At 30.3% G+C, this 57,671-nt stretch carries 58 protein-coding genes and 2 tRNA genes (2 of these 60 cut by a window edge); 41 read left to right on the top strand and 19 right to left on the bottom strand.

Annotation, left to right across the window (positions count from 1 at the left end):
- From B5464_RS05800 to B5464_RS05780, 5 genes are all read left to right on the top strand, one after another.
- Positions 1–1,621: the 3' portion of a bifunctional aldolase/short-chain dehydrogenase gene (locus tag B5464_RS05800; protein WP_079737583.1), read on the top strand. 485 nt of this gene lie to the left of the window's left edge; 1,621 of the gene's 2,106 nt are visible here — the last part of the coding sequence; its start codon lies beyond the left edge, outside the window; it ends in the stop codon at positions 1,619–1,621.
- A gap of 86 nt (positions 1,622–1,707) precedes the next feature.
- Positions 1,708–2,988 carry a sugar isomerase gene (locus B5464_RS05795; RefSeq protein ID WP_079737582.1) on the top strand — a complete coding sequence of 427 codons (1,281 nt, stop codon included), beginning with the start codon at positions 1,708–1,710 and terminating at the stop codon, positions 2,986–2,988.
- 9 nt (positions 2,989–2,997) lie between these two features.
- The gene (locus B5464_RS05790) at positions 2,998–4,377 is read left to right on the top strand and encodes an FGGY-family carbohydrate kinase (RefSeq protein WP_079737581.1); all 1,380 of its coding nucleotides are present in this window, start codon (positions 2,998–3,000) and stop codon (positions 4,375–4,377) included.
- Positions 4,378–4,508: 131 nt separating this feature from the next.
- Complete coding sequence (locus B5464_RS05785) at positions 4,509–5,654, top strand: alpha-hydroxy acid oxidase (protein WP_077810450.1); 1,146 nt, start codon at positions 4,509–4,511, stop codon at positions 5,652–5,654.
- 20 nt (positions 5,655–5,674) lie between these two features.
- Complete coding sequence (locus tag B5464_RS05780; protein WP_079737580.1) at positions 5,675–7,087, top strand: cytosine permease; 1,413 nt, start codon at positions 5,675–5,677, stop codon at positions 7,085–7,087.
- Positions 7,088–7,278: 191 nt separating this feature from the next.
- On the opposite strand, the gene B5464_RS05775 is transcribed toward B5464_RS05780, so the two are convergent.
- Positions 7,279–7,360 (bottom strand) — tRNA-Leu (locus B5464_RS05775).
- A 124-nt stretch (positions 7,361–7,484) separates the two neighbouring features.
- On the opposite strand from B5464_RS05775, the gene B5464_RS05770 reads away from it, so the two are divergent.
- From B5464_RS05770 to pth, 3 genes are all read left to right on the top strand, one after another.
- Positions 7,485–8,426, top strand: coding sequence for a ribose-phosphate pyrophosphokinase (locus B5464_RS05770; protein ID WP_079737579.1), 942 nt, complete (start codon positions 7,485–7,487; stop codon positions 8,424–8,426).
- 19 nt (positions 8,427–8,445) lie between these two features.
- Positions 8,446–9,039: a 50S ribosomal protein L25/general stress protein Ctc gene (locus B5464_RS05765; RefSeq protein WP_079737578.1), complete on the top strand. Its 594-nt coding sequence runs from the start codon at positions 8,446–8,448 to the stop codon at positions 9,037–9,039.
- A 148-nt stretch (positions 9,040–9,187) separates the two neighbouring features.
- Positions 9,188–9,754 carry an aminoacyl-tRNA hydrolase gene (gene pth / locus B5464_RS05760; protein ID WP_079738980.1) on the top strand — a complete coding sequence of 189 codons (567 nt, stop codon included), beginning with the start codon at positions 9,188–9,190 and terminating at the stop codon, positions 9,752–9,754.
- Position 9,755: 1 nt separating this feature from the next.
- Here pth and B5464_RS05755 read toward each other — a convergent pair whose 3' ends face one another.
- The 8 genes from B5464_RS05755 to lysM all read right to left on the bottom strand — a co-directional run bounded on the left by B5464_RS05755 (position 9,756) and on the right by lysM (position 16,436).
- A complete protein-coding gene (locus B5464_RS05755; RefSeq protein ID WP_077811398.1) occupies positions 9,756–10,205 on the bottom strand; it encodes a 6-carboxytetrahydropterin synthase in 450 nt (149 codons plus the stop codon).
- Between the two features lie 167 nt (positions 10,206–10,372).
- Positions 10,373–11,872, bottom strand: coding sequence for a GH3 auxin-responsive promoter family protein (locus tag B5464_RS05750; protein ID WP_079737577.1), 1,500 nt, complete (start codon positions 11,870–11,872; stop codon positions 10,373–10,375).
- Positions 11,872–12,738, bottom strand: coding sequence for a M23 family metallopeptidase (locus B5464_RS05745; protein ID WP_077810444.1), 867 nt, complete (start codon positions 12,736–12,738; stop codon positions 11,872–11,874). Before B5464_RS05745 ends, B5464_RS05750 begins: the two co-directional genes overlap by 1 nt.
- A gap of 48 nt (positions 12,739–12,786) precedes the next feature.
- Positions 12,787–13,368, bottom strand: a complete 582-nt coding sequence (gene nadD / locus B5464_RS05740) for a nicotinate (nicotinamide) nucleotide adenylyltransferase (RefSeq protein ID WP_077810443.1) — start codon at positions 13,366–13,368, stop codon at positions 12,787–12,789.
- A gap of 13 nt (positions 13,369–13,381) precedes the next feature.
- Positions 13,382–13,966 carry a guanylate kinase gene (gene gmk, locus B5464_RS05735; RefSeq protein ID WP_079737576.1) on the bottom strand — a complete coding sequence of 195 codons (585 nt, stop codon included), beginning with the start codon at positions 13,964–13,966 and terminating at the stop codon, positions 13,382–13,384.
- 84 nt (positions 13,967–14,050) lie between these two features.
- A complete protein-coding gene (locus tag B5464_RS05730) occupies positions 14,051–14,917 on the bottom strand; it encodes a YicC/YloC family endoribonuclease (RefSeq protein ID WP_231963655.1) in 867 nt (288 codons plus the stop codon).
- 35 nt (positions 14,918–14,952) lie between these two features.
- Positions 14,953–15,846 (bottom strand): DMT family transporter, encoded by an 894-nt coding sequence (locus B5464_RS05725; protein ID WP_077810440.1) that lies wholly within the window; start codon positions 15,844–15,846, stop codon positions 14,953–14,955.
- Positions 15,847–15,965: 119 nt separating this feature from the next.
- Entirely contained in the window at positions 15,966–16,436 is a 471-nt protein-coding gene (lysM, locus tag B5464_RS05720) for a peptidoglycan-binding protein LysM (protein WP_077810439.1), read from the bottom strand.
- A gap of 97 nt (positions 16,437–16,533) precedes the next feature.
- Here lysM and upp point away from each other — a divergent pair, with 97 nt between their 5' ends.
- Complete coding sequence (upp, locus tag B5464_RS05715) at positions 16,534–17,187, top strand: uracil phosphoribosyltransferase (RefSeq protein ID WP_079737575.1); 654 nt, start codon at positions 16,534–16,536, stop codon at positions 17,185–17,187.
- On the opposite strand, the gene B5464_RS14510 is transcribed toward upp, so the two are convergent.
- On the bottom strand, positions 17,182–18,111 hold the full coding sequence (locus B5464_RS14510) for a DUF6427 family protein (RefSeq protein ID WP_079737574.1): 930 nt from the start codon (positions 18,109–18,111) through the stop codon (positions 17,182–17,184). The genes upp and B5464_RS14510 overlap by 6 nt on opposite strands.
- A 41-nt stretch (positions 18,112–18,152) precedes the next feature.
- Between B5464_RS14510 and B5464_RS05705 the strand changes: the two genes are divergently transcribed.
- Together B5464_RS05705 and trmB are read left to right on the top strand one after the other, a co-directional pair.
- Positions 18,153–18,374 (top strand): hypothetical protein, encoded by a 222-nt coding sequence (locus tag B5464_RS05705; protein ID WP_077810436.1) that lies wholly within the window; start codon positions 18,153–18,155, stop codon positions 18,372–18,374.
- Between the two features lie 9 nt (positions 18,375–18,383).
- Positions 18,384–19,055, top strand: coding sequence for a tRNA (guanosine(46)-N7)-methyltransferase TrmB (trmB, locus tag B5464_RS05700; protein ID WP_079737573.1), 672 nt, complete (start codon positions 18,384–18,386; stop codon positions 19,053–19,055).
- A gap of 55 nt (positions 19,056–19,110) precedes the next feature.
- Here the strand turns inward: trmB and B5464_RS05695 are convergent, their stop codons facing one another.
- Entirely contained in the window at positions 19,111–19,512 is a 402-nt protein-coding gene (locus B5464_RS05695; RefSeq protein WP_079737572.1) for a hypothetical protein, read from the bottom strand.
- A 121-nt stretch (positions 19,513–19,633) separates the two neighbouring features.
- On the opposite strand from B5464_RS05695, the gene B5464_RS05690 reads away from it, so the two are divergent.
- The gene (locus tag B5464_RS05690) at positions 19,634–19,963 is read left to right on the top strand and encodes an MGMT family protein (RefSeq protein WP_077810433.1); all 330 of its coding nucleotides are present in this window, start codon (positions 19,634–19,636) and stop codon (positions 19,961–19,963) included.
- A 93-nt stretch (positions 19,964–20,056) separates the two neighbouring features.
- Here the strand turns inward: B5464_RS05690 and B5464_RS05685 are convergent, their stop codons facing one another.
- The 3 genes from B5464_RS05685 to B5464_RS05675 form a co-directional block, all read right to left on the bottom strand.
- Positions 20,057–20,515, bottom strand: coding sequence for a hypothetical protein (locus B5464_RS05685; protein WP_079737571.1), 459 nt, complete (start codon positions 20,513–20,515; stop codon positions 20,057–20,059).
- A 218-nt stretch (positions 20,516–20,733) separates the two neighbouring features.
- Entirely contained in the window at positions 20,734–21,192 is a 459-nt protein-coding gene (locus tag B5464_RS05680; protein WP_079737570.1) for a hypothetical protein, read from the bottom strand.
- 82 nt (positions 21,193–21,274) lie between these two features.
- Positions 21,275–21,730 (bottom strand): hypothetical protein, encoded by a 456-nt coding sequence (locus B5464_RS05675; RefSeq protein WP_154066939.1) that lies wholly within the window; start codon positions 21,728–21,730, stop codon positions 21,275–21,277.
- A 192-nt stretch (positions 21,731–21,922) separates the two neighbouring features.
- Between B5464_RS05675 and B5464_RS05670 the strand changes: the two genes are divergently transcribed.
- The 14 genes from B5464_RS05670 (at position 21,923) to B5464_RS05605 (ending at position 38,346) form a co-directional block, all read left to right on the top strand.
- The gene (locus B5464_RS05670) at positions 21,923–23,056 is read left to right on the top strand and encodes an Mrp/NBP35 family ATP-binding protein (protein WP_079737568.1); all 1,134 of its coding nucleotides are present in this window, start codon (positions 21,923–21,925) and stop codon (positions 23,054–23,056) included.
- Positions 23,057–23,067: 11 nt separating this feature from the next.
- Positions 23,068–23,304 (top strand): NifU family protein, encoded by a 237-nt coding sequence (locus tag B5464_RS05665; protein WP_077810428.1) that lies wholly within the window; start codon positions 23,068–23,070, stop codon positions 23,302–23,304.
- Positions 23,305–23,502: 198 nt separating this feature from the next.
- A complete protein-coding gene (locus B5464_RS05660) occupies positions 23,503–24,558 on the top strand; it encodes an NAD(P)/FAD-dependent oxidoreductase (protein ID WP_079737567.1) in 1,056 nt (351 codons plus the stop codon).
- 245 nt (positions 24,559–24,803) lie between these two features.
- On the top strand, positions 24,804–25,973 hold the full coding sequence (locus tag B5464_RS05655) for a homogentisate 1,2-dioxygenase (protein ID WP_079737566.1): 1,170 nt from the start codon (positions 24,804–24,806) through the stop codon (positions 25,971–25,973).
- Positions 25,974–26,094: 121 nt separating this feature from the next.
- Positions 26,095–27,255 (top strand): 4-hydroxyphenylpyruvate dioxygenase, encoded by a 1,161-nt coding sequence (gene hppD / locus B5464_RS05650; protein ID WP_079737565.1) that lies wholly within the window; start codon positions 26,095–26,097, stop codon positions 27,253–27,255.
- Between the two features lie 140 nt (positions 27,256–27,395).
- Positions 27,396–28,313: a tryptophan 2,3-dioxygenase family protein gene (locus B5464_RS05645; RefSeq protein ID WP_079737564.1), complete on the top strand. Its 918-nt coding sequence runs from the start codon at positions 27,396–27,398 to the stop codon at positions 28,311–28,313.
- A 134-nt stretch (positions 28,314–28,447) separates the two neighbouring features.
- Positions 28,448–29,218 (top strand): DUF3108 domain-containing protein, encoded by a 771-nt coding sequence (locus B5464_RS05640; protein WP_079737563.1) that lies wholly within the window; start codon positions 28,448–28,450, stop codon positions 29,216–29,218.
- Between the two features lie 122 nt (positions 29,219–29,340).
- On the top strand, positions 29,341–30,615 hold the full coding sequence (locus B5464_RS05635) for a peptidoglycan DD-metalloendopeptidase family protein (RefSeq protein ID WP_079737562.1): 1,275 nt from the start codon (positions 29,341–29,343) through the stop codon (positions 30,613–30,615).
- 4 nt (positions 30,616–30,619) lie between these two features.
- Positions 30,620–32,188, top strand: coding sequence for a glucose-6-phosphate isomerase (pgi, locus tag B5464_RS05630; protein WP_079737561.1), 1,569 nt, complete (start codon positions 30,620–30,622; stop codon positions 32,186–32,188).
- A gap of 217 nt (positions 32,189–32,405) precedes the next feature.
- A complete protein-coding gene (locus tag B5464_RS05625; RefSeq protein ID WP_079737560.1) occupies positions 32,406–34,940 on the top strand; it encodes a TonB-dependent receptor in 2,535 nt (844 codons plus the stop codon).
- A gap of 10 nt (positions 34,941–34,950) precedes the next feature.
- The gene (locus B5464_RS05620) at positions 34,951–36,054 is read left to right on the top strand and encodes a hypothetical protein (protein WP_154066938.1); all 1,104 of its coding nucleotides are present in this window, start codon (positions 34,951–34,953) and stop codon (positions 36,052–36,054) included.
- 106 nt (positions 36,055–36,160) lie between these two features.
- The gene (locus B5464_RS05615; RefSeq protein ID WP_079738978.1) at positions 36,161–36,583 is read left to right on the top strand and encodes a hypothetical protein; all 423 of its coding nucleotides are present in this window, start codon (positions 36,161–36,163) and stop codon (positions 36,581–36,583) included.
- A 47-nt stretch (positions 36,584–36,630) separates the two neighbouring features.
- Positions 36,631–37,359, top strand: coding sequence for a 1-acyl-sn-glycerol-3-phosphate acyltransferase (locus tag B5464_RS05610; RefSeq protein WP_079737558.1), 729 nt, complete (start codon positions 36,631–36,633; stop codon positions 37,357–37,359).
- A gap of 6 nt (positions 37,360–37,365) precedes the next feature.
- The gene (locus tag B5464_RS05605) at positions 37,366–38,346 is read left to right on the top strand and encodes an acyl-ACP desaturase (protein WP_077810417.1); all 981 of its coding nucleotides are present in this window, start codon (positions 37,366–37,368) and stop codon (positions 38,344–38,346) included.
- Between the two features lie 149 nt (positions 38,347–38,495).
- Here B5464_RS05605 and B5464_RS05600 read toward each other — a convergent pair whose 3' ends face one another.
- Complete coding sequence (locus tag B5464_RS05600; RefSeq protein WP_079737557.1) at positions 38,496–39,275, bottom strand: amidohydrolase; 780 nt, start codon at positions 39,273–39,275, stop codon at positions 38,496–38,498.
- An 80-nt stretch (positions 39,276–39,355) separates the two neighbouring features.
- Between B5464_RS05600 and B5464_RS05595 the strand changes: the two genes are divergently transcribed.
- Positions 39,356–42,109, top strand: coding sequence for a PD-(D/E)XK nuclease family protein (locus tag B5464_RS05595; RefSeq protein WP_079737556.1), 2,754 nt, complete (start codon positions 39,356–39,358; stop codon positions 42,107–42,109).
- 1 nt (position 42,110) lies between these two features.
- Here B5464_RS05595 and B5464_RS05590 read toward each other — a convergent pair whose 3' ends face one another.
- The gene (locus tag B5464_RS05590) at positions 42,111–42,902 is read right to left on the bottom strand and encodes a universal stress protein (protein ID WP_079737555.1); all 792 of its coding nucleotides are present in this window, start codon (positions 42,900–42,902) and stop codon (positions 42,111–42,113) included.
- Between the two features lie 97 nt (positions 42,903–42,999).
- Between B5464_RS05590 and B5464_RS05585 the strand changes: the two genes are divergently transcribed.
- From B5464_RS05585 to B5464_RS05575, 3 genes are all read left to right on the top strand, one after another.
- Positions 43,000–44,343 (top strand): MATE family efflux transporter, encoded by a 1,344-nt coding sequence (locus B5464_RS05585; protein ID WP_079737554.1) that lies wholly within the window; start codon positions 43,000–43,002, stop codon positions 44,341–44,343.
- A gap of 66 nt (positions 44,344–44,409) precedes the next feature.
- A complete protein-coding gene (locus tag B5464_RS05580) occupies positions 44,410–45,177 on the top strand; it encodes an enoyl-CoA hydratase/isomerase family protein (protein ID WP_079737553.1) in 768 nt (255 codons plus the stop codon).
- Positions 45,178–45,186: 9 nt separating this feature from the next.
- A complete protein-coding gene (locus tag B5464_RS05575) occupies positions 45,187–45,744 on the top strand; it encodes an MOSC domain-containing protein (RefSeq protein ID WP_079737552.1) in 558 nt (185 codons plus the stop codon).
- A gap of 3 nt (positions 45,745–45,747) precedes the next feature.
- On the opposite strand, the gene B5464_RS05570 is transcribed toward B5464_RS05575, so the two are convergent.
- Positions 45,748–46,890, bottom strand: a complete 1,143-nt coding sequence (locus B5464_RS05570; protein ID WP_079737551.1) for a DNA polymerase III subunit delta' — start codon at positions 46,888–46,890, stop codon at positions 45,748–45,750.
- 78 nt (positions 46,891–46,968) lie between these two features.
- Here B5464_RS05570 and B5464_RS05565 point away from each other — a divergent pair, with 78 nt between their 5' ends.
- From B5464_RS05565 to B5464_RS05555, 3 genes are all read left to right on the top strand, one after another.
- A complete protein-coding gene (locus B5464_RS05565; protein WP_079737550.1) occupies positions 46,969–47,760 on the top strand; it encodes a hypothetical protein in 792 nt (263 codons plus the stop codon).
- A 102-nt stretch (positions 47,761–47,862) separates the two neighbouring features.
- Positions 47,863–49,050, top strand: a complete 1,188-nt coding sequence (gene pgk, locus B5464_RS05560; RefSeq protein WP_079737549.1) for a phosphoglycerate kinase — start codon at positions 47,863–47,865, stop codon at positions 49,048–49,050.
- A gap of 135 nt (positions 49,051–49,185) precedes the next feature.
- Positions 49,186–50,226, top strand: coding sequence for an aldo/keto reductase (locus B5464_RS05555; protein WP_079737548.1), 1,041 nt, complete (start codon positions 49,186–49,188; stop codon positions 50,224–50,226).
- A 76-nt stretch (positions 50,227–50,302) separates the two neighbouring features.
- Here B5464_RS05555 and B5464_RS05550 read toward each other — a convergent pair whose 3' ends face one another.
- Together B5464_RS05550 and B5464_RS05545 are read right to left on the bottom strand one after the other, a co-directional pair.
- Positions 50,303–50,614 (bottom strand): DUF6370 family protein, encoded by a 312-nt coding sequence (locus tag B5464_RS05550; protein ID WP_079737547.1) that lies wholly within the window; start codon positions 50,612–50,614, stop codon positions 50,303–50,305.
- 3 nt (positions 50,615–50,617) lie between these two features.
- A complete protein-coding gene (locus B5464_RS05545) occupies positions 50,618–52,303 on the bottom strand; it encodes a glutamine--tRNA ligase/YqeY domain fusion protein (protein ID WP_079737546.1) in 1,686 nt (561 codons plus the stop codon).
- Positions 52,304–52,414: 111 nt separating this feature from the next.
- On the opposite strand from B5464_RS05545, the gene B5464_RS05540 reads away from it, so the two are divergent.
- The 8 genes from B5464_RS05540 to B5464_RS05510 form a co-directional block, all read left to right on the top strand.
- The gene (locus tag B5464_RS05540; RefSeq protein WP_079737545.1) at positions 52,415–52,630 is read left to right on the top strand and encodes a zinc ribbon domain-containing protein; all 216 of its coding nucleotides are present in this window, start codon (positions 52,415–52,417) and stop codon (positions 52,628–52,630) included.
- Positions 52,631–52,680: 50 nt separating this feature from the next.
- A complete protein-coding gene (locus B5464_RS05535; RefSeq protein WP_079737544.1) occupies positions 52,681–53,112 on the top strand; it encodes a DUF2452 domain-containing protein in 432 nt (143 codons plus the stop codon).
- Position 53,113: 1 nt separating this feature from the next.
- Positions 53,114–53,470, top strand: coding sequence for a dihydroneopterin aldolase (gene folB / locus B5464_RS05530; protein ID WP_079737543.1), 357 nt, complete (start codon positions 53,114–53,116; stop codon positions 53,468–53,470).
- A gap of 85 nt (positions 53,471–53,555) precedes the next feature.
- Positions 53,556–53,626: transfer RNA gene (locus B5464_RS05525), tRNA-Cys, on the top strand.
- Between the two features lie 170 nt (positions 53,627–53,796).
- Positions 53,797–53,970, top strand: a complete 174-nt coding sequence (locus B5464_RS14315; protein WP_154066937.1) for a hypothetical protein — start codon at positions 53,797–53,799, stop codon at positions 53,968–53,970.
- Between the two features lie 132 nt (positions 53,971–54,102).
- Entirely contained in the window at positions 54,103–54,948 is an 846-nt protein-coding gene (locus tag B5464_RS05520) for an MBL fold metallo-hydrolase (protein ID WP_079737542.1), read from the top strand.
- A gap of 10 nt (positions 54,949–54,958) precedes the next feature.
- Complete coding sequence (locus B5464_RS05515) at positions 54,959–56,656, top strand: S8 family peptidase (RefSeq protein ID WP_079737541.1); 1,698 nt, start codon at positions 54,959–54,961, stop codon at positions 56,654–56,656.
- 67 nt (positions 56,657–56,723) lie between these two features.
- Positions 56,724–57,671, top strand: partial view of a M1 family metallopeptidase gene (locus B5464_RS05510; RefSeq protein ID WP_079737540.1) — the 5' portion only. 894 nt of this gene lie beyond the right edge of the window; only the first 948 of its 1,842 coding nucleotides appear in the window; the start codon lies at positions 56,724–56,726; its stop codon lies off the right edge, out of view.

The raw sequence follows: 57,671 nt of genomic DNA, 5'->3' as shown, positions 1-57,671 counted from the left end.
TACAAAAGAAATTTGGGGAGACACAATGGGTTGGGTGCCTTGGCAAAAGCCAGGTTTCGATTTAGGACTACAGTTAGAAAAATGTTTAGCAGATAATCCAGGAATTAGAGGTATTGTTTTAGGTAGTCATGGTTTATTTACTTGGGGAGATACATCTTATGAGTGTTACATAAACAGTTTAGAAGTTATTGAAATGGCTTCTGAATATATAGAGCAAAAATTAAAAGAACAAGGTGAGGTTTTTGGTGGTCAAAAAGTAGAAAGTTTACCTAAAGAAGAGCGTTTAGAAAAAGCAGCTCAAATTATGCCTTTGTTAAGAGGTTTATGTTCTTCTGAAAATAGAATGATTGGTCACTTTTCTGACACTGATGTTGTAATGCAATACATTAATAGTCATGATTTAGAAAGATTGGCTCCAATGGGTACTTCATGTCCAGATCATTTCTTAAGAACAAAAATTCAACCTTTAGTTTTAAGTTTAGATAAAAATGAAGATTTATCTGATTCTGAAGCTATTTTAGCAAAATTAGAGCCTGCGTTTGCAGCGTATCGTCAAGAATATGCAGATTATTACAATACTTGTAAAAAAGATAATAGTCCAGCAATTAGAGATGCGAATCCTGTTATAATTATATATCCAGGAGTTGGTATGTTTAGTTTTGCAAAGAACAAACAAACAACAAGGGTTGCCAGTGAATTTTACATCAACGCAATTAATGTAATGCGCGGTGCAGAAGCTATTACCGAGTATACATCTTTACCAAGACAAGAAGCTTTTGATATTGAGTACTGGTTATTAGAAGAGGCAAAATTACAACGAATGCCAAAAGAAAAGCCATTGTCTAGAAAAGTAGCAGTTGTTACAGGTGCAGGTGGTGGTATTGGTAAAGCTATTGCAGATAAATTAGCAGCCGAAGGTGCAAATGTAGTATTAACAGATATTAATGAAGAAGCTTTAGTAGAAGCGAATGCAACGTATGCAAGAGATGTTTCTTCTTATGCTGTTTGTGATGTTACTAATACAGATTCTATTGCAAGTGCTTATAAAAAAGCAATTATAGAGTTTGGTGGTGTAGATGTGATTGTTCACAGTGCTGGTTTAGCTATTTCTAAACCATTAACAGATACTACAGATAAAGATTGGAATATATTACAAAGTATTTTAGTTAAAGGTCAATTCGATTTAGCAAAGCAGTTTGCATTAATTGTTCGTAAACAAGGTTTAGGAGGGGATTATATTGCGATTGCAAGTAAAAACGGATTAGTAGCAGGACCTAATAATGTGGCCTACGGAACAGCAAAAGCTGCGCAACAACACATGGTACGTTTATTAGCTGCCGAATTAGCTAAAGATAAAGTTAGAGTAAATACTGTAAACCCAGATGGAGTAATTGTTGGAAGTAAAATTTGGGAAGGTGCTTGGGCCGAAGGTAGAGCAAAAGCAAACGGTATTACTGTAGAAGAATTACCAGCTTTCTATGCAAAAAGAAACTTGCTAAATGAAATTATTACACCAAATGATATTGCTAACGGAGTATTCTCTTTAGTAGGAATATTAGATAAGTCTACCGGAAATATTATAAATGTAGACGGTGGAATGGCAAATGCTTTTGTGAGATAATATTTTAATTTGAATTAAGAATAAGACTTCTGTAAATCTTAAGCAAGTTTATAGAAGTCTTACTTAATTAAGAACATAATATAAAAATGAAGATCAATCAACCACAAATATCTGATTACAATCAGAAATCGTTAAAAGATCATAATGAAAATTTCGATTTTTTATCAAATAAATTAACAAAAAAAGGTAAAGATGTTAATAGCATTGTAGCTAAACTATCAGAGTTTCAAGTGGCAATACCAAGTTGGGCATTAGGCGCAGGAGGAACTCGTTTTGGACGTTTTTCTTTTTATGGTGAACCATCAAATTTAGAACAAAAAATAGAAGATATTGGTATCTTACATAGTTTAACACAAACTGCAGGAGCTGTTTCTTTACATATTCCTTGGGATATTCCTTCTGATTATGCTGCAATTAAAGAAAAAGCAGATGCTTTAAATATAAAATTTGATGCTGTAAACTCTAATACATTTCAAGATCAAAGTGGTGCTAAAGAGAGCTACAAATATGGTTCATTAAGCAACGTAAACAAAGCTGTTAGAGACCAAGCTATTCAACATAATTTAGATGTAATTAAAATAGGAGACAAATTAGGATCTAAAGCTTTAACAGTTTGGTTGGCAGATGGTTCTTCTTTTCCAGGGCAAAATAATTTTCAGACAGCTTTTCAAAATACACAAGATAGTTTAATAGATATTTACAAAGGTTTGCCAGATGATTGGAAAATGTTAGTAGAGTATAAGCCATATGAGCCAAACTTCTACAGTACAGTTATTCAAGATTGGGGTGCTTCTTTAATGTTAGCTAACGGGTGTGGAGATAAAGCTTATACATTAGTAGATTTAGGACATCATTTACCAAATTCTAACATAGAACAAATAGTATCTATATTGCAATTAAAAGGTAAATTGGGTGGTTTTCATTTTAATGATAGCAAGTACGGAGATGACGATTTAACAGTAGGTAGTATTAAACCTTACGCTTTATTTTTAATTTTTAACGAACTAGTGTATGGTATGCAAAACAATCCTCAAAATCCTGATTTAGCGTGGATGATTGATGCAAGTCATAATATAAAAGATCCTTTAGAAGATCTAATTCAATCATTAGAAGCAATTCAAGAAGCATATGCAAAAGCAATGCTAATAGATCAAGATGTTTTAAGAGCAGCGCAGTTAGATAATGATGTTGTAAAATGTCAAGAAATATTGCAAGAAGCATACAGAACAGATGTTCGTCCTTTATTAGAAAAGGCAAGATTAAATTCAGGAGGTGTAATAAATCCTATAGATGCTTATAGAACTTTACAAGTTAGAGATCAATTAATAAGAGAAAGAGGAAAAAACACGATAGCTACGGGTCTATAAAAAATTCTTATGAAACAAAAAGTAACTGCAGTTTTCGATATTGGAAAAACAAATAAGAAATTTTTCTTATTTGATAAAGATTTTAAAGAAATCCATAAAGAGTACACTTCTTTTGATGAAATTAAAGATGAAGATGGTCATCCAACAGAAGATATTCATGCATTACAAAACTGGTTAAAAGAAGTTTTTTACAAAATATTAAAGTCAGAAAAGTTTAATGTGAAAGCAATAAACTTTTCTACTTATGGTGCAAGTTTTGTTCACTTAGACGAAGAAGGAGAAATTCTTACACCTTTGTACAATTATACAAAAGAAATTGATAGTGAAATTGTAAATCAATTTTATGATAAATATGGTAACGATCAAGAGTTAATTAGAACAAGCGGTGCATCTAGGTCTGCGGGTTTACTAAACTCTGGGTTGCAATTGTATTGGTTAAAGTACAAAAAACCAGAAATTTTTAAAAAAATTAAGTATTCTTTACATTTACCACAATACCTAAGTTATATTTTTTCTGGAGTGCCTCTTAACGAGTATACAAGTATTGGTTGCCATACAAATCTTTGGAATTATGAAACCAAAGATTATCAAGATTGGGTATATCAAGAAGAAATTCACAAAATCTTACCACCAATAGTTTCTACAGAAACAAGTTTAAATATGAACTATAATGGTAAAAGAATTAAGATAGGAGTTGGAATTCATGATAGTTCTTCTGCTCTTTTACCTTACGTTAGAAGTATAAAAAAACCATTTGTTTTAGTTTCTACAGGAACATGGAGCATCGCTTTAAATCCATTTGTAGATAAACCTTTAACAAAAGAAGATGTAGAAGCAGATTGTATTAATTACATGAGAATTAATGGTAAACCTGTTAAGTCTTCAAGGTTGTTTTTAGGAAATGAATATAAAATTCAAGTAAATAAGTTGTCAGAAAAATTTAATGTTGATAAAGATTATCATAAAACAGTTGAGTTTAATTATGACGTTTATTTTGAAGTTTTACAAGATTTTAAGCATTCTTTTAAATGGGAATCTTTTCAAGATAAAGATATGCCCGAAAAAACAAAATATTTGTATAATAATTTTGAACATGCGTATCATCATTTAATGATAGAGCTTGTAAAATTGCAAGTAGATAGTATTAAAACAATTGCCGATACACAAAAAATAGACAGATTATATGTAGATGGTGGTTTTACAGACAACGATATTTATATCAAATTATTGTCACATTATTTAAGAGGCATGAAGTTAAGAACCACAAAAGCATCATTAGGTTCTGCTTTAGGAGCTGCAATAGCAATTTCTGATACAAAATTAAATTCTAAATTTTTGAGAAAAAACTATGCTTTAAAGAAACACGTTCCTTTTATAGTTAACGATTAAAAAAAGGTATTCTTTAAAATTTAAAAAACTCAAAAAAAAGTTAATTACATAATTTTAAATTTTAATAAAATCTTGTAGATAGATTTTACTTAAAATTCTAAAATTGAATATTTATTTTACAATACAAAACCATGGCTATAAAAATAGATACGCGCTATCCATCAATCGACGATTTAAGAAATAAAGCTAGAAAAAAAATACCAAAATTTGCATTTGAGTATTTAGATGGTGGCTGTAATGAAGATGTAAACCTTATAAGAAATACTTCAGAAATTAGAGAAGTACAATTAAAGCCAAATTATTTACGTAATCATGGTGGGTCATCAACAAAAACTAAACTTTTTGGTATAGAATACGATGCTCCTTTTGGTATTGCACCTGTTGGGTTACAAGGTTTAATGTGGCCAAATTCTCCAGAGATTTTAGCGAAATCAGCTTTTGAACACAACATTCCGTTTATCTTAAGTACTGTTACTACAACTAGTATTGAAAGAGCTGCAGAGTTAACAGAAGGTAAGGCTTGGTTTCAACTATATCATCCAACAGAAGATAGTTTAAGAGATGATATTTTAAAAAGGGCAGAAGCAGCAGAATGTCCTGTTTTAGTAATTCTATGTGATGTGCCAAGTTTTGGTTTTAGACCAAGAGATATTAGAAATGGTCTAGCAATGCCACCTAAAATGAACTTAACTAATATCTTACAAGCATTTGGAAGACCTCATTGGAGTTTACAAACTTTAAAGCATGGAATTCCTAATTTTGCTAATTTATTGCCATACATGCCAAAAAATTTAGACTTAAAACAGTTAGGTAAGTTTATGGATCAAACCTTTTCTGGTCGATTAAACGAAGAAAAAATAAAACCAATTCGCGATATGTGGAAAGGTAAAATAGTTTTAAAAGGTGTTGCTTCACATTATGATGCAGAACAAGCAATACGACTAGGTTTAGATGGTATTATTGTATCTAACCACGGTGGTAGACAATTAGACGCCGGTGAGTCTACAATTAAACCCTTAAAATCTATTGCAGAAAAATACGGAGATCAAATAGAAGTAATGATGGATAGTGGAATTAGATCTGGTGTAGATGTTGCGAGATCTTTAGCTTCTGGCGCAAAATTTACTTTTATGGGACGATCTTTTATGTACGGAGTTTCTGCTCTTGGTAATAAAGGAGGTAACCATACTATTTCTCTTTTAAAAACAGAGTTGCAACAAGTAATGGAGCAAATATGCTGCGAACGAGTAGAAGATTTCCCTAATCATCTAATATAATCATTCAAGAAATAAAATAAATGAGCCAAGTAAGTATAGAATCAAATCAAGTAGAAGAAGCAGTAAGTGGAGAGTTCGAAAGAGAACCGATACCAAATTCTAAGTTAAAAGGATGGAAAAGTTTTATAGGTATGTATGCAGGAGAACATGCTGCAGGAACCGAATTTATGATAGGTCCACTTTTTTTAACAGCAGGAGTAAGTGCTTTTGATTTGATTGTTGGTTTACTTTTAGGTAATTTGTTAGCAGTACTTAGTTGGCGTTTTTTAACAGCAGAAATAGCTGTTAAAAACAGATTAACATTATATTTTCAGTTAGAAAAAATATGTGGTAAAAAATTAGTTACAGGTTACAATTTAGCCAATGGTATTTTATTTTGTTTTTTGGCAGGTTCTATGATAACTGTATCTGCTACAGCGGTAGGTATTCCTTTTGATATGCCTATGCCAAAACTAGATGATACCTTACCAAATGGAATGACTTGGATTATAATTGTAATTGCTATAGGTGCAGTTATTTCTATAATTGCTGCAAAAGGATATGATACCGTTACAAAAGCTGCAAATTGGATGTCTCCTTTTATTGTTTTAGCTTTTGTAGCTGCAGGTATTGTAGCTCTTAGTCAATTAGGAGTAGATAGTTTTTCAAAATTTTGGGCAATTTGGGGTGATGGAGGAGAACCTTTTCCTGGACAAACAAAATTTACCTTTTGGCACGTGGTTATTTGGTCTTGGTTTGCTAATGGGGCAATGCATATTGGTATGTCAGATTTATCTGTTTTTAGATTTGCAAAAGAGGCAAAAGCGGGTTGGACAACTGCTGCAGGAATGTATGTTGGACATTATATGGCGTGGATAGCAGCAGCTTTACTTTATGCTGTATATTTAAAATCTCCAGAAGCTCTTTCTTATCTAAGTGAAGGTAATGCACCTCCAGTAGCTCCTGGCCCTATGGCATACAACGCAATTGGAGTTTTCGGAATTATAGCGGTGGTTTTAGCAGGATGGACAACTGCAAATCCAACAATTTACAGAGCAGGTTTAGCTTTTCAGGCTATTTTACCTAAATTGTCAACAGCTAAAGTTACTATAATTGCGGGTGCAATTGCTACAGTAGCTGGGTTATTCCCTGCATTTGCTATGAAGTTATTAGGCTTTGTAGCTCTATATGGGTTTATTTTGGCTCCCTTTGGTGCAATTATTGTATTTGAGCATTTCTTTGCGAAAAAGTTTGGAATTCAAAAAAATTATGCAGAATTAGCTGGAATCAAAATTAATAATGCAGTACTATTTGCATGGGCAATTAGCTTTGGTCTTTTCTATTTTATATCTGTTCAATTCGATGTTTTTTTATCTTTTGTAACATTACCAGCATGGTTACTTTGCGGAGTTTTATTTATAATTTTCAGTAAAAGAATTCAAAAAAGGAAATAATTATATTTATAATGGAAAAATTAAAAAGCCCATTTATTTTAATGTATTTAATTTTAATACTTCCTTTTGAAATTACAAAAGGGAAAAAAAGAAGAGTAAAAAAAAGAATTAAATTTTTACTTAAGAATTTTTTTTAAGTTTTATAAAGTAATAAAAAACCTCAACTTTTAAAGTTGAGGTTTTTTGTTTTGTACTCAAGGTGGGAATCGAACCCACACTCCCGAAAGAACTGGATTTTGAATCCAGCGCGTCTACCAATTCCGCCACTTGAGCATTACTAATTCCGATTGCAAATGTATTAAATTATTTTATTTTAAAGTATATAAATTAATTTCAAACTAAATAAATAATTTCTACTTTTGTGCCCTTACAACAACACAATCTAAATAACAACTAAATGCCTACAAATCAATTAGCACCAAAACTTTTTGCCTGCAGACAAAGTACAGTTTTGGCAGAAAAAATTGCAAAAGAATACAATACAACACTAGGAAAAGTTAAAACAACATACTTTAGCGACGGAGAATTTCAGCCAGCATTCGAAGAATCTGTTAGAGGAAGAAGAGTATTTATAATAGGTTCTACTTTTCCTAACGCAGATAATTTAATGGAAATGTTGTTAATGTTAGATGCAGCTAAAAGAGCATCTGCAAGACACATTACTGCTGTAATGCCATATTTTGGTTGGGCAAGACAAGATAGAAAAGATCAACCAAGAGTTGCAATTGGTGCAAAATTAGTAGCAAACCTATTACAATCTGCAGGTGCTACTAGAATAATGACAATGGACTTACACGCAGATCAAATTCAAGGTTTTTTCGAAAAGCCAGTAGATCATCTTTTTGCGTCAACTATTTTTATGCCATATATAAATAGTTTAAAGTTAGAAAACTTAACAATAGCATCACCAGATATGGGAGGTTCTAAGAGAGCATACGCATATTCTAAACACTTACATTCTGATGTTGTTATATGTTATAAGCAACGTAAAAAAGCAAATGTAATTTCTCATATGGAGTTAATTGGTGATGTAGAAGGTAAAAATGTTATTCTTGTTGATGATATGATAGATACAGGAGGAACACTAGCTCATGCAGCAGATTTAATGATGAAAAGAGGTGCTTTAAGTGTACGTGCAATATGTACACATCCTATACTTTCTGGCGGTGCGTACGAGAAAATAGAAAACTCTGGTTTAACAGAATTAATAGTTTCTGATACAATTCCTCTAAAAAAGGAGACTTCAAAAATAAAAGTTGTATCTTGCGCGCCCTTATTCGCTGATGTTATGCACAAAGTTCAAGATAACACATCGATTAGCGGACAATTTTTAATGTAAATAATTAATAAAAAAAGTAATGAAATCAATTACAATTAAAGGATCAAAAAGAGAAAGCGTAGGTAAAGTATCAACAAAAGCCTTACGTAATGCTGGTATGGTTCCTTGCGTTATATACGGAGGAGATAAGCCAGTGCATTTTTCTGCAGAAGAAAAAGCGTTTAAAAACTTGGTGTACACTCCAAATGTATACACTGCAACTATTGATGTTGATGGACAAAAAATTGCAACTGTATTGCAAGATATCCAATTTCACCCTGTAACAGATAAAATTTTACACGTAGATTTTTATCAGTTATTTGATGATAAAGAAATTACAATGAATATTCCTGTAAAATTAACAGGTACTTCACCTGGTGTATTAAATGGTGGTTCTTTACGTTTTACAAACCGTAAATTAAGAGTAAAAGCTTTACCAGCTAACTTACCAGACTTTATATCAGCAGATATTTCTTCATTAAAAATTGGTAATAAATTATTTGTTACTTCTTTATTTAATGATGATTATACTTTTATGCACCCAGATAACACGGTTGTTGTACAAGTTAGAACTTCTCGTAATGCAACTGTTTCTGCAGATGAAGACGAAGAAACTGAAACTGCTGCTGAATAAATTTTAGCAACAAAAATAAATATAAAAGCGTTACAATTTTGTAACGCTTTTTTTATACCTTTTAATTTCTTCTTACTTTTGAAGTATGAATATCTTAAGGTTTTTTAAAAATCTATTCGGTTTAAATTTAGAAACGAAAGAACAACTAATGAAAAAATTTTTAATTGTAGGTTTAGGTAACGTTGGTACTAAGTATGATAATACACGTCATAATATTGGTTTTAAAATTTTAGACGAACTTGCAGAAGAACATAAAGCTACTTTCGAAACAGAAAAGTTAGGTGATATTGCTGATTTTAGGTTTAAAGGAAGAATATTTATCCTTTTAAAACCAAGTACATTTATGAATTTAAGTGGGAAAGCGGTTAAATATTGGATGGATAAAGAAAAAATTGCTGTAGAAAATATTCTAATTGTTACTGATGATGTAAATATAGATTTTGGAACCATACGTTTAAAAGCGAAAGGTTCTGCTGGTGGACACAATGGTCTAAAAGATATTCAAGAAAAATTAAACACTCAAAAATACCCAAGATTTAGATTTGGTGTAGGTGCAAATTATCCTAAAGGAAGACAGGTTGATTTTGTTTTAGGAGAGTGGAATAAAGAAGAAACCAGCCAATTGATAGAGCGTTTGCCAACATCAGCAAAAGTTGTCACTTCTTTTGGTACAGCTGGTTTATCAAATACTATGAACGCTTATAACGGTAAATAGTTTAGTTTTCGTTAGCGTACCATTCTGCAAAACTAGAATCTGTTTCTTGTAATTTTATAGAATGTAATTTGATATTGTTAGGCAATCTATTTTTAATTTTCTCAGCAAAATCAATTACCATCATTTCACTTGTTGGTTGATAATCTACTAATAAAACATGATGACCTCTGTCTATTAGTTCTTTTGCAAGTTCTAAATGAGGTGTGTTTTTATTAAACACAGTTGCATGATCAAAAATGTCTACAATTTCTTCATTAACAATCTTTTTTAAATCACCAAAATCGATTACCATTCCAAATTTTACATTTGTATTGTCAGATATCGGTTGTCCAGAAACGGTAACAGATAATTTATAAGAATGACCGTGTACATTTTTACATTTACCATCATAACCATATAATGCGTGCCCTGTTTCAAAATTGAATTGCTTTGTAATTCTAATTGTACTCATTTGTATTTTATTGCTGTTTTTAGTGTAAGAACTAAATCTAACCAAATTTAAAATTTGATTTTATGTTAACGTCGTCTGTTTCTGTATTTGTTGTAAAAGTAAACAATTACTAGCACTACAGCTAAAACTAAAAATAAATAATCTCCTCCCATTTTGTATATATGTTGTTATTTTTCTATTATAAAATTATCTAAAACATCTGCAATTTTTCTGTTGTCAGAAAGTTGAGGTATTTTATTTTGTCCGCCAAATTTACCAATAGATTTCATGTACTCATGAAAACCACCTTTTTTAACTTTTCTAATAATTAACGGACGTAGTATTTTGCCTTCTATTAAATCGAAATAATAGATGTTTTGAGCTTGCATAGAAGCATCTACTTTTGCAGCAAATTCTTTTATGTTTTCTGGTTCGTTTTCAAACTCTATAAACCATTCGTGATATGGCAAGCCAGAACTTGGGTTTACTTGTGGTGCAACCGTAAATTCGCTTATATTTATAGTTGTTCCTTTTATAGAATCATTTAATGCCTTTTCTACTTCTTTACCAATAACATGCTCGCCAAATGCAGAAATAAAATGTTTAATTCTACCTGTAACTTTAATTCTATAAGGTTTTGTTGATGTAAATTCTACCGTGTCGCCAATATTATAACCCCAAAGACCTGCAGTAGTGTTTAATATAATTACATAATTTACCCCAATTTTAACGTCTTTTAAAGAGATTCTTGTTGGGTTTTCATCAAAGAATTCATTTGCCGGAATAAACTCGTAAAAAATACCAGAATCTAGCTGTAAAAGCATTCCTTTTGCTGTTTGAGAATCTTGGTAAGCAATGAAACCTTCGGATGCAGGATATAATTCTATATAATCTATTTTTTTACCAATTAAACTTTCAAATTTATTTTTGTAAGGCTCAAAATTAACACCACCGTAAATAAAGAAATTAAAATTAGGAAATAATTCTGATACAGATTTTCCTGTTTTCTCAATCAGTTTTTCGAAATACATTTGCACCCAAGACGGTATACCGCTAATTACAGACATATCTTCGTTTACTGTTTCATCTACAATCGCATTCACTTTTGTATCCCAATCTTCTATACAGTTGGTATCCCAACTTGGTAATCTGTTTTTAAGTAAGTAGTTTGGTACATAATGAGCAGCAATACCACTAAGTCTGCCAAGTTTTACGCCATTTTTATCTTCTAAAACTGGGCTTCCTTGTAAAAAAATCATTTTACCATCAACAAAACTTGCATCATTTTTTTCTGCAATATAAAATAGCATTGCATTTCTTGCCGCTGTAATATGTGTTGGCATCGATTCTTTAGTAATTGGTATATATTTAGCACCAGAAGTTGTACCAGAAGTTTTTGCAAAATATAATGGTTTCCCTGGCCAAAGTACATTTTCTTCTCCGTCAACAATCCTATCTACATACTTTCTTAGTCCTTCGTAATCTTGTACTTTAACTTGTTTTTTAAAATCTTCGTAATTAGAAATGGTATCAAAATTATGATCAATACCAAAAGCAGTTTGTTTACCCTTAGAAATTAAGTTTTTAAAAACTTTATCTTGTGTTTTATGCGGTTTATTGGCCCATTTATAAACCTTTTTGGTTGCAATTTTAGCAAAAGGAATGGCAAAAAAAGATTTAATACTCATTATTTAAAATCTATAAAGTTTGTTGGGTTTATAGCGTAACCACCTTTCCATAGTTCGAAATGCAAATGTGGTCCGGTAGAAAGTTCTCCTGTAGAACCAACGCTAGCAATTACTTCGCCAGATTTTACAAAATCACCTTGTTGTTTTAGTAAATTACCATTGTGTTTGTAAACAGAAATAAAATCTTTGTTATGTTTTAAAATAATTACATAACCAGTTTCTGCGCTCCATCCAGAAAAAATAACGGTTCCTTCTGCGGCAGCTTTAACAGGTGTGCCTGTTTTAGCTATAATATCTAGTGCAAAGTGTTTAGAATTAGCATCAAAACTTTGTGAAATATTTCCTTTTAAAGGTGCGAAAAAAACAATTTTAACGCTGCTGTTAGAGTTGTTTAAAATACTAAAACGAGTTTCTCGATCTATTTTTTCTCTGTACAAAGAATCTTCTTTGGTTGCATCTAATTTGCTTTCGTCTATTGTAGTTTGTCTTGCTTCAATTTGAATAGAATCAATTTCTTCTGAACTTATCTCTCCCGTTAAAACTGGTTTTAAAGCTTTTGTATAATTTTCTAAAATAGCCAACTTTTGCTTTAAAGAATCTGCTTCGAAAGTAAGCTTTAAAGCATCTGATTTTAGTTTTGAAGAAGAATAACCAGGTATATATTCTTTAATTGGTGTAAAAGCTATTAATAATGTGGTTAAAGAAATAAGTAGAATAGAGAAAATTCCGCCTAAAACAAATACATTTAAACGAGATAGTTTTAAAGAAAAACGTTCTTCAAAAGTATTTTCGTTTAAAACAACCAACCTATATTTATCGGTTAGTTTTTGTTTTAATTTTCCTTTTTTTTTATCCTTTTTAGCCAAAGTATTTATTTTGAATATTTACAAATATACAACGAATTTAAAGTGAAATTATTTTCTATAAAAATTCATTTCATCTATGTACTGCCAAACTTCATTGGTTAAAAGTGGTTTCATATTTTTATTGTCTTTAATTCCGTTTCTAATCATTGTAGAAGAAATTTGAACAATTGGTGCAGCTACTTTTGTGATTTTTGGGTGATTATCGAATTGAGAATCTATTTTGCCTTCTGCAATTCTTGGGTAAACATAAATATTATGATGTTCTAAAATGGTTTCGTAATTTTTCCATTTATGTAAGCTTTTTAAATTGTCTTCTCCCATAATCAAACAAAACTCTTTGTCTTTATACATATCAGAAATATGTGCTAAGGTGTGTACTGTGTAGTTTGGTTGTGGTAGTTTAAATTCGATATCAGAAGGTTTAATTTTGTCATATGCTTCCGTTGCTTTATAAACCAATTCTAAACGATGGTGATTGTCTAGCAAAGAACTTTTCTTTTTAAAAGGATTATGAGGTGTTACAACCATCCAGATTTCATCTAAATCTGAATTTTCTACCATATGATTGGCAATTATTAAATGCCCAATATGAATAGGATTAAAAGTGCCAAAATATAAACCAATTTTCATTTTAATAGAAGTTTTATTTCTTTAAATCTAAAAAATCGCTAACCAAATCTTCTGCTTCTTTTAAAGCAACATCTAGTTCGTAATTTTTGATGATTTTATCAAACTGTGGTGCTGTTGCCAGTTCTACAGATGCTTTTGCTACGCGCATGTTTATTTTGTCTTCACTTTCTGTAGAGCGTTTTTTTAATCTTATTTTAAGTTCGTCTACACTTGGTGGTTTTACAAATACAGATAAAGTTTCGTTTGGAAATTTCTTTTTAATTCTAAGGCCACCAACAACATCAATATCAAAAATTACATGTTTTTTAAGCGCCCAAATACGTTCTACTTCAGATTTTAAAGTTCCGTAGAAATTATCTCTATAAACTTCTTCCCATTCTAAAAATTCGTCGCCTTTAATTTTACTTTTAAAATCTTTTAAAGAGATAAAATAGTAATCTTCACCATCTTTTTCTGCTCCTCTTGGTTCTCTAGAAGTAGCAGAAATAGAAAACTCTAAATTAAATTTTTCTTGTTTTAATAAATGACGAACAATTGTTGTTTTTCCTGAACCAGAAGGTGCTGAAAAGACGAATAATTTACCTTTAAATTCTGACATAAATGTTTAATTTTTGTCATTCTGAATAGATTTCAGAATTATATGTTATTAGTTTTAAACCAGTATTTTGGTTTATTTTGATGCTTAAAGTACGTTTAAGATTTGCTCTTTAATTTGCTCTAATTCGTTTTTCATTTGAATTACCGCTTTTTGCATCGGTGCAAAATTTGCTTTAGAACCTGTAGTGTTAATTTCTCTACCCATTTCTTGAATTACAAAACCTAATTTTTTACCGTTAGAGTCTGGTGTAGCCAATGTTTCTAAAAAGTAATCTAAATGGTTTGCTAAACGAACCTTTTCTTCGTTTATATCTAATTTTTCTAGGTAATAGATTAACTCTTGCTCAAAACGATTTTCGTCTGTATCTACTTTTAAATCGTCTATAGCCTTTTTTAAACGTGCTTTTACGTTTGCTATTCTATCGCCATCTAAAGCTTTTACTTCTTCTAAATACATTTTAATATTTGCAATTCTTTGCTTAAAATCTATTTCTAAAGAAGCGGCCTCGTCTGTTCTATATTGTACAATTTCTTTTATGGCAACATCTATATTTTCATCAATTAGATTCCATTCATTTTCATCTAATTCTTCTCTTTCTGTTTTTAATGCATCTGGCATTCTAACAGCCATTTTTAACAATTCTACATCGTCTGTAGAACCAGTTTGCACAACATTTCTTAATTGTTGTATGTATTCTTTTACAACACCATGATTAACAGTTGTAGAAGTCTCATCTGCAGTCATCTCTACAAATATCGAAAAGTCTACTTTTCCACGAACTAAGGCAGCTGCTAATTTTTTACGCACAGGTAATTCTTTTTCTTTATAATAAGAAGGAATTCTAACGTTTAAATCTAAATTTTTACTGTTTAAAGATTTAATTTCTATAGTAACTTTTTTGGTAGGCAATTGTAATACTGCTTTACCATAACCCGTCATAGATTGAATCATAAAATCATCATTTTAAATAAGTTGCAAATATAGTTTTATTTGGTAGATTTTTCTACTTGTTTGGTTACTAAATACACACCAATAAATATTAAGATTGTTGCACTTATTTTAACTGTATTTAAAGAATCGCTACCAACAATTAATGCATAAATTGTAGCAATTACAGGTTGTAAATAAATAAAAACACTTACTGTTGTTGGTTTTAATTTTGATAAACCATACAGATTAAAAAGATAGGTAACACAAGATGTAAAAATTACAACAAAACCGATATTCCAATAAATGTTGGTAGGTATTTCTTGCCAAGAAACTTCTAATATCTCGCTATAACCAAACGGAATTACAAAAATAGAACCGAATAAATATAGCCACTTTACAAAAACAATTGGGTTGTATTTTACAATTAAATCTTTAGCCAAAACCAAATACAAACCATAAGATGCCGCATTTACAAAAACTAAAAAGTTACCAAAGTTATTGTTGGTTCCTTCGGATGAATTATTACCATAAGTAATTAATAATATGGTGCCAATTAAACCTATAAAAACACCTAGAATTCGTTGTTTACCTATTCTTTTTCTTATTAAAATACTAGAGAAAATTAGTACCATAATAGGTGATGTAACCATCATTACAGATGCGCTTATAGGTGTAGTAATACTTAAGCCTTTAAAAAAAGTTAACATGTTTAAACCAATTCCGAAAAAAGATGCTAAAAGTATTTTTTTATAATCTTCTTTTTCTATTTTTTGTTGTTTAATAAACAAACCTATCGTCCAGAAAATAGTTGTTGCGCCAATAACTCTTACCAATATAAAAGCATAAGGTTTTAAATAAATTGGCATAACATCTTTAGCAATGGTAAATGTTAAACCATAAATTAATGTTGCAATAGAAACTGCAAAAAGAGCTAATATTCTTTTATTCATTTTATAAATGTAAACTATATTAGTTTGCAAAGTTGCTAATAAAATTTAGATTTTAAGCATAAAAAAAGAGCTTCAAAAATAATTTTGAAACTCTTATGGTTTGGTTGATTAACTTTTAGTTAGTCTACTAATGGTGGTATTCTTAATACCTGCCCAGGATAAATTTTATCTGGATGCGTTAACATAGGCTTGTTTGCTTCGAATATAACAGGGTATTTCATAGCATTACCGTAATATTCTTTTGCTATTTTACCTAAAGTATCTCCTTTTTCTACTGTATGAAATTGTGCCATTGCTTCTTCTTCAATCTCTTCTACTTCTGCAACAGTAATATTATCTTCTACAGAAGAAATTCCGTTTGTGTTTCCTACCACTAAAACTACTTTTTCTTTTGTAGCTAAATCGGCAGTTTCTCCCCACAACTTTACTACGTCATCATTTACTTCTATAGATAAATCTGTAACCTGTAAATCTAATGCAGTAATGGCATTTCTTAACTGTTCAGACTTTTCTGCATTTTCTTCTTCTGTAGTTTTTCCAATACCAAAAACTTTGGCTCCGGCATTTTTAATGAATGAAAAAATTCCCATTTTTTTTATTTTTTTAGTGATTAAATTAACTAAATTCTTAGAGCAAGATACAAATTTTACTTAATTATGCTACATTTGTTTATCAAATTTCTATAAAATGCAAATTCATAATATATCTTCTAGCAATACAATTTTAAATAAATTCATCTCAGAAATTAGAGATGTAAATGTTCAAAAAGATTCTTTACGGTTTCGAAGAAATATAGAAAGAATAGGCGAGGTTTTAGGTTATGAATTAAGTAAAGAACTTAATTACTCTTTAAATAAAGTAGAAACTCCTTTAGGAACTAAGGAAATAAATCAACTTACCAACAAAATTGTTTTATGTTCTATTTTAAGAGCTGGTTTGCCTTTGCATCAAGGGTTGTTAAATTATTTTGATGATGCAGAAAATGCTTTTATTTCTGCTTATCGAAATCATCCAGAAAATGGCGTTCCATCAGAAATTATTGTAGAGTATTTTGCGTCACCATCCATAGAAAATAAAACGTTGTTACTTGCAGATCCTATGTTGGCAACTGGCCAAAGTTTAGTTGCTGTTTATGAGGCGATCAAAAAATATGGAGTGCCAAAAGAATTGCATATTATAGTTGTAATTGCCTCTAAAGAAGGAGTGGATTATATTTCTAAACATTTTCCAGAAAACACACATTTATGGATAGCTGCTTTGGATGAAACTTTAAATGAGAAAGGATATATAATTCCGGGTTTAGGTGATGCCGGAGATTTAGCTTTTGGTAAAAAATTATAAAAGAAATAGAAAAACTACTAAACTTAAAATTAATACTGATAATACAACATTTTTAATAATGTTGTTTTTAATTAATTCTATACCGTTTGCACAAATTACACTTGCAGGAAAAAGTAAAAATAGCATCTCAGAGCCATTTTTATTAGGAATTAATAGTGCAAAAAACAACGATATTGTAAAGTTTAATAAAAGTAACAACCAGCTTTTTTTAAATGAATTATTTACAGAAAGCGTTTTTGGAGATTTCATAATAATTGAAACCACAGAAAGTATAATTATCAAAATTATAATCCAATTAAAGTTGTTTTTAGAGTATAAGAGTAAGCTTTTAAAGCTATTAAAGTAAAAAAGGTTTGTAAAAACATACAATTGATCTTGCCAAAAACAATACGTAAAATAAATAATTAAAGGACACGCAAAACCTATTAAAGGTGCTATTAGACGATTAATTACAGGTTTTTGATGCACAAAAATACCAGCATAAATAAGTATGGTAAACATTGCTGTAAAAGGCTCTAAAATAAATAAGATACTTAACCAAAAACCGCTATCAAAAAGTTTTTGCAATATCTTTTTTGGAGATTTTAAACTGTAAATTTTTCTTAGAAATAAAATGTATAACAGTATTATTGTTAGTGTTTTATAGTTGTTTATTAACGGTAGAAAAAAAGCAAGTAAAACTGTAAAGACAAAGAAAGCATAAGAATTATCGAATGTTAGATTATTCTTAGTTACTACAAAGTTGTAAAAGAAAAAAAGAAATAAAAAAAGTGCAATTAAACCAGCAACTTCAAACACTAATTTAAATTGAAAATCTTGCCCTAAATAGATTGGTAGTGTTGTAAATAAAAACAGACAAATAAAAACGCTTAAAAGAATTATGAAATTGATTGGTTTAGATTTCCCTAAAAAATTGGCTAGCATTGTTTCTTTTGTTATTTTTGCAGTGTAAAGATAATTAAGTTATGATAGCAAGCAATATTTTTAGATGGATTGGTAGTTTATTTACAGATATATTATTCTTACCATTCGATTGGTTAAGATTAACTGTAGCAAATGCAGATCTTGGTTGGTGGGTTTCTAATGCCTTAAACTGGGGTTTTTTAGTAATTCTTTTAGTTTTATTTGCATATTGGATGGGAGAATCTCGTCGATTTGTGAAAGAAGGAACAGAAGATAGAGCTTAATTCATTATTTTGGGAAGCAAAAACAAACTAAAACGTTTTAAAGAAAACGAAACGTTCGAAAATGTCATTCAACCAACAAGAGAAGAAGTTATAACTAACTTTTCTCACAAAGGTAAATGGCATTCTTTTTTTGGAAACAACAACCCAATAGTTGTAGAACTTGGTTGTGGTAAAGGAGAGTACACAATTGCACTGGCAAGAAAAAATCCTAATAAAAACTATATTGGTATAGATATTAAAGGAGCTCGTTTTTGGCGAGGTGCTAAAACTGCAATAGAAGAAAACTTGCCTAATGTTGCTTTTGTTAGAACCCAAATAGAGTTGGTAGATTATATATTTGCAGAAAATGAAGTGTCAGAAATCTGGATAACTTTTCCAGATCCGCAAATAAAATATCAACGAACGAAACACCGAATGACAAATTCTAAATTCCTTAAAAAATACAGTGTAATTTTAAGTGAAGACGGAATAATGAATCTAAAAACCGATAGCGAATTTATGCACGGTTATACCTTAGGTTTATTACACGGAGAAGGTCATGAGGTTTTGTATGCAAACCATACCGTTTATAAAAACGAAGGTGCGCCCGAAGAAGTTACAGAAACTCAAACTTTTTACGAGAATCAGTATTTAGAAATAGGAAAACCTATTACTTATATAAAGTTTAAATTAAAATATTAAAACATATTAAAAACATCAATTTTTGTAAAATTGATGTTTTTTTTTGAAGTTTATATTAATTTATTAGCTCAAATTTACCGGACCAAGAAAGACCTTGTAGGTTAGACTCATAATAAAAAGTACTTCCTTTTTTTCTTACAATTTTTGTTTTCATAATGGTGCCAACACCAAATGGCAAATCGCGTTTTTTAATTTCGGTAATCACTAGTTTGTATTCTTTTCTATTTATCCATTGTATTTTTGCTTTAATAAACTCGTTATTAGGATAAAATTCAGTGTAAACATCATTCTTTATTTCAACAATAACATCACACGTGTCATTGCAATATTTGTAAGTACCATCTTGCATATAATCATTTGTAATAGATGTTTGTTGATAATTTACATTTTGAGAATAAAAGGTTTGATTTGTGGTAATAATAAAAATTAAAGCGAAAAATAGTGTTAAAGTTTTCATGATATTGAGGGATTTAAAAGTTATAACTCAATATACTTAAAATCAGATATTTAAAACATGATAAATGTCATGTTAAGTTAAATTTAGTTTTTTTCTTAATTTCATTTTGTAATTTCACGCGATGAAAGAAACCGATAATTTTTTCGAAAAAGTTTATGCAGTAACACGTTTAGTTCCTTTTGGTCGAGTAACAACGTATGGTGCAATTGCAACGTATTTAGGTGCAGCAAGATCTGCAAGAATGGTTGGTTGGGCAATGAACAAAGCGCATAATTTAGAAGATGTACCAGCACACAGAGTTGTAAATAGAAAAGGTTTACTTACAGGTAAACATCATTTTGATGGTACTAATTTAATGCAACAGTTATTAGAAAATGAAGGTATAAAAGTAATAGAGAATCAAATTATAGATTTTGATAAAGTTCTCTGGAATCCTTCTGCCGAGTTATAAATCAATTTTGAATTATTGAAATAAAAAAACCTACCAAATAAATGATAGGTGTTCTAACTAATTTAAACATTTCTATTTTTATAGCAAGTCAATTTAAATTTTTCTGAATTTTCCAGACCAAGTTAGTCCTTCTAAATTAGACTCATAATATATTCTAGATCCTTTAATTTTTACAATCTTGGTATCCATTTTGGTACCAACTTCAAAAGGAAGATTGTCTTTATTAATATCAATAATTTCTAAAGAATACTTGTCTTCTGCAGACCATTCTATTTTTGCCTTTATATATTGATTATTTGTATGATATTCTGTGTAGTAACCGTCTTTAATCTCTACAATAATTTCGTTTCCTTTACTTGTATAAACATATTTCCCTTCTTCTAAAAGAGTTTCTTTAATTTCTAAAGAAGTAGTGTTGCTGTTTTGTAAACTAGATTGGTAATAATTGTTTCTAAAGTTAGAAGCAACATCAGAATTTTGTGCTTTTAATGTTTGTAAGCCTAAAAACACTACTAAGGCTGTTCCTGTAAATTTTAATATTTTGCTGATCATAATAAATGGGGGATTTTAATTAATTCTTTCTATACCACAAAGTTAATGACAGATTAGTTTTTATATTTTACATAATTTTAATTTTTTGTTATAATATTTAAAGTTTTTGGGTTTTAAATAATTTGTTTTAAGTGTGTTAGCTGCTTTTATAAAAAAAGCCTATCATAAAAATGATAGGCTTTAAATAACAAATTAGAACATCTCTGTTTTTATAGCAATTAATCTATTTTTCTAAATCTACCAGACCAAGTTAGTCCTTCTAAATTTGATTCGTAATAAAATTTATCTCCTTTTACTTTAATAATCTCAGTTTCCATAACTGTACCTTCTTTAAAAGGTAGGTTTTCTTTTTGAATTTCTGTAACTACAAGTTTATAGTTGTTTTCTGAAGACCAATTAATCTTTGCTTTAATAAATTCGTTTTCACCGTGATATTCTGTGTAAAAACCATCTTTTATTTCAACAATTACTTCTTTACCTTTACTTGTGTACGCGTATTTTCCTTCTTCTAAAGCTGTTTCTTTAATAACTTCTTTATCTTCTGGATCTGTTTTGTAATTGGTTTCAAATAATTCTAACTCATTTGAATTCATAGCAACATCTTGTGCAAAAAATGTACTTAATCCTAAAAAAAAGAATGCAATAAAGATTTGAGTTTTAATGGTAGTTTTTTTCATAATGTAGGGGTTTTAAATATTTAATGTTTAGACAAATTAAATATCTGGGTTAATTAGGGTTTGGGTTAATTTTAGTTTGTTTTTATATGTTTGTTATTTTTTTGAATTTTCCTGTCCAAGAAGCTTTATGAGTATCAATTAAATCAGATTTATAAAAATATTGATTGCCCTTAACTTTGGTAATTTTAGTTGTTAATTTGGTACCTTCTTTAAAAGGAAGGTTTTCTTTATTTAAATCTACAATTGTTAAGGTGTATTGGTTTTCTGTTAACCAATCTATTTTAGCCTTAATAAACTCGTTGTTTGCATAAGTTTCTGTGTAATATCCATTTTTAATAGATACAATAACTTCTTTAGAACCTAACTTATAAGAATAAGTACCGTTTTCTAAAATTGTATTAGATGTGTTGTTTGAGTTAAAAGTAGTTTCAGAAGAGTTGTTTTCTTCAAAAGCATAAGTTACATCCTGACAAAAAGCATTGGTAAATGTTAAAAATAAAGTTACAATACTTAAGGTAAATAAGAATTTTTTCATCATTAGGGGGTTTTGATATTCTCAAATCTATAGATAAACAAATTTGTTTTATTGTAAAAAATCGTAGTTGTATGATAAAAATTCATTTTTAAAAATAAGAATGCTTTATTCGGTAATAAATATTGAGTATCTACAAGCTTTAATTTCTAATCAGTAAGATGTATCTTTGCAATCAAGATTAAATAAAGATAAGACGTGAGTTTTAAGAAACAAGATATATATAAGGCATTAGAAACTATTACCGCGCCAGGAGAAGGTAAAAGTTTAGTTGAAAACAATAACATTACCAATGTTGTTACTTTTGGTAATGAAGTAGAGGTAGATGTTACTATTAGCAACCCAACGTTACAGGCAAAAAAGAAAATCGAGTCAGAGATTTCTAAAGCAATTAAAACAAATGTTTCAGAAAAGATAACTGTAAAGGTCAACGTTAAAGTTGAAAAACCAGCAGTTAAAGAAAACCCGAATCAAATTAGAGGTAAAGAAATACCTAACATAAAAAATATAATTGCCATTGCCTCTGGTAAAGGTGGTGTTGGTAAATCTACAATTACAGCAAATACAGCTATTTCTTTAGCAAAAATGGGTTTTAATGTTGGTGTTTTAGATGCTGATGTTTATGGTCCGTCGCAACACATTATGTTCGATGTAGAAAAGCAAAAACCACTTTCTGTTAATGTAGATGGTCGTTCTAAAATGAAACCAATCGAAAATTACGGAGTAAAATTATTATCATTAGGTTTCTTTACAAACCCAGATCAAGCAGTTATTTGGCGTGGACCAATGGCTTCGAAAGCATTAAATCAATTAATTTTTGATGCAGATTGGGGTGAATTAGATTTTCTATTAATAGACTTACCTCCAGGAACCGGAGATGTGCATTTATCAATAGTACAAGCACTTCCAATTAACGGTGTTGTAGTAGTTAGTACGCCACAAAACATTGCTTTAGCAGATGCTAAAAAAGGAGTTGCAATGTTTCAGCAAGAAAATATTAATGTGCCAGTTTTAGGAATTATAGAAAACATGGCATATTTTACACCAGAAGAGTTACCAAACAATAAATATTATATATTTGGGCAAGATGGCGCAAAAAATTTAGCAACAGACATTAATACCAAGTTTTTAGGAGAAGTTCCTTTAGTGCAAAGTATTAGAGAGTCTGGTGATGTTGGTCATCCGGTAGCATTACAAAACGGAACAATTTTAGAAGAATCTTTTAATGAGATTACTAAAGAAATGGTTTCAGAATTATTAAAAAGAAACGAAAACTTACCACCAACTGAAGTTGTTAGAATAACAACAATGAGTGGTTGTAGTTCAAAATAAATGCATTTTATATGACAGCACAAGAAACATTAGACAATGTAGAAAAAGCGTTAGAAGAAATTCGCCCTTTTTTAATGAGTGATGGCGGTAATATTAAACTTTTATCTATAGAAGATGCTATTGTAAAAGTACAATTAGAAGGCGCTTGCACGGGTTGTTCTGTAAACCAAATGACCTTAAAAAATGGTGTAGAAGCTACAATTAAAAAGTATGCACCGCAAATAGAAGAAGTTATAAATGTGGCGTAAACTGACAAAAATCAGTTTTTAAATTAAAGCTATAATATAATTTTGGGCGTTCCCTAAAAAGGTCGGGCTTTTGCACTCGCTTTTTTTACAGAAAAAGTAAAAAAGAGCTCAAACAAATGCAACAATCCCTAACGCAAACAATAAAAATAGAAGCCTCACAAGAATAAAACTTTGTGAGGTTTTAAAACATAATAAAGAATGATTACTACAGATATTTTAATAATAGGCGCAGGACCAACAGGTTTGTTTACCGTTTTTGAAGCAGGTTTGTTAAAATTGCGTTGTCATTTAATAGATGCTTTGCCACAACCTGGTGGGCAATGTTCAGAAATTTATCCGAAGAAACCTATTTATGACATACCTGCTTATCCAGAAATTTTAGCAGGAGATTTAACCGAAAGGTTAATGGAGCAAATAAAACAATTTGAGCCAGGTTTTACGTTAGGTGAAAGAGCAGATACTGTAGAAAAACAAGAAGATGGTACTTTTATTGTTACCACAAATAAAGGGACAAAACACCATGCAAAAGTAGTTGCAATTGCGGGTGGTTTAGGTTCTTTTGAGCCAAGAAAGCCACCGATTCCTAACATTAAAGATTTTGAAGACAAAGGTGTTGAGTATATTATTAGAGATCCAGAGTTTTACAGAGATAAAAAAGTAGTAATTTCTGGTGGTGGAGATTCTGCGCTAGATTGGTCTATTTTCTTAACAGATGTTGCATCTTCTGTAACTTTAATACATAGAAGAAACGAATTCAGAGGCGCCTTAGATTCTGTAGACAAAGTACAAGAATTAAAAGACGCTGGTAAAATTACACTTATAACACCAGCAGAAGTTAAAGGTATTATTGGTACAGATAAAGTAGAAGGTGTTTCTGTTGTTAAAAAAGGCGAAGAACCTTTTACTATAGAAACAGATCATTTTATTCCTTTATTTGGGTTGTCTCCAAAGCTAGGTCCAATTGCAAATTGGGGCTTAGAAATCGAAAAAAATGCAATTAAAGTTAACAATGCGTTAGATTATCAAACAAATATACCAGGTATTTATGCCATTGGAGATGTAAATACATATCCTGGTAAGTTAAAGTTAATACTTTGTGGTTTTCACGAAGCAACTTTAATGTGCCAAAGCGCTTACAAAAGAATTTTTCCTGATAAAAAATATGTGATGAAGTACACAACTGTAGGAGGAATTGATGGTTTCGACGGTACAAGAAAAGAAGCGCCAAAAGCAGTCGTAAAAAAGATAGAATAAAAAAGTAAGCTACTTTTTTAATAAAATAAGGAGATTTTAAGTATTATTATAAATAGATTTTTAGACTATTGTATAATTACTTAAAATCTCCTTTGCTTTTTGTATATTTGTGTAGTTCACTAAATCGATTGAAATGTATTCAGATTTACTATCACACTTAAAATTTCTTATCAAACGCAATCCAGAATAACTATTCTTAAATCTTTATTTTAATCAATTTTATTAATTTAAATTTTAAGAAAAACATGCCTTTTTATCATAAATTAGGAGAAATCCCTCCAAAAAGACACACACAGTTTCGTAAAGAAGACGGTAGTTTGTACTACGAACAATTGTTTGGTACCATTGGTTTCGACGGAATGTCTACTAATAGTTATCATGAACATAGACCAACAATGGTCAAAGAAATACGCAAGCAATATTCTGTAAAACCTAAAATTGCAAAAGAAAACAATATTCAATCTTATCGCTTTCGCGGATTTCAAGTTCAGCCAGAAAATGATTATTTAGAAAGTAGAAAAGTAGTTTTAACAAACTCAGATTGTAATATAATTTTATCTGCACCAAAACAATCTACTACAGAATATTTTTACAAAAATACAGATGCAGATGAGGTTATTTTTATCCATAAAGGAACCGGGAAATTAAGAACACATCTTGGAAATCTAGATTTTAAATACGGCGATTATTTAGTAATACCACGTGGCGTTATTTATAAATTAGATTTCGATGATGAAAACAATCGTTTGTTTATTGTAGAATCTTACTCGCCCGTTTATACACCAAAACGTTACCGAAATTGGTTTGGTCAGTTGTTAGAACATTCTCCTTTTTGCGAGCGAGATTTGAGAAGACCTTACGAGTTAGAAACAAATAACGAATTAGGAGATTTTTTAATCAAAGTAAAAAAACAAGGCGAAATTATAGAAATGGTATACGCATCTCATCCTTTTGATGTTGTGGGTTACGATGGATATAATTTTCCATACGCATTTTCTATTCACGATTTCGAACCAATAACAGGTCGTATTCATCAACCGCCACCAGTACATCAAACTTTTGAAACAAATGCATTTGTAATTTGCAGTTTTGTGCCGCGTTTGTATGATTATCATCCAAATTCAATACCTGCGCCATACAACCATAGTAATATAGATTCTGACGAAGTTCTGTATTATGTAGATGGCGATTTTATGAGTAGAAACGATATAGATCAAGGTCATATTTCATTGCATCCAGCAGGTATTCCGCACGGACCACACCCCGGAACAACAGAAAAAAGTATCGGAAAAACAAAAACCGAAGAATTGGCAGTTATGGTAGACACTTTTAAACCTTTAATGGTTACAGAAGAAGCCATGAAAATTGCCGATGAAGATTATTACAAATCGTGGTTAGAAGAAAATAAACATTAGAAGCTATTTCCTGCTTTCCGCTATATCTTTTTTAAGAAAAATAAAAAAGGATGCCGCTGCAATCAGGGCTAAACATTTTTGCTAATTATTAGCACAAACAAAACACTAAAATCATCTCAAGATGGCAAAAGAAATAAAATCAGTAAACTACGGTTTAGAAAAAATATTTGAAGGAGCACAAGATTTCCTTCCACTTTTAGGAACAGATTACGTAGAGTTTTACGTAGGTAACGCAAAACAAGCAGCACATTTTTACAAAACAGCTTTCGGTTTTCAATCGCATGCATACAAAGGTTTAGAAACCGGATCTACAGATTCTGTATCTTATGTACTTACACAAGACAAAATAAAGTTGATGCTAACAACGCCGTTAAATAGCAAATCGCCAATTAACGACCATATTGTAAAACATGGTGACGGAGTTAAAGTTGTTGCACTTTGGGTTGAAGATGCCAGAAAAGCTTACGAAGAAACAACATCTAGAGGTGCAAAATCTTATATGGAACCAACCGTAGAAAAAGATGAACACGGTGAAGTTGTAAGAGCCGGAATTTATACTTATGGTGAAACTGTTCATATGTTTGTAGAACGTAAAAATTACAACGGCGCATTTTTACCAGGCTTTCAAAAATGGGAATCAGACTACAATCCGCCAACTGCGGGTTTAAAGTATATCGATCATATGGTTGGTAATGTTGGTTGGAATCAAATGGATGTTTGGGTGAAATGGTACGAAGACGTTATGGGATTCGAAAACTTTTTATCTTTTGATGATAAGCAAATACATACAGAATATTCTGCATTAATGAGTAAAGTTATGTCTAACGGAAATGGACGAATCAAATTTCCTATAAACGAACCAGCAGAAGGTAAAAAACGTTCTCAAATAGAAGAGTATCTAGATTTTTATGAAGGTGCAGGTGTACAACATATCGCGGTTGCAACAGATGATATTTTAAAAACAGTATCGCAATTAAGAGCAAACGGAGTAGAGTTTTTATCTACGCCACCAGATGAATATTATAAATCTGTTCCTGGTCGTTTAGAAGAGTTTAGCCACGAGTTAAAAGAAGATATCGAAAAACTTAAAGGTTTAGGTATTATGATTGATGCGGATGAAGAAGGTTATTTATTACAAATTTTTACAAAACCAGTAGAAGATAGGCCAACCTTATTTTTTGAAATCATTCAAAGAATGGGAGCAAAAGGTTTTGGAGCAGGAAACTTTAAGGCGTTGTTTGAGTCTATAGAAAGAGAACAAGCAAAAAGAGGAACTTTATAAGTAAAGTTTTTATTGTAAAGTATTATTACAACCAAGAGTAAGATGATTATCATTTTACTCTTGGTTTTTTATTTGGCAAATAAATTAGATTTTCAAAAAAAAGTCTTGTTTCTTTGTTCTTATATCTTGATTCTTAAATTATGAACAGAGAAGAAATACTTAAAGCAATAGAAGAAAAATACGATAAATTAGGTGTTCCTGTAGATGCAATGTTAGAAGGTTTGTTGCATAGTACGCCAATTACGTATTGGGATTATATTCAGACAGATGCACTTTTAGGTTTGCAAACACCAAGAACAACGCAACCAGATGAAATGGTTTTTATCATGTATCATCAAGTAAACGAGTTGCTTTTTAAAATGATTTTGTGGGAGATTGCGCAAGTATCCAAAGCTATAGAAGTTACTGCAGATAAGTTTTCGATGCATTTAAATAGAATTAGTAGGTATTTTGATATGCTTTGCAATTCTTTTTCTGTAATGGCAGAAGGTATGGAGAAAGAACAATATTTAAAATTTAGAAATACATTAACACCTGCAAGTGGTTTTCAATCGGCACAATATCGTAAAATAGAATTTGCATCTACAGAATTGATCAACCTAATAGACGCAAGATATAGAGATTCTATTGATAGAAATTCTTCTTTTAAAAATGCATACAATCATTTGTATTGGCAAGCAGCAGGTAAAAACTACACAACAGGTCAAAAATCTACATTATTAAACTTATTCGAAAAGAAATATTTAGGTGAGTTTATAGATTTCATGGAAGATTATAACGATATAAATTTATCTCGAAAATTTAAAGAATTACCAAAAGATGTGCAGCAGAACCCAAGTCTAATAAAGGCAATGAGGCATTACGATTATACCGTAAATGTAAAATGGGTAATGGCACATTATAACGCTGCTGGGAAATATTTAGGCGGAAAAGAAAAAGATTTAGAGGCAACTGGCGGAAGTAGTTGGCGTAAATACATGCATCCAAAGTATCAAAGAAGAATTTTTTATCCGTATTTATGGAGCGAAGAAGAGTTAAAGAATTGGGGAACATTTTAGATAACAATGTTACGATTCTCTTAAAAGTTAGCATTTAAAGAAAACGTTAAAAAGTGATTTACAAATTATTAGTAAATCACTTTTTTCTTTTTTGGAACAGTAATTGTCATTAGTTTTTTATAAGTTTGAGAACTATGAAAAAATATATCTTACTAATACTTACTGTAATAATAACAACTACTACTTTTTCTCAAGAAGAAAAAGAAGCATTTAAAAGCGGAGAATGGTTACGCTATAAGATGAGTTATAGTGGTTTTTTAAGAGCAGGAACTGCAATTTTAGAGGTAGATGAAAAAGATTTAAATGGTAAAAAAGTATACCATACAAAAGGATCTGGTTGGACTTCTGGAATGATAAAATGGTTTTTTAAAGTAGATGATGTTTACGAAAGTTATTTTGATAAAAACGATGTAAAACCTTATGTTTTTAAGAGAAAGATTGACGAAGGTGGTTATAAAAAGCATAGAATTACTAATTTTGATTACAATACTAACAAAGCCTATGTTCAAGATTTTGAAAATCAAAAAGATACAACAGTCGCATTTTCTAATGTACAAGACATGCTTTCATCTTTTTATTATTTAAGAAATCAAGATGTAAAACACATGGAAAAAGGAGATGAAATAGCAATAGATATGTTTATGGATTCTCAAATTTATCCATTTAAGCTCCGTTTTTTAGGTAGAGAAGTTTTAAAAACTAAGTTTGGTAAAATTAATTCTTTAATATTTAGGCCGTTAGTGCAATCTGGTAGAGTTTTTAAAGCGCAAGAAAGTGTAACAATCTGGATTACTGATGATTTAAATAAAATACCAATTAAAATGAAAGCAGATTTATCTGTGGGTTCTTTAAGAGCAGAGCTAGAAGCTTACAAAGGTTTAGCTAACGATTTTAAAAAGAGTTAAATAGATTTTATTTAATTTATTAAAACTTTAACGAAACCGTTTTAGGAACTTCCGGTTTAAGATTTAAAATAAATCAATTTTATTTGTACTTTTGGGTGTTAAATTTAATAGCTCCCAATTTTTTGAAAAAAGTATTCTACATCCTCCTAACTACTATTATTTTGTTTGCTTGTAAAAGTGAAGAAAAAATTAAAGAACCTGTAAAAAAACCAGCACCAAAACCTGTATACAAATATGGTTTTAAGGTAGATGATTACAAGGTTGTTTTAGATACGATTAAATCAGGAGAAAGTTTTGGAGCTATATTAGATAGACATCATGTTAGTTACCCGAAAATAAACAGTATTGCAGGTTCTATAAAAGATGTTTTCGATGTAAGAAAAGTAAGAGCCGGTAAACCATACATGATTTTATCTAGCAAAGACTCTTTAGAACAAGCAAAAGTATTTATATATAAAAATGATAAAATTAAAGCAACAGTTGTAGATTTTAAAGATTCTATAACAGAAGCTTATACTTATTTGCAACCTATAAAAACCGTAGAAAAAGTAGTCGAAGGAAAAATTTATTCGAATCTTTCTAATGCTATGGATAGTTTGCATTTATCACCAAATTTAACCTATGCTGTAGCAGATATTTATGCTTGGACCTTAGATTTCTACAAACTACAAAAAGGAGATTCTTTTAAACTTGTTTTCGAAGAAAAATTTATAAACGATAGTCTGTTTGCAGGTTATGGTAGGATTAAGTCGGCAGTTTTTAAACACAAAGATCAAGATTTATATGCATTTCGATTCTTAGCAGATTCTATAAAAGGGATAGAAGAATATTATGATGAAAAAGGAAATATGTTAAGAAGTCAGTTCTTAAAAAGTCCTATTAAATTTCAATATAGAATTTCTTCTAGATATAATTTAAATAGAAGAATTGCATATTACGGTAATAAAGTAAAACCACATAAAGGAACAGATTTTGCGGCAAGAATTGGTACGCCAATAATTGCTACCGCAAGTGGTACTGTTGTAGAATCTACCAGAAGAGGTGGTAATGGTAAGTTTGTGAAAATTAAGCACAATAGCACCTATTCTACACAATATTTACATATGAAAACTCGAAAAGTTAAAAAAGGAGATTATGTAAAACAAGGAGATGTAATTGGTTTAGTTGGTATGACAGGTAACAGCGGTGGACCACATGTTTGTTATCGTTTCTGGAAAAACGGAAGGCAAGTAGATCCATTAAGTCCAAAAACAAAATTACCAGAAGCAGAACCTTTAAAAGATAGTCTAAAACCTAGGTTTTTTAAACATATGTATCTTTTAAAAAATCAATTAGACAACAATATACCAGTAATAGAAGAACCTACAATAACAAAAGAAATAGTAGCACAAAATTAATAAAATGGCTTTAAAAAACATCAATCCAACCAAAACTCAAGCTTGGGAAAAACTTACAAACCACTTTAATGATAACAAAGACATTAGTATTAAAGATTTGTGCAAAGACACAAATAGAAAAGATAATTTTTCTTTAGAATTAGGAGATTTATCCGTAGATTTTTCTAAAAATAGAATTACAGAAGAAACACTTTCTTTATTAGTTGAGTTGGTAAAAGAAGTAGACTTAAAAGATGCTATAGAAAAGCAGTTTTCTGGAGAAGTAATAAATGCGACAGAAGGTAGAGAAGTTTTACATACTGCTTTAAGAAGTAATTCTGATGAAGCTGTTTTAGTAAATGGTAAAAATATTAAGCCACAAATTCAAACTGCATTACGTAAAATTAGAAGTTTTAGTAATAAAGTAATTTCTGGTAAATGGAAAGGTTACACAGGTAAATCTATAACAGATGTTGTAAATATTGGTATTGGTGGGTCAGATCTTGGGCCAGACATGGTTGTAGAATCGCTACAGTATTATAAAAATCAATTAACAACACATTTTGTTTCTAATGTTGATGGTGATCATGTTTCAGAAATTATTAAGAAATTAAATCCAGAAACTACTTTATTTGTAATCGTTTCTAAAACATTTACAACACAAGAAACCATAACAAATGCAGAAACACTTAAAAACTGGTTTTTAAAATCGGCAACAATTTTCGATATACCAAAGCATTTTGTTGCTGTTTCTACAAATTTAGAAGCAGTTGATAGTTTTGGTATAGATAAAGCAAACGTTTTTCCTATGTGGAATTGGGTTGGTGGGCGTTTTTCACTTTGGTCTGCTGTTGGTTTGTCTATCAGTTTATCTGTAGGTTTCGATAATTATAGAGCCTTATTAGATGGTGCAGAAGAAATGGATTTGCACTTTAGAAACACAGAGTTTGAAAATAACATCCCAGTAATTTTAGCATTGTTAAGTATTTGGTATAATAATTTTTACAATGCAGAAACCGAAGCTGTTTTACCTTACACACAGTATTTAAAAAAGCTGCCAGATTATTTACAACAAGCTATTATGGAGAGTAATGGTAAAGGTGTAGATAGAAACGGAGACAAAATAGATTACCAAACCGGTACAATTGTTTGGGGAAGTACAGGTACAAATATGCAACATGCATTTATGCAGTTGGTACATCAAGGTACTAAGTTAATTCCTGCTGATTTTATTGGTTATAAAGAATCTTTACACGGGTTAACAGATCATCATAAAAAATTAATGGCAAACTTTTATGGTCAAATAGAAGCCTTAGCATTTGGTAAAACAAAAGAAGAAGTTCATTTAGAATTAAAGTTTTCTGGTGATAAAGATAAAATAGCACAATTATTACCTTTTAAAGTATTTGAAGGTAATAGACCAAGTAATGCCATTTTATTTGATAAACTAACACCAAAGTCTTTAGGTAAATTGATAGCTTTATATGAGCATAAAATTTATACACAAGGTATAATTTGGAACATTTATAGCTACGATCAATTTGGTGTAGAGCTAGGAAAAGAGTTGGCTAAAAAATTATTGAATAAGCATTAAATTAAGACTAATAATACCAATTTTTTATACTATTAATTAATTATTTATAATTAGTTAATAGTATTTTTTTTATTTAAATGTTTGATTATTATGGAGTAAGGTTTTTTTTGCATATATTTAAAAATCTTAATTCTTTGTTAAACTTAACATTAAGTTAACTTTAGAACTCTGTAAAAGCAAGAGTTTTGCAAAACATTTAATAACATAAAATTATACAATGAAAAATTTTAAAAACTTATTATTTGTAGCACTGTTTTTTATAACAGCTACAGTTTTAGGGCAAACTAAAATTACTGGTACAATTGTCGATGAAACAAATCAACCATTGCCAGGAGCAAGTGTTCTTGTAAAAGGAACAACAAACGGAACATCAACAGATTTTAATGGTAAATTTACTTTACAATCTAAATCTAACTCTGGTGTTTTAGTAGTGTCTTTTATTGGATACAAATCTAAAGAAGCTGCTTATTCTTCTTCAAACAACAAATTAACAGTAATGTTAATGGAAGATGCTGGTTCATTAGATGAAATAGTTGTAGTATCTAACTCATTTGCAATTGATAGAAAAACACCTGTTGCTGTTTCTACAATTAAAGCGAGTGAAATTGAATTAAAATTAGGAACTCAAGAATTTCCAGAGATTTTAAAATCTACTCCTGGTGTATACGCTACTAAAGCAGGTGGTGGATACGGAGACGGTAGAATTAATTTACGTGGATTTAATTCTGAAAACGTTGCTGTAATGATTAACGGGGTACCTGTTAACGATATGGAAAACGGTAGAGTATATTGGTCTAACTGGGCTGGTTTAGGAGATGTTACTTCTGCAATGCAAGTTCAAAGAGGTTTAGGAGCTTCTAAAGTTGCTGTACCTGCAATTGGTGGTACAATTAACATTATCTCTAAAACTACAGATATCGAAGAAGGTGGTAACTTTGGTTACACTTTAGGTAACGATGGTTATACTAAATACGGTCTTACTTATTCTACAGGTTTAATGGATAATGATGTTGCTGTAACAGTTTCTGCTGCACAAACTTCTGGTAGAGGTTATGTAGACGGAACTCCTTTTACAGGTTTTAACTACTTTTTAAATGTTTCTAAAGAGTTAAACGACGAGCATAAATTATCTTTTACTGCATTTGGTGCATTACAAAGACATGGTCAAAGACAAAACAGACACCTAATCAAAACTTTTAGAGATAGTGAAAGAGGTAGAAAATATAACTCAGATTGGGGTTATAAAAACGGTCAGTTAACTAACTCAGAAGATAACTTTTATCACAAGCCACAGATTTCTTTAAATCACTACTGGACACTTTCTGATAAAACTTTTATTTCTACTGCAGCTTATGTATCTTTTGGTACAGGTGGTGGTGGTGGTACTGCTGGAGCTAACAAGTTTGGTTTCGACAATTCTGAATATAGAGACGGACCATTAGGAACTATCAACTTCGATAAAATTGTTGACGAAAACATAGCAAACGGTGTAAATGGTTCTATCTCTGCTTTAAGAGCTTCTAGAAACGACCATAACTGGTACGGTGTTTTATCTACTTTAAAAACAGATTTAACAGATGAGTTTACTTTATTAGCTGGTTTAGATTACAGAAATTATACAGGTATTCACTATACAGAAGTAACAGACTTATTAGGAGGTCAGTTTTTAGCTGATGATGCTAATGTAAATAACCCAAACAACCAAGCACAAGTAGGAGATGTAATTTTCTATGACAACGACGGTAAAGTTGGTTGGTTAGGTGGTTTTGCTCAATTAGAGTATTCTAAAGATGCTATTTCTGCATTTGTTTCTGCAAACGTATCTAATACAACTTATCAAAGAGTAGATCGTTTCTTATACTTAGATTCAGATCCAAACCAAACTTCAGATAAATACGATTTCTTAGGATATGGTATTAAAGGTGGTGTTAACTATAATTTAGATGAAAACCATGGTATTTTTACAAACTTAGGTTATTTCGAAAAAGCACCATTTTTTAACTCAGTTTTTGGAAACCGTAACAACGTAGATGTTAACGAAGATGCAGAAAACCAAAAAATTACAAGTTACGAGTTAGGTTATACTTTTAGAAGCGCTAAGTTTTCTGGTAACTTAAACTTATACCACACTTCTTGGAAAGATAGAACAGAGGTTGCTCGTTTCCAATTACAAGATGGTACAATTGCATTTGCTAACATTTTAGGTGTAAATGCATTACATAAAGGTATCGAGTTAGATTTTAGCTATAGACCATCAGACAAACTTACTATTACAGGTATGGCTTCTTTAGGAGACTGGAAATGGGATAGTAACGTAGAAAATGTTGAAATCTTTGACGAAACTAACACAAAGGTTGATGAAGTAGATATCCTTATTAAAGGTTTACACGTTGGTGATGCTGCACAAACTACTTTTGCTTTAGGTACAAACTATAAATTAACGCCAGAAACTACTTTTACAGTAGATTATAATTACTATGGAGATTTATATGCAGATTTTGACCCAAGTTCTAGAGGAGAAGTTGGTCCTGATGCATGGAAAGTACCTAACTATAGCTTATTTGATACTTCAATAAGACATAAATTTAAGTTTGGTAACTTCGATACAGCAATTACTGCTAGAGTTAACAACGTATTCGATACAGTATATATTTCAGACGCACAAGATGGTTCTGGTTCTAATGCTCAAACAGCAAGTGTATATTACGGAGCAGGAAGAACTTTTAGCGTAGGTGCAAAAATTAATTTCTAAAAAACACAAGATGAAAAAAATAATTTATTTATTCGCAGTTGCGCTTACAGTTTTAAGTAGCTGTACGCCATTAGAAGATGTAAACGAGGTTATTGATGCATTACCAAATGTAGATGGTTTCGATTATACATTACAAGAAGAAGATTATACAACGTTAGGTTTAAGTTTTGGTAACTTTAGCTCAGAAGATGATGCTAAAGCAGAATTACCAGGATTTTTAAGTGCAAAATTCCCATCTTTAGGAGAAGGATCTGCATTAAACATAACTTATAAGTTATATGCTCCAAAAAGGGATGAAAAAAGTTTAACTATTTACACTGTTACTGCTGCAGATTATACTGCGCAAGGTTTAAGATTTCCAAACTTTTCTAGTTCTGATCAAATTACAGATTTTTTAGATGCTAAATATCCAGATGCAGCAGATAGATTATTAGTAGATTTAACTTACGACTATTATGATGGTTCAACAACTACTCGTAACAATGGTTTTATCAATAATGATGGAACTTGGGAAATGTCTATAGGTATCTCTGATGATGAATACACTGCAATGGGAGAAGGAAGAGCTCAATTTTCTAATGAAGAAGAAGCTTTAACTAAAATACCAGTTTATTTAAGTGAAAAATTAAAGTTTGAAGGTAAAGAAGCAGGAGATGTTGAAGGTGTAATGTACAAGTTATACGTAACAGATACTCAAGACATCGACGAAGATGGTTCTACAACAGATAGAACTGTTTATAGCTTTGTTGCATTCTTTATATACGACGGTGCTGCTTGGTCTCAATACACAAATGTTATCGAGAACACAACACAGTTTGCATATGAAGGTTCTAACTGGGTTCCAGATAACACAATTAGATATACTTTAACATCTGCAGATTATGCATTAGTTGGTAATGACAGATATAATAATTTTGACACTAGATCTGGTGCAGATGAAGAAACTGAAGAAGTTCGTTTAGAAAAGATTAATACAATCTTAAAAAACAACTTTCCAGATATTGAAGTAGATCAAAATGTAATTGTTACTTATGCTTTTTATGATGGTACTAATGGTAACGCTACTATAGAAGTTACTTTTGATGGTACAGATTTTGTAAAATTTGTAGAGTAATCAATTTTATCTTATAAATTAAGAAAACCACCTCAACTGAGGTGGTTTTTTTATGCATAAAAATTAGTAACTTTGTAACAACAAAAAACTAACTACTTATATTATGATAAAGGATATACATTCTTATTGGGCTTACCTTGTATTGGCTATTTTAATTTTTGCTGTAGCAAATGCAATTATCGGTTTAACTCAGAAAAAACAATTTACAGATAAAGATTTACGTATAGGTTTATTTACGTTAATCTTAACCCATATTCAATTATTAATAGGTTTAGCATGGTATTTTATGTCGCCTTGGTTTCAAGCCTTAAAAGCAGATGCTGGCGCGGTAATGAAAGAACCTGCAACGCGTTTATTAGCTGTAGAACATCCTATTACAATGATCTTGGCAATTGTATTTATAACAATTGGTTGGTCTAAACATAAAAAGAAAACAGAAGATGCTGCAAAGTTTAAAACATTTGTAATCTTTTACGGAATTGGTTTATTATTGATATTATCTAGAATTCCTTGGAGCAATTGGTTCTAATAACATTCTTGTAAAGTTCATTTATTTTAAAACCTAAATCACATCTCGTGAAGATTCTTAGTTATATAGTATCACCAATTTTTATATTTGTATTTTTTCTTTTTTTGCTAATTTTCCATCCATTACAATGGTTAAGTTTGCATCTTTTTGGGCAAAGCGCGCATAGTAAAGTAGTAGACGCTTTAAATTACTTTTTGGTTAAATCGATGCTAATACTTGGTGTTAGTGTTAAGCTAAAAAACGAATATAAATTACCAGAAAATACTACAATTATATTTGTTTCAAATCATCAATCTACTTTCGATATTCCACCAATAGGTTGGTTTTTTAGAAAACATTATCCAAAGTTTGTAGCCAAAATAGAGTTAGGTAAAGGCATACCAAGTGTTTCTTATAATTTAAGAAATGGTGGTGCGGCATTAATCAATAGAAAAGATCCAAAACAAGCAATAAGCGAGTTGATAAATTTTTCTAAAAGAATAAAAGAAAATAATTGGGGTGCTATTATTTTTCCGGAAGGAACAAGAAGTAGAAACGGAAAGCCTAAGAAATTTGCTTCCAACGGATTAAAAGTAATAACAAAGGTAAATAAAGAGGGTTATGTTGTACCTTTAACTATCAATAATTCTTGGAAAGTGTTTAAATATGGTAAATTTCCGTTAGGTTTAGGAAGTCCTATAACAATTACAACCCACGAGCCAATAAAAATAGACTCTTTACCGTTTGAAGAACTATTAGAAAAAACAGAAACAGTTATTAAAGAACATATAAAATAGAAATTTATGTCTATATATAATATTAGAAAAGAAGTAATGCTAACGCTAGAAAAAAGTATGGACCGCTTTATGGAGAAATACTTAATTCCTGCAGAAAAAATTTGGCAGCCAACAGATTTTCTTCCAAATTCACAAAAAGACTCTTTTATTACAGAAGTAGAAGAAATTAGAGAATTGTCTAAAGAATTACACGACGATTTTTGGGTGGTTTTAGTTGGAGATACTATTACAGAAGAAGCTTTGCCAACTTACGAATCTTGGTTGTTAGACCTAGATGGTGTTAGCCAAGACCCAGATAATAGTTGGGCAAAATGGGTAAGAACCTGGACAGCAGAAGAAAACAGACACGGAGATGTGTTAAATAAATACTTGTATTTATCTGGTAGAGTTAACATGCGCGAAGTAGAAATATCTACACAGCATTTAATTGCAGATGGTTTTGATATAGGTACATCTACAGATCCTTACAAAAACTTTGTGTACACAAGTTTTCAAGAATTAGCAACCTACGTTTCGCATAATAACGTAGCAAAAATTGCACGTAAAAAAGGGCACAAAGCATTAGCTAAAATGTCTAAAATTATTGCAGGAGATGAAATGCGTCATCACCAAGCTTATACAGAGTTTGTAAAAGAAATCTTTAAAATAGATCCATCAGAAATGATGTTGGCGTTTCAACACATGATGAAATATAAAATTGTAATGCCTGCAATGCATTTAAGAGAATCTTTTGGTGCAAAAGGAAGTTTATTTGATGATTTTTCTTCTGTAGCGCAAAGAATTGGTGTTTACACAGGGTTCGATTATGTAGATATTATTAAGAAATTAAACACTGCCTGGGAAATAGATAAGATTACAAACCTAACACCAGAAGCAGAAAAGGCAAGAGATTATTTAATGAAATTGCCAGACAGAATGTACAGAATTACAGAAAGAATTGTTGTGCCAGACACAAAGTTTAACTTTAAATGGATGTTACCAGCTTAGAATTTTAAGAAGCTATTTCCTGCTTTCCGTTATATCTTTTTGTAGAAAAAACAAAAAGGATGTCACTTCAATCAGGGCTAAGCATTTTTGTAAGCAACACTACATATAAAAGAAGCCATTGATATTTAATATTAGTGGCTTTTTTAGTTTTAATTTATTGTAAAAGAATCTTTATCATTTAAAAAACCTAACTTATCTCTTACTATATTTTGTTTATCTAGTGTAATTACAGAAGTTATAATACCAATCTCATTGTTGTTTAAACTAGATAATTCTTCTCCTAAAAAATCTACGATTAAAGAATTACCAGAATATTCGTAATTACTAGCATCTTTGCCTGTTCTATTAACGCCGATAACATAACTCATGTTTTCTATTGCACGCGCTTTTAAAAGCGTTTCCCAAGCTTTAATTCTAGTTACCGGCCAATTTGCCATAAAAAGTAATAAGTCGTAATTGTCTGTGTTTCTAGCCCAAACAGGAAAGCGTAAATCATAACAAATTAACGGACAAATTTTCCATCCTTTGTAATTGATAATTATTCTTTCTATGCCAGAAGTGTACACTTTATTTTCTCCGGCCAAAGTAAAGGAATGCCTTTTATTATAGATTTCTAATTCTTTATTTGGATGCACAAAAACAAAGCGATTGTAAAATTTATCGTTTTCGGCAATAACCAAGCTTCCGCAAATTGCAATTTGATGTTTTTCTGCCATTTCTTGCATCCAAGAAACCGAGTGTCCATCCATAGATTCGGCTACGTTTTTTGGTTGCATTGTAAAACCAGTAGTAAACATTTCTGGCAAAACAACAAGATCTGTGTCTTTATCTAAGTTGTTTATTTTGTTTTCGAAGAAAGCTATGTTTTTTGTGGGATTTTCCCAATATAAATCTGCTTGAATTCCGGTTACTTTTAATTCATTTTTCATAGAAATTAATTAGAAAGTTGTACTCGCTATAAAAGTAAGTTTTTGTAATTTAGAAAACCAATTGAATCTCAAAAAAAGCTATGCAATCTTTTATTTCTGAAACTTTAGACGCAATTTTAAAAACTACAAAATCTTTTGAAGATGTGGTGTTTATACTACCATCACAAAGAGCAAAAGTTTTTTTAAAGCAAACATTAAAAGACAAAATATCTGTTGGTTTTTTACCAGAAACATTAAATATAGAGCAATTTATTCAACAAGTTTCTGGCATAGACAAAGCAGATAGCATACAATTGCTATTCCATTTTTATACAATTTATAAGAGTTTAGAAGAAAAACCAGATTCTTTTGACACATTTTCTTCTTGGGCATTTACGGTTTTGCAAGATTTTAATGAAATAGATCAACACTTGGTAAACACAAGAGAAATTTTTGTGTACATAAGAGATATTCAGCGATTAAAAAAATGGTCTGTAACAGGTACATTTAAAGAAACAGAATTTATAAAAGATCATTATGCTTTTTTAGAAAAGTTAAATAATTTTTACAATCCTTTGTATCAATTTTTATTAGAGAAAAAGATTGGTTACCAAGGTTTAATGTATAGAGAAGCTTGTAATAATATCGATGTTTATCTAGAGAAGAATCAGCAAAAAAAATACTTTTTTATAGGATTTAATGCATTAAATAAAGCAGAAGAATTCTTATTTCAAAAAGTACTAGAAACCAACAATTCTGATATTTTTTGGGATTTAGATGAGCAACTTTTTAACTCGAATCATCAAGCAGGAAACTTTATCAGAAAGTATAAAAAGGAATGGAAGTTTTACGAGAAAAATTCATTAAAAACCTTAAGTAATAAATTATCTCAACCAAAAAATATTCAAGTAATTGGTGCATCAAAAAACACAACACAAGTTAAATATGCAGGGGAAATTTTAGAAAAATTTTCTGACTTTAAGAATACGGCACTAATTTTAGCAGACGAAACATTGTTACCAATTACGTTAAATTCTTTGCCTAAAAACATCAATGCTATAAACATAACTATGGGATATCCTTTAAAAGATATACCAACAACTAGCTTGCTGTTTTCTATTTTTCAATTGTTTATTTCTCAAGAAAAACTCCAAAAAACAGCAGAGAATCAATTTTACCATAAAGATGTTGTTCGGTTTTTAAAACATCAATCAATTTATAAGTTATTATCACAAAATAATGCTTCTTTAGTAGATGATTTTACTGAAGAAATTGGTAAAGAAAATCTTATTTTTATAGATAAAGATAAGCTGGTTCAGCTCTTAAAAAAATCCGGAGAAAATGTACAAAAAGTTCTCTTATCACTGTTTAGCAGTTTTACAACAGTTGCAAATTTTTTAGATAGAATTTTAGACGTAATAGATCTTTTAAAAGAAGATGTTACAGATCTAGAAAAAGAATATTTATTTAGATTTTATACCGCTTTTACACAGTTAAAAACATTACAAAGCACTTACAATTATTTTACAGATTTAAAAACGTTAATGTTATTTTTTAGACAATTAATAACATCAGAAACACTTTCTTTTCAAGGTGAAGCGCTAAGAGGTTTACAACTTATGGGAATGTTAGAAACACGTGTTTTAGATTTTGAAAACATCATTTTAACATCTACAAACGAAGGTGTTTTACCAGCAAGTTCACAGCAAAATACATTTATTCCTTTTGATGTAAAAGTAAACTTCGGATTGCCAACATATCGAGAAAAAGATGCTATTTTTTCATATCATTTTTTTAGATTGATGCAAAGAGCAAAAAATGTTTTTATACTTTACAATACAGAACATGATGCTTTTGGAAGTGGAGAAAAAAGTAGGTTTGTTACCCAGTTAGAAATGATGCGACAAGATGTAATTCATAAAAATATCTCGCCAAAAGTAATATCTAACAAGCAACAATTAAAAGAAGTACATAAAACCGAAGCCACTTTTGCTCGATTAAAAGAATTGGCAAAAAAAGGAATATCGCCATCTGCTTTAACTAATTATTTGTACAATCCTATTTCTTTTTACAAGCAAAAAGTTTTAAAAATTAAAGAGTTTGATGATGTTGAAGAAACTGTAGCTTTTAATACTTTAGGAACCGTTGTTCATGAGACTTTAGATGAGTTGTATACACCATTTGTAAACCAGTTTTTATCTGTGGCTAATATCAAACAAATGCAAAAAGAAGCAAAAGATTTGGTAACAAAGCATTTTGAACTTCAATTTAAAAACGGAGATTTAACAAAAGGTAAAAACAGATTGATTTTTGAAGTTGCGAATCGATTTGTAACAAATTTTCTAACGAAAGAAAAAGAATTGTTAGAAGACGACAAGAATCAACTTAAAATAATTGCTACAGAAGAAAACTTAGCAGCAGAAATAGAAATTGAAGGGTTAGATTTTAAGGTTAAATTACATGGTCAAGTTGATAGAGTAGACGAGTTAAACGGAGTGTTAAGAATTATAGATTATAAAACGGGTATGGTAACCGGTGGTAATCTTAGAGTGCCAGAATTTGAATATTTAAGAGATGAAAAGCACTTAAAAGCGATACAAGTTTTATTGTATACTTATTTATTTACTAAAGGTAAAAATTATGACTTTTCTGAACCTTTAGAAGCAGGTATTTATTCTTTTAAAAATCTTAACAGTGGTTTTTTACCAATAGATTTTGCATTGCCAAGAAGAAAGGCAGAAACTAAAATCACTCAAGAAAAACTAGATGAATTTATCGAAGAGATTAAAATATATATTAAAGAAATCTACAGCTCTAAAATAGATTTTTTAGAGCCTGCAGATTTAAGATATTAATTTACTTACCTATTAAAACTAATAGTGGTACGTTAGAATAAAACTCTTCTTTAAGAATAGTGTTCTTTTCCCATAATTTTTTAAAGAAACCTCTTTTTCTTCTAAAAACACATAACATATCTGGGTTGTGTGTTTTTATATTTTCTAAAACACCTTGAAAAGTAGTTGCATTTTCGGTAACAGTTAATGTGCTTTGTAAGTTTTCTAAATCTTTATGAAGCACTAAGTGTTCTTCTTTATAACTTGGTGTTTTAACCAATAGTAAGTTTACTTGTGCTTTGTATTTATTAACAATAAACTCTAAAGGCTTTAAAACTGTTTTACTTTTTACAACACCAGATTTAAAAGCCATTAAAATATTAGAAACAGTTTTGTATTCATAATTTTCTGGTACAGCTAATATTGCCAAATTAGATTTTTTAACCAAACTACCAGCGGTTCTACCTAAGAATAATCCTTCTTTTATAGAATTACTTTTTGTACCAACAATTACTAGGTCAATACCCAATTCTTGATCTATAGCTTCAACACTATCTACAACGCTACCTTTAGCAGAAATCAGTTTAATTTCAACATTTTTAACATCGCAAATATTAACCATAGTTCTTAAATACAAATTAGTTTCTTTTTCTATAATTGCATCTACATTTTTCATTGTTCCTGCTTTAGACTGCACACTGTACGCTCTAAAAACAAAGACTTTTGCATTAATTTCTGAAGCAAAATCAATAGCATATTGTAAGGTTTTTTGTGCGTTTTCTGTAGATCCAATGGGTACTAAAATGTGTTTCATAATGGTTTGTTTTTATTATTACAAAGTTAGTTAATTTTAATAGAATCGTTTTCGATTTCATTTTTTAGAAATGTACATTTGCAAAAACATCTATCTTTTGAATGTAAATATTAGCTTTAAAAATATAAATAAATTAGCAATTCCTGCTTTAATTGCTGGTATTGCAGAACCTGTTTTATCGATTACAGATACTGCAATAATTGGTAATATAGATACAAATGCCACAGAAAGTCTTGCTGCAGTTGGTATTGTTGGTGCATTTATCTCGATGCTTGTTTGGGTTTTTGGGCAAATTAGAAGTGCAATTTCATCTATAGTTTCTCAATATGTAGGCGCTAATAAGATTAATGATATTAAAGAATTACCAGCACAAGCAATTGCAATAATTGTATTTGGTAGCTTAATTGTATTAGCAATATCATATCCGTTTTCTAGACAAATTTTTCAATTTTATAATGCTTCAGGAGAAATTTTAGAATTTTGTATCACCTATTTTAATATTAGAATATTTGGTTTTCCGTTTGCATTATTTGTATTTGCCATATTTGGTACTTTTAGAGGTTTACAAAATACTTTTTACCCAATGATTATTGCTATAGTTGGCGCATCAATAAATATTATTTTAGATTTAATACTGGTTTATGGTATAGAGGGTTTTGTGCCTGCAATGCATATAGAAGGTGCTGCTTATGCAAGTGTAATTGCACAGGTTTCTATGGCTGTAATCTCTTTATATTTATTAATTAAAAAAACACCTATTTCTTTAAAAGTTAGATTGCCTTTTCATGTCGAAATTCCAAGATTATTGGGTATGATTGGTAACCTTTTTATTAGAACAATTGCATTAAATGTAGCCTTGTATTTTGCTACTTCTTACGCAACAGGTTACGGTAAAGAATATATTGCCGCCTATACAATTAGTTTAAATATTTGGTTATTGGGCGCTTTTATGATTGATGGTTATTCTAGTGCAGGTAATATTTTATCTGGTAAATTATTAGGTGCAAAAGATTATAAAAGTTTGCTTGAATTAAGTAATAAATTATTTAAATATGGTTTAATTGTAGGTGTTTGTATTGGCTTAATAGGTTTTCTTTTTTACAATTTTATTGGGGAAATTTTTACCAAAGAAACTGCAGTTTTAGAACAATTTTATGCTGTTTTTTGGATTGTTCTAATTACACAACCTATAAACGCAGTAACCTTTATTTTTGATGGAATGTTTAAAGGTATGGGAGAAATGAAATACTTAAGAAACCTTTTAATTTTGGCAACAGGTTTTGTTTTTATACCCACATTATTCTTTTTTGATTATTTAGAATATAAATTAGTTGCTATTTGGATTGCTTTTACACTATGGATTATTGCTAGAGGTTTGCCGTTGGTTTTTAAGTTTAGAAATAAATTTATTCCGTTGGCAGAAAACAGTTCGAAAATTTAATTATATCAGAAATTAGTATTCTTTTATTAATTTTTTAAAACTTATTTTTACTCAAAATTTACAATTATGGCTACAACTAGAGAAAACGGAAGTTTATACACTAATATTCAAAATAATATTGCAACAATAGAGTTTGGGCATCCTGCAAGTAATTCTTTTCCTGGAGAATTATTAGCTAGATTAACCAAAGAATTATTGTCTGTTGGATCAAATAATAATGTTTCTGTAATTGTTTTAAAGTCGGAAGGAGAAAAAGCTTTTTGTGCAGGCGCTTCTTTTGATGAGTTGGTCGCTGTATCTAATTTAAATGAAGGAAAACAGTTTTTCTCTGGTTTTGCAAATGTAATTAACGCCATGAGAACTTGTGGTAAATTAATAGTTGGTAGAATTCAAGGTAAAACAGTTGGCGGTGGTGTTGGTATTGCTGCGGCTTGTGATTATGTTTTGGCAACAGAAAGTGCTTCGATAAAATTATCAGAATTTACAATAGGTATTGGTCCTTTTGTTATAGAACCTGCCGTGTCTAGAAAAATTGGTGTTTCTGGTACGGCAGAATTAACTTTAGACGCTACAAGCTGGAAAAACGCGTATTGGGCTAAAGAAAAAGGTTTGTATGCTAAAGTTTTAGAAAATCAGAAAGAATTAGATAAAGAAATAGATATTTTAACTTCAAAATTGGCTAGTTATAATCCGATGGCTTTAGCAGAAATGAAAAAAGCTTTATGGAAAGGTACAGAAAATTGGTTTGCTTTATTAGAAGAAAGAGCTGCTGTTTCAGGTGAATTAGTTTTATCAGATTTTACAAAGAAAGCATTATCTAAATTCACAAAATAATTCTTTTTCATGAAAATTGTTACAACAAATATTGGTGAAAAAAAAGAGGTTAACTGGAAAGGTAAAACCGTAACTACAGGTATTTTTAAATATGCTGTAGATAAACCTATTTTTTTAGATATAGAAGAAGTAAAAGAAGATGCAATTTGTGATAGAGAACATCATGGTGGCGTTTTACAAGCAGTTTATGGCTATTCTTTAAAACATTACGCGTACTTTAAGGAGTTATATCCTGATTTGAATTTTGAAATGGGCATGTTTGGCGAGAATTTAACCTTAGATGATTTAGATGAAAAAAAAATACATCAAGGAGATACTTTTAAAGTTGGCGAAACTATTTTAGAAGCTACTGTTCAAAGAAATCCTTGTATGAAATTAGGAATTCGTTTTAACGATATGAAAATTGTAAAACAATTTTGGAATACAACCTTTTGCGGTGTTTATTTTAAAGTACTTAAAACAGGGTTAGTTAAAGCGGGTGATGTTTTCGAACAAATAAAAGCGTGTCCAGAAAACCCTACAATTGCAAACTTGTATATAGCAAAAAGAGCAGCAAAAGGTATTTAAAACTTACAAAGTTTCTTCCTTCTTATGAAGAAATCTTGTTAATTTCATAGAAAGATCTAATAAAATAATTTTAGCATTTCCGTTTCTTTCGATATGATACATTGCATCATTTAGTTCTTTTTCAATCTCTAAAATATTACCAGCGTGCACAAAAGGGGCAAATTTAGAAAGATCAAAACCTGTTTTAGTTTCCATAAAAACCAAATTGTCACTTTTGTAATTAAGTAGCAAAGCTTGTCTAAAAAACTGTAAACAATACTCTAAAAATTGTTTTTGAGTTTCTCTACCTGTTTTGGCAATTGTTTCAGACCACTCTATTAATTGCTGTACAACAGCAGCGTTTCCTTTGGCTCTAAAAGCAGTACGAATCCAAGCGATAAACCATTCTTCGAAAACCATGTCAGAAGAGTCATTATGTAATAAATGTACAGCTTTATTATAATTTCCTTCTGCTTGATGCGCAATTTTAGCGGCTTCATTTTCAGAGCAATTTTCTCTTTCAATCAAAGCATTTGCAATATCACTTTCACTTAAAGCAGGAAAATGCAAGGCCTGACATCTAGATTTTATGGTGTTTATTATCTGTTCTTCACTTTCTGTAATTAGTAAAAAAACAGTTTTATTTGGTGGTTCTTCTATTAATTTTAAAAGCTTATTTGATGCTGCAATATTCATTTTTTCTGCCATCCAAATAATCATCACTTTAAAACCACCTTCGTAAGATTTTAACTGTAATTTTTTTACAATAGCTTCTGCTTCATCAACACCAATATTACCTTGTTTATTTTCTACACCAATAAATTGCAACCAATTAAAGAGACTTCCGTAGGGATGATTTTTTGTAAAATCTCGCCAATCTTCCAAAAACAAATTACTAACAGCATGTTTTTTTACAGTGTTATTTGTGGTTACCGGAAAAGCAAAATGTAAATCTGGGTGTTGTAGTTTTTCGCATTTAATATTACAAGCTTCAACATTATCAGAAAAATTACATAATAAATATTGCGCATAGGCAATAGCCATTGGTAAAGTACCGCTACCTTCTTTTCCTACAAACAATTGAGCATGTGGTATTCTACCATTTTTTGCAGAAACTTGCAAATGGTTTTTTATGTGATCTTGACCTATAACTTGGTTAAAAAGCATAAGCAAATATAAGTGTTTCTTGAATTTTTAATTAGAAATTTTTGTATTTTTAATGATTACAATAATCAAAAATAAAGTATGAAAAAGTTTTTACAAATAACAAATGGTATTGCCTTTGTTGCCATGGTGTTTATAAATTATTTATCAAATACAGGTGCTATGAATAACACAACAATAGGCAGTGTGTCTAAAAATTTAAACACTTTATTTACACCTGCTGGTTATGCTTTTTCTATTTGGGGAATTATATATTTACTATTATTTGGTTTTGTAATCTATCAAGGTAGAAGTCTTTTTGTTAATGTAAAAGATAATAATTTTGTAGACAAAATAGGCTTCTGGTTTTTAATTTCTTGTTTAGCAAACATGGCTTGGGTTTTCTGTTGGATTTATGAGTTTACCGGTTTGTCTTGTATTTGCATTTTTATTTTGCTCTTTTCTATCTTAAAAATTGTTGTAAACAATAAAATGGAAATTTGGGATGCTCCTTTATCAATTATATTTTTTCTGTGGTGGCCTTTTGTAATATACGCTGGTTGGGTAACGGTTGCAAGTATTGCAAATGTATCATCGTATTTAGTGAAAATAAATTGGTCTGGTTTTGGAGTTTCTCCTGTAATCTGGACGATTATTCTAATAATTATTGCTACAACAATTAACTTAATAGTTACATGGTCTAGAAACTTAAGAGAGTTTGCTTTAGTTGGTGCTTGGGCTTTAATAGCAATTGGGGTTGCCAATAAAAACAATACTATAGAAACAATTGCTTTTGTAGCAGCAACTATATTAATTTTAAGCAGCACATTGCATGCATATCAAAATAGAGCAACTAGCCCTGTTAATAAAGTTAAAAACAAGTTTAAATCTTAAAATTGATGTAGCGTATAATCTACGCAAACGATATCTTAATTTTTCAGTAATCAATTTCTATAAACCTAAAGATTTAGGTATTTTTGTTAAAAACAAACAATAATGAAAACACTAAAAGATTTTAATTTCGAAAATAAAAAAGCAATTATTCGTGTCGATTTTAATGTTCCTTTAAATGATAAATTTGAAGTTACAGACACTACAAGAATTCAAGCAGCTAAATCTACAATTATAGATATTTTAGAACAAGGAGGAAGTTGTGTTTTAATGTCTCATTTAGGAAGACCAAAAGGATTTCAAGAAGAATTTTCTTTAAAACATATTGTTAAATCTGTAGTAGATATTATAGGTTGTAATGTAAAATTTGTAGAAGATTGTATTGGTGATAAAGTAGAAGAAGCAGTTGCAAATTTAGAATCTGGAGAAATTTTATTATTAGAAAATTTACGTTTTTACGAAGAAGAGAAAAAAGGAGATGTTGCTTTTGCAGAAAAACTATCTAAGTTTGGTGATATTTATGTAAATGATGCTTTTGGTACTGCACATAGAGCGCATGCATCAACAACAATTATTGCACAATTCTTTGAAGAAAATAAATGCTTCGGAAATTTATTAGCAAGAGAAATCGAAAGTATAGATAAAGTATTAAACAATTCAGAAAAACCTGTTTTGGCAATTTTAGGAGGCGCAAAAGTTTCATCTAAAATTACAGTAATAGAAAACATTTTAGACAAAGTAGATCACTTAATAATTGGTGGTGGTATGAGTTTTACATTTATCAAAGCACAAGGTGGCACAGTTGGTGACTCTATTTGTGAAGATGATAAAATGGATTTAGCTTTAGATATTTTAAAGCAAGCAAAAGAAAAAGGTGTAGAAGTACATATACCTGTAGATGTAATTGCTGCGGATGATTTTAATAACGCTGCAAATACAAAAGTTTTAGATATTACTCAAATTCCTGATGGTTGGCAAGGTTTAGATGCAGGACCAAAATCTAGAGAAAATTTTGATGCTGTTGTAAACAAATGTAAAACCATTTTATGGAACGGACCGTTAGGTGTTTTTGAAATGGAAACATTTTCTGAAGGAACAATTGCCTTAGGACATTCTATTGATAATGCTACTAAAAACGGAGCTTTCTCTTTAGTAGGTGGAGGAGATTCTGTAGCTGCAGTTAAGCAATTTGGTTTTGCAGAAAAAGTAAGTTACGTGTCTACAGGTGGTGGCGCAATGTTAGAAATGCTAGAAGGAAAAACATTACCTGGTATAGAAGCTATTTTAAAATAAGAAACTAATATATTTTATTGATAAGCGTATAATTTTAAAAATTATACGCTTATTGTTTTTTTATAGATTAAGCTTTAAATTCGTGCATAATTTATTGTTTTAAAACATTTAATTTAAAATTTACAATTCATACAAATGAAGTATACAAAACTAGGTAATACATCGATAAAAGTTTCTAAAATCTGTTTAGGAACAATGACTTGGGGAAAACAAAACACACAAGAAGAGGCATTTGAACAAATGGATTATGCTTTAGAAAAAGGTGTAAACTTTTTTGATACTGCAGAGTTGTATCCTGTACCAGCAACGCCAGAAACTTATGCAGAAACCGAAAGAATTATTGGTAATTGGTTTCAAAAAACAGGCAATAGAGAAAAAGTCGTTTTGGCAAGTAAAATTGCTGGTGGTGGCGATTATACAAAACATATTAGAACAGGTGGTTTTAATAGAAAAAATATTACAGAAGCTGTTGAAGCTAGTTTAAAAAGATTACAAACAGATTATTTAGATTTATATCAGTTGCATTGGCCAGATAGAGGTGTAAACTGTTTTGGTACTAGAGATTATCCATATAAAACATCATCTAAAGAGGCAGAAAATCATTTAGAAATTTTAGAAACTTTAAATGAATTTGTAAAAGCCGGTACTATAAAAGCTATCGGGCTTTCTAATGAAACTCCTTGGGGAACAATGAAGTATTTGCAAACCGCAGATTCAAATAATTTAGTAAGACCCGTTACAATACAGAATTCATATTCTATGATTCATAGAGCCTACGAATACGGAATGAGTGAGGTTTCTTTAAGAGAAAATATTGGGTTGTTGGCATATTCGCCATTGGCGCAAGGTGTTTTGTCGGGTAAATACTTAGACGGAAATAAACCAGAAGGAGCAAGAGGAACTTTGTTTCCTAGATTTATTGCTCGTTATATGGGCGATGGTTCTTTAGAAGCAGTTAAGAGGTATGAAACGATTGCGAAAAAGAACAATTTAACCTTGTCAGAATTATCGCTTGCTTTTATCAATCAGTTGCCGTTTGTAACTAGTAATATTATTGGAGCAACAAAAATGAGTCAGTTAAAAGAAAATATTAATTCAATAAATATTAATTTATCTGAAGATGTTTTAAAAGAAATTGAAGCAGTACATGCGGCAATACCAAATCCTGCACCTTAACTTATAGAACTAAATATTAAAGTAAAAAAAATCCGAAGTAATTATTACTTCGGATTTTTTATGCTTTAAAATACAATTATTTCATCTCTAAAAGCTTTATTTCTTTCGCTTTAAATCTATTGTTTTCTACTACACCAATAACTTCTGCTTGCCTTATAACTTCGCAAAAACCAGTATGTTTGTCGTGTGCATCGCCAAAATCATCAATATTAAAACCATCTACAAAATAGGCTTTCTCGTCAATTTTTACAGCTAAGCTGCAACCTTCTTCAGAATCTAAATCAAATTTACACTGTCCGCAAGAAATAGCTGCCACTTGTTTAACTTCTTTGTTATTAGAACAAGAAATTGTAAAAATTAAGATTGCTATTAAAAGTATTTTTTTCATGATTTATTTTTTAGCCCAAGAATCTCTTAAACCAACTATTTTATTAAAAACTAAATTTTCTGTTGTAGAATCATCATCAACATTAAAATATCCCATTCTTTGAAACTGAAAACGCTCTCCTATTTTTGCAGTTTGTAAACTTGGTTCTAAATAAGCATCAATAATTTCTAAAGAATTTGGGTTGATAAACTCCATATAATCTTTGTCTTTATGTGAATCTGGTGCTTCATCTAAAAATAGTCTATCATATGCTCTTACTTCTGCTTTTATAGCATGTTTTACAGAAACCCAATGCAAAGTTCCTTTTACTTTACGCAAGCTTTCTGGTGTACCACTTCCAGATTTTGTTAACGGATCGTAAGTACACTGTATTTCTGTAATATTACCATCTGCATCTTTAGTGCAACTATTTGCAGTAATAAAATAAGCGTTTTTTAAACGAACTTCTTTACCTAATTTTAAACGGAAAAACTTTTTATTTGCTTCTTCTCTAAAATCTTCTCTTTCGATATAAATTTCTCTAGAAAAAGGAACCTTTCTGCTACCAAAACCATCTTCATAATCGTTGTAATTAGCATCTAGTAATTCTTCTTCTCCTTCAGGGTAATTTGTAATTACTACTTTAACAGGATCTAAAACAGCCATTACTCTAGGTGCTGTTTTGTTTAAATCTTCACGAATTTTAAATTCTAATAAAGCAACATCTATTACGTTTTCACGTTTAGAAACCCCAACAGTTTCTACAAAACTTCTAATAGAAGCAGGTGTATAACCACGTCTTCTTAAGCCAGAAATAGTTGGCATTCTTGGATCATCCCAACCAGATACAATACCTTGTTCTACTAAAGTTAATAACTTACGCTTACTCATTATTGTATAGCTTAAGTTTAAACGAGAAAACTCTCTTTGTTTTGGTGGATTTGGATATTCTGATTTGCTAAAATCATACACATTATCACGAAACCAATTGTACAATTCTCTATGAGGTTTAAACTCTAAAGAACATAAAGAATGTGATATTTGTTCTATATAATCGCTTTCACCATGCGTCCAATCGTACATTGGGTAAATACACCAATCTGTACCAGTTCTGTGGTGTGCTTTGTACATAATTCTGTACATTAATGGATCTCTCATTAACATATTAGGAGAACTCATATCTATTTTTGCACGCAATGTATGTTCGCCTTCTTTAAACTTACCATCTTTCATGTCTTGAAACAAGGTTAAGTTTTCTTCTACGGTTCTATCTCTAAAAGGGCTATTTGTACCTACAGAAGTTGGCGTACCTTTTTGTACTCTCATTTCTTCTGATGATTGAGAATCTACATAAGCTTTACCGTCTTTAATTAATAAAATTGCCCAATCATATAATTGCTGAAAGTAATCTGAAGAATAACATTCATTAGCCCAAGTGTAACCCAACCAAGAAATGTCTTTCTTAATTGCGTCTACATATTCTTGCTCTTCTTTAGCAGGATTTGTGTCGTCAAAACGTAAGTTAACAGGCGCATTATAAGTTTCACCTAAACCAAAACTAATACCAATAGCTTTTGTATGACCAATGTGCAAATAACCGTTAGGTTCTGGCGGAAAACGAAAACGTAAATTTTCTTTTGGCATTCCGTTTGCTAAATCCTCTTCTATAATATGCTCTAAAAAATTGAGCGATTTTTTCTCTTCAGACATCGTTTTATATGAAAAAATTAAGAAACAAAATTACATAAAATACTTCATTGGTATTAAGAGTTTTGTAACAAAATTGTAAAATTTGCAACTAATAGATAAACACAATTTATTATGAGCGATCAAATTAAAAATTACACTTGCCCTAAATGTAACAGTAAAACTTATAAACTAGGACAAATGAGGGCAACCGGTGGTACATTGTCTAAAATTTTTGATATTCAAAACCAGAAATTTACAAGTGTTACTTGCGAGCGTTGCACATACACAGAATTTTACAAAACAAAAACAAGTGCTATTAGCAATGTTTTTGACTTTTTCACCAACTAATTTTCTTCAAAAGCTATAAAATTGCCTCTTTTTTGTCGTAATTTTGTAATATGAAGAAAGACGGAGAAAAAAAGCCCGATTTAGTTGTATTTAATGAGGAAACTCAAAAATACGATGCAGCTTTAAAACCATATGGTACATCTGCAAGTTCGCCAGTAATTAAGCCTACAAACACGGCAACTTGGACCGCCGATGGTGTAAGACGCACAAATAAAATTTTAAAGGGAAAATTTGAAGAAGTAAGAAGAGAGTACGAATTGTTAATGGAGAAATTTCATTACAATGATATGCTTTATAATGCAAAGTTTGGTTTCGAACCAATAATTGGCGAAACATATCATCTTTACTTAAATAAAAAAGATGAATTATTTTTGTCTATAATAGAACCAAGTGAATGGACTTTAGAGTATAAAGGTTCTTTTAGATTAAATTCTGATAAAATGTGGGAAAAAGTAACAACAGAAACAAAGCCAGAAGCTTAAAATGGGAATAATACAAGTAAATAATATTAAGCTTTACGCTTATCATGGTTGTTTAGATGAAGAAGCAAAAATTGGTAGCGAATATAGAATAGATGTAGAGGTAAAGGCAAGTTTAAGAAAATCTGCAAAAACAGATGAGTTAGCAGATACTGTAGATTATGTACATCTAAATCATATTGTAAAAGAAGAAATGGCAATTAGATCTAAATTATTAGAAGAGGTTGCACAAAGAATCTTAGATCGATTTTTTAGAGAAATTAGAATGATTAGAAGAGCTAAAGTTTCTGTAGCAAAAATTAACCCACCAATAGGCGGAAACGTAGAAGAAGTAGCTATTATTTTAACAAAAAAGAGATAAGATAAAAAAATACTTGCAATACTTGTAAATTTGCGTAAATTTGCAATCCTTAAAACGATATACATTTATATTGTTTTAATAAAAAGGTGTCTTGGCCGAGTGGCTAGGCAATGGTTTGCAAAACCATGTACAGCGGTTCGAATCCGCTAGACACCTCAAAAAAGCCTTAATCTTTTGATTAAGGCTTTTTTTATTTATATGATAATCACAAGAACTAATTTATTAAATGCAGTTTAACGTTAGAAAATAGTCGTTTATCGAAAAATTAAAAATTTGGGTGACTTGTAAATGTACATTTGTATAACCAAACCAAAACACTGCAAACTATGTTTTTACAAATTTTACCACCAGATGCATATGCAACAACAGCTACAGAAACCGTAATAGACAATCAATTACTTTTTGTTGTTTTAGGATTAGCAATAGGAGTTTTTGCAATAATTAAAGTTGCTAAGGTTTTAAGTAAAATTAAAATTGTAAAGCCAAGTTTTACTTCTTAAGAATTAGATTTTTATTAACAGAAAATTACACTTTTTTCTTCATATTTGTAGGCTGCAAATTTTATTTTTTGTAGTTTACTATTTATAAAATCATTAAATATTAATTTTTAATGATTTTTTTAATTTTATATAATGAAGATATATCCTATAGAAACAGGTAATTTTAAGCTAGATGGTGGCGCAATGTTTGGTGTTGTGCCTAAAAGTATTTGGCAAAGAACAAATCCTGCAGATTCCAATAATTTAATAGACATGAGCATGCGTTGTATGCTTATAGAAGATGGAGATAGACTTGTTTTAATAGACACAGGATTAGGTGCTAAGCAATCGGATAAATTTTTTGGTTATTACTATTTGTTTGGAGATTTTTCTTTAGACAGTTCTTTGGCTAAATATGGTTTTCATAGAGACGATGTAACAGATGTTTTTCTAACACATTTACATTTCGATCATTGTGGAGGTGTAATAGAATGGAATTCACAAAAAACTTTATTACAACCTGCTTTTAAGAATGCAAAATTTTGGTCGAATGATAATCATTGGCAATGGGCAACAGAACCAAATGCCAGAGAAAAAGCTTCATTTTTAAAAGAAAATATAAATCCGATTAAAGAAAGTGGTCAGCTTAATTTTATCCATAGAAATGCAATTGACCAAATAGGATTTAATGTTTTGTTTATGGATGGTCATACAGAAAAACAAATGTTACCAAAAATAACATATCAAGGTAAAATAATTGTTTTTATGGCAGATTTATTACCTACAATTGGGCACATTCCTTTACCATATGTAATGGGTTATGATACAAGACCTTTAATAACAATAAAAGAAAAAGCAGCTTTTTTAAACGAAGCTGCAGATAATAATTATTACCTTTTTTTAGAACACGATGCTTACAATGAGCTTTGTACGGTTAAGCATACAGAAAAAGGAGTAAGATTAAAAAATACACATAAATTTACAGATATATTTAATTAAGAGAAGAGAGATGAGAGTATTAAAGCCAATTATTTATACAGCGGTTGCTAGTGTTGTTTTTGCAAGTTGTAAAACATCAATAAATACAATTCCGGTACCAAATGGTGCAGAAAATGTAATAAATATTCCTGCTAAAAAAGGAGCGTTAACAGAAGAAGAAGTACAAGTTTGGAGTCATATGGATTTACAAACAGACTCGATTCCGGGCATGAGTATTGCAAAAGCATATCAATTTTTAGAAGGTAAAAAAGGAGTGCCAGTAATTGTTGCTGTTGCAGATTCTGGTATAGATGTAGAGCATGAAGATCTAAAGGATGTTGCTTGGGTTAACCCTAAAGAAGTAGCAAATAATAATAAGGATGATGATAACAACGGTTATATAGATGATGTACACGGATGGAATTTTCTTGGAAATAAAGAAGGTGAAATTGTAAATGCAGATCAACTAGAACTAACTAGAATTGTTAAAAAAGGAATGGACAAATTTGGCGATAAAAAAGCATCTGAAATTGCAGATGCCGATAAAGCTGAATTTCAAGAATTTTTAAAGTTAAAAGAAAAGTATACACAATCTGTGGCTGCTCATAAACAAGAATTATTCAATCTTGAGCAAACAGAGACAAGAATTACACAAATAGAGCAAAATTTTAAAGATGTAAAAGAATTTTTAGGAAAAGAAGATTTTACTATAGAAGATTTAAAAAGTGCAAAACCAGAAAGTGCACAATTAGCAGCAAAAATTGCTGATGTTTCTAACATGTTATCTAGAGGCATGAGTGAAAAAGGTTTGCTAGATTATAAGAAACAGTTATTAGATTATAAGAAAGGTAAAGACGCTTCTAAAAGTTATGATTTAGATTTTAATGCTAGACAAACTTTGGGCGATGATTTATATGATATTAACGATAAATTTTACGGTAACAATAATGTAATTGGTTCTAAAGATTTAGAAAGTCATGGTACACACGTTGCAGGTATAGTTGCAGCTTCTAGAAATAATAATAAAGGTGTAAATGGTGTTGCTAGCAATGTTAAAATTATGGCAGTAAGAGTTGTGCCAGATGGCGATGAACACGATAAAGATATTGCTTTAGGAATTCGTTATGCAGTTGATAATGGTGCAAAAATTATTAATACAAGTTTTGGTAAAGCATATTCACCAAATAAACAATGGGTTTATGATGCTATTAAATATGCAGAAAGTAAAGATGTTTTAATTGTAAATGCTGCTGGTAATGATGGTAAAAATATTGATATCGAAAAAACATACCCAAATGATTCTAAAGATTTAGTAAACGAAATTGCTGATAATGTTTTAACAATAGGAGCAATGAGCTTACATTATGATGAAAACTTGCCAGCTACTTTTTCTAACTATGGTAAAATGAATGTAGATGTATTTGCACCAGGTGTAGATATTTATGCAACATTTCCTAAAAACGAATATCAAGCTATTAGCGGTACATCTATGGCAGCACCTTCTAGTGCTGGTGTAGCGGCTTTAGTGCGTTCGTATTATCCGCAGTTATCTGCAAGTCAAGTAAAGCATATTTTAATGAATTCTGGTTTAAAAGTTAATTTTGATGTTATTAAACCAGGTACTAAAGACGAAAAAGTTCCATTCTCAGATTTATCAGTTTCTGGTAGAGTAGTTAATGCTTATAATGCGTTAATTATGGCAGATAGAATTGTAAACGGAAAAAAATAATAATTACAAACAGCAATCTTTTGATTGCTGTTTTTTACTTTTATATTCAAATTTAATTAACTATCACATGAAAAAAAACCTACTTTTATTTTTTGCAATTGCTGTAATTGCTTCTTGTACCCAAACAAAAGAAGCAACATATCAGCAAAAAGAAGACACTCAGTTTACTACTTATTGGCAACAACACATCGATTATACAATGGATATTGATGTTGATACAGAAAAGTATCAATATAAAGGTTCACAAAAAGCGGTGTACACAAACAACTCTCCAGATCAATTAGATAAAGTTTATTATCACTTATATTTTAATGCTTTTCAACCAGGTTCTCAAATGGATGTTAGATCTTTAAACATCAAAGATCCAGATAGAAGAGTTAGAGATAGGATTAGCAAATTAAATGCTGATGAAATTGGTTATATTAAAGTAAACTCTCTAAAACAAAACGGAACAGCGGTAACTTATGAAACTGTAGGTACTATTTTAGAAGTAACTTTAAATACCCCAATTAAATCTGGTGAAACAGTTACTTTAGATATGGATTTTGATGCACAAGTTCCTGTTCAAATTAGAAGAACAGGTAGAAATAATAAAGAAGGTGTTGCACTTTCAATGTCTCAATGGTATCCTAAAATGGCAGAATATGATTTTGAAGGTTGGCATACTCCACCTTATATTGCTAGAGAATTCCACGGAATTTGGGGTAATTTTGATGTGAAGATTTCTATTGATAAAGATTACGTTGTTGGTGGTACAGGTTATTTACAAAATCCGCAAGAAATAGGGCACGGTTATGAAGACAAAACAAAGCCGTTAAACGTACCAAGTACAGAGAAATTAACTTGGCATTTTAAAGCACCAAATGTACATGATTTTATGTGGGCAGCAGATCCTAACTACAATCATGATGTTTTAAAAATGGCAAACGGAATTGATTTACACTTTTTATATAAGAAAGATTTAGAGGCAAAGTATTTAAGAAACTGGAAAGAATTACAGCCAAAAACAGCTGAA

This window comes from Polaribacter sp. KT 15 (genome assembly GCF_900143115.1).
In the GTDB taxonomy this organism is placed as follows: Bacteria; Bacteroidota; Bacteroidia; order Flavobacteriales; family Flavobacteriaceae; genus Polaribacter; species Polaribacter marinaquae.
The sequence above is the reverse complement of the archived record's forward strand: the minus strand, read 5'-3'. Positions and strand labels throughout refer to the sequence as shown.

Coding starts and splice junctions, on each gene's coding strand:
- B5464_RS05795 (WP_079737582.1), top strand. CDS start 1,708: ATGAAGATCAATCAACCACAAATATCTGATTACAATCAGAAATCGTTA.
- B5464_RS05790 (WP_079737581.1), top strand. CDS start 2,998: ATGAAACAAAAAGTAACTGCAGTTTTCGATATTGGAAAAACAAATAAG.
- B5464_RS05785 (WP_077810450.1), top strand. CDS start 4,509: ATGGCTATAAAAATAGATACGCGCTATCCATCAATCGACGATTTAAGA.
- B5464_RS05780 (WP_079737580.1), top strand. CDS start 5,675: ATGAGCCAAGTAAGTATAGAATCAAATCAAGTAGAAGAAGCAGTAAGT.
- B5464_RS05770 (WP_079737579.1), top strand. CDS start 7,485: ATGCCTACAAATCAATTAGCACCAAAACTTTTTGCCTGCAGACAAAGT.
- B5464_RS05765 (WP_079737578.1), top strand. CDS start 8,446: ATGAAATCAATTACAATTAAAGGATCAAAAAGAGAAAGCGTAGGTAAA.
- pth (WP_079738980.1), top strand. CDS start 9,188: ATGAAAAAATTTTTAATTGTAGGTTTAGGTAACGTTGGTACTAAGTAT.
- B5464_RS05755 (WP_077811398.1), bottom strand. CDS start 10,205: ATGAGTACAATTAGAATTACAAAGCAATTCAATTTTGAAACAGGGCAC.
- B5464_RS05750 (WP_079737577.1), bottom strand. CDS start 11,872: ATGAGTATTAAATCTTTTTTTGCCATTCCTTTTGCTAAAATTGCAACC.
- nadD (WP_077810443.1), bottom strand. CDS start 13,368: ATGAAAATTGGTTTATATTTTGGCACTTTTAATCCTATTCATATTGGG.
- gmk (WP_079737576.1), bottom strand. CDS start 13,966: ATGTCAGAATTTAAAGGTAAATTATTCGTCTTTTCAGCACCTTCTGGT.
- B5464_RS05730 (WP_231963655.1), bottom strand. CDS start 14,917: ATGATTCAATCTATGACGGGTTATGGTAAAGCAGTATTACAATTGCCT.
- B5464_RS05725 (WP_077810440.1), bottom strand. CDS start 15,846: ATGAATAAAAGAATATTAGCTCTTTTTGCAGTTTCTATTGCAACATTA.
- lysM (WP_077810439.1), bottom strand. CDS start 16,436: ATGGGAATTTTTTCATTCATTAAAAATGCCGGAGCCAAAGTTTTTGGT.
- upp (WP_079737575.1), top strand. CDS start 16,534: ATGCAAATTCATAATATATCTTCTAGCAATACAATTTTAAATAAATTC.
- B5464_RS14510 (WP_079737574.1), bottom strand. CDS start 18,111: ATGCTAGCCAATTTTTTAGGGAAATCTAAACCAATCAATTTCATAATT.
- B5464_RS05705 (WP_077810436.1), top strand. CDS start 18,153: ATGATAGCAAGCAATATTTTTAGATGGATTGGTAGTTTATTTACAGAT.
- B5464_RS05695 (WP_079737572.1), bottom strand. CDS start 19,512: ATGAAAACTTTAACACTATTTTTCGCTTTAATTTTTATTATTACCACA.
- B5464_RS05690 (WP_077810433.1), top strand. CDS start 19,634: ATGAAAGAAACCGATAATTTTTTCGAAAAAGTTTATGCAGTAACACGT.
- B5464_RS05685 (WP_079737571.1), bottom strand. CDS start 20,515: ATGATCAGCAAAATATTAAAATTTACAGGAACAGCCTTAGTAGTGTTT.
- B5464_RS05680 (WP_079737570.1), bottom strand. CDS start 21,192: ATGAAAAAAACTACCATTAAAACTCAAATCTTTATTGCATTCTTTTTT.
- B5464_RS05675 (WP_154066939.1), bottom strand. CDS start 21,730: ATGATGAAAAAATTCTTATTTACCTTAAGTATTGTAACTTTATTTTTA.
- B5464_RS05665 (WP_077810428.1), top strand. CDS start 23,068: ATGACAGCACAAGAAACATTAGACAATGTAGAAAAAGCGTTAGAAGAA.
- B5464_RS05660 (WP_079737567.1), top strand. CDS start 23,503: ATGATTACTACAGATATTTTAATAATAGGCGCAGGACCAACAGGTTTG.
- B5464_RS05655 (WP_079737566.1), top strand. CDS start 24,804: ATGCCTTTTTATCATAAATTAGGAGAAATCCCTCCAAAAAGACACACA.
- hppD (WP_079737565.1), top strand. CDS start 26,095: ATGGCAAAAGAAATAAAATCAGTAAACTACGGTTTAGAAAAAATATTT.
- B5464_RS05645 (WP_079737564.1), top strand. CDS start 27,396: ATGAACAGAGAAGAAATACTTAAAGCAATAGAAGAAAAATACGATAAA.
- B5464_RS05640 (WP_079737563.1), top strand. CDS start 28,448: ATGAAAAAATATATCTTACTAATACTTACTGTAATAATAACAACTACT.
- pgi (WP_079737561.1), top strand. CDS start 30,620: ATGGCTTTAAAAAACATCAATCCAACCAAAACTCAAGCTTGGGAAAAA.
- B5464_RS05625 (WP_079737560.1), top strand. CDS start 32,406: ATGAAAAATTTTAAAAACTTATTATTTGTAGCACTGTTTTTTATAACA.
- B5464_RS05620 (WP_154066938.1), top strand. CDS start 34,951: ATGAAAAAAATAATTTATTTATTCGCAGTTGCGCTTACAGTTTTAAGT.
- B5464_RS05605 (WP_077810417.1), top strand. CDS start 37,366: ATGTCTATATATAATATTAGAAAAGAAGTAATGCTAACGCTAGAAAAA.
- B5464_RS05600 (WP_079737557.1), bottom strand. CDS start 39,275: ATGAAAAATGAATTAAAAGTAACCGGAATTCAAGCAGATTTATATTGG.
- B5464_RS05595 (WP_079737556.1), top strand. CDS start 39,356: ATGCAATCTTTTATTTCTGAAACTTTAGACGCAATTTTAAAAACTACA.
- B5464_RS05590 (WP_079737555.1), bottom strand. CDS start 42,902: ATGAAACACATTTTAGTACCCATTGGATCTACAGAAAACGCACAAAAA.
- B5464_RS05580 (WP_079737553.1), top strand. CDS start 44,410: ATGGCTACAACTAGAGAAAACGGAAGTTTATACACTAATATTCAAAAT.
- B5464_RS05575 (WP_079737552.1), top strand. CDS start 45,187: ATGAAAATTGTTACAACAAATATTGGTGAAAAAAAAGAGGTTAACTGG.
- B5464_RS05570 (WP_079737551.1), bottom strand. CDS start 46,890: ATGCTTTTTAACCAAGTTATAGGTCAAGATCACATAAAAAACCATTTG.
- B5464_RS05565 (WP_079737550.1), top strand. CDS start 46,969: ATGAAAAAGTTTTTACAAATAACAAATGGTATTGCCTTTGTTGCCATG.
- pgk (WP_079737549.1), top strand. CDS start 47,863: ATGAAAACACTAAAAGATTTTAATTTCGAAAATAAAAAAGCAATTATT.
- B5464_RS05555 (WP_079737548.1), top strand. CDS start 49,186: ATGAAGTATACAAAACTAGGTAATACATCGATAAAAGTTTCTAAAATC.
- B5464_RS05550 (WP_079737547.1), bottom strand. CDS start 50,614: ATGAAAAAAATACTTTTAATAGCAATCTTAATTTTTACAATTTCTTGT.
- B5464_RS05545 (WP_079737546.1), bottom strand. CDS start 52,303: ATGTCTGAAGAGAAAAAATCGCTCAATTTTTTAGAGCATATTATAGAA.
- B5464_RS05540 (WP_079737545.1), top strand. CDS start 52,415: ATGAGCGATCAAATTAAAAATTACACTTGCCCTAAATGTAACAGTAAA.
- B5464_RS05535 (WP_079737544.1), top strand. CDS start 52,681: ATGAAGAAAGACGGAGAAAAAAAGCCCGATTTAGTTGTATTTAATGAG.
- folB (WP_079737543.1), top strand. CDS start 53,114: ATGGGAATAATACAAGTAAATAATATTAAGCTTTACGCTTATCATGGT.
- B5464_RS14315 (WP_154066937.1), top strand. CDS start 53,797: ATGTTTTTACAAATTTTACCACCAGATGCATATGCAACAACAGCTACA.
- B5464_RS05520 (WP_079737542.1), top strand. CDS start 54,103: ATGAAGATATATCCTATAGAAACAGGTAATTTTAAGCTAGATGGTGGC.
- B5464_RS05515 (WP_079737541.1), top strand. CDS start 54,959: ATGAGAGTATTAAAGCCAATTATTTATACAGCGGTTGCTAGTGTTGTT.